Annotated in this window: 48 protein-coding genes, 4 tRNA genes and 3 pseudogenes; 23 read left to right on the top strand and 32 right to left on the bottom strand. The window is 47.3% G+C overall.

Annotated features, from left to right (window positions below; all coding sequences use genetic code 11):
* Nucleotides 1-15: 15 nt before the first annotated feature.
* A complete protein-coding gene (locus tag EAO33_RS09715; RefSeq protein ID WP_268877461.1) occupies nt 16-144 on the bottom strand; it encodes a hypothetical protein in 129 nt (42 codons plus the stop codon).
* Nucleotides 145-221: 77 nt separating this feature from the next.
* On the opposite strand from EAO33_RS09715, the gene dcd reads away from it, so the two are divergent.
* On the top strand, nt 222-776 hold the full coding sequence (dcd, locus tag EAO33_RS03960) for a dCTP deaminase (protein WP_120945209.1): 555 nt from the start codon (nt 222-224) through the stop codon (nt 774-776).
* A gap of 18 nt (nt 777-794) precedes the next feature.
* On the opposite strand, the gene EAO33_RS03965 is transcribed toward dcd, so the two are convergent.
* The 6 genes from EAO33_RS03965 to EAO33_RS03995 form a co-directional block, all read right to left on the bottom strand.
* On the bottom strand, nt 795-1,349 hold the full coding sequence (locus tag EAO33_RS03965) for a hypothetical protein (protein WP_120945211.1): 555 nt from the start codon (nt 1,347-1,349) through the stop codon (nt 795-797).
* The gene (locus tag EAO33_RS03970) at nt 1,349-2,488 is read right to left on the bottom strand and encodes an SEL1-like repeat protein (protein ID WP_162982203.1); all 1,140 of its coding nucleotides are present in this window, start codon (nt 2,486-2,488) and stop codon (nt 1,349-1,351) included. Before EAO33_RS03970 ends, EAO33_RS03965 begins: the two co-directional genes overlap by 1 nt.
* A gap of 274 nt (nt 2,489-2,762) precedes the next feature.
* Complete coding sequence (locus EAO33_RS03975) at nt 2,763-3,914, bottom strand: M20 aminoacylase family protein (protein ID WP_120945215.1); 1,152 nt, start codon at nt 3,912-3,914, stop codon at nt 2,763-2,765.
* A 128-nt stretch (nt 3,915-4,042) separates the two neighbouring features.
* Nucleotides 4,043-4,345, bottom strand: coding sequence for a DUF5666 domain-containing protein (locus EAO33_RS03985; protein WP_120945217.1), 303 nt, complete (start codon nt 4,343-4,345; stop codon nt 4,043-4,045).
* Between the two features lie 23 nt (nt 4,346-4,368).
* Nucleotides 4,369-4,548 (bottom strand): hypothetical protein, encoded by a 180-nt coding sequence (locus tag EAO33_RS03990; RefSeq protein ID WP_120945220.1) that lies wholly within the window; start codon nt 4,546-4,548, stop codon nt 4,369-4,371.
* Between the two features lies 1 nt (nt 4,549).
* Complete coding sequence (locus tag EAO33_RS03995) at nt 4,550-4,774, bottom strand: hypothetical protein (protein ID WP_162982204.1); 225 nt, start codon at nt 4,772-4,774, stop codon at nt 4,550-4,552.
* A 2,300-nt stretch (nt 4,775-7,074) separates the two neighbouring features.
* On the opposite strand from EAO33_RS03995, the gene EAO33_RS09900 reads away from it, so the two are divergent.
* Both EAO33_RS09900 and EAO33_RS04005 read left to right on the top strand, forming a co-directional pair.
* Nucleotides 7,075-7,515 (top strand): methyl-accepting chemotaxis protein, encoded by a 441-nt coding sequence (locus tag EAO33_RS09900; RefSeq protein WP_407920465.1) that lies wholly within the window; start codon nt 7,075-7,077, stop codon nt 7,513-7,515.
* Between the two features lie 179 nt (nt 7,516-7,694).
* Nucleotides 7,695-8,009, top strand: coding sequence for a hypothetical protein (locus tag EAO33_RS04005; RefSeq protein ID WP_162982205.1), 315 nt, complete (start codon nt 7,695-7,697; stop codon nt 8,007-8,009).
* Here EAO33_RS04005 and EAO33_RS04010 read toward each other — a convergent pair.
* Complete coding sequence (locus EAO33_RS04010; RefSeq protein WP_120945226.1) at nt 7,962-8,387, bottom strand: GntT/GntP/DsdX family permease; 426 nt, start codon at nt 8,385-8,387, stop codon at nt 7,962-7,964. The genes EAO33_RS04005 and EAO33_RS04010 overlap by 48 nt on opposite strands.
* A gap of 8 nt (nt 8,388-8,395) precedes the next feature.
* A complete protein-coding gene (locus EAO33_RS04015; RefSeq protein WP_120945228.1) occupies nt 8,396-9,133 on the bottom strand; it encodes a 3-hydroxybutyrate dehydrogenase in 738 nt (245 codons plus the stop codon).
* A gap of 173 nt (nt 9,134-9,306) precedes the next feature.
* Between EAO33_RS04015 and EAO33_RS04020 the strand changes: the two genes are divergently transcribed.
* From EAO33_RS04020 to EAO33_RS04055, 8 genes are all read left to right on the top strand, one after another.
* A tRNA-Gly gene (locus EAO33_RS04020) sits at nt 9,307-9,381 on the top strand.
* Between the two features lie 24 nt (nt 9,382-9,405).
* Entirely contained in the window at nt 9,406-9,717 is a 312-nt protein-coding gene (locus EAO33_RS04025) for a TRL-like family protein (RefSeq protein WP_120945230.1), read from the top strand.
* Nucleotides 9,718-9,752: 35 nt separating this feature from the next.
* A tRNA-Leu gene (locus EAO33_RS04030) sits at nt 9,753-9,839 on the top strand.
* Nucleotide 9,840: 1 nt separating this feature from the next.
* Nucleotides 9,841-9,914: transfer RNA gene (locus EAO33_RS04035), tRNA-Cys, on the top strand.
* An 18-nt stretch (nt 9,915-9,932) separates the two neighbouring features.
* Nucleotides 9,933-10,020: transfer RNA gene (locus EAO33_RS04040), tRNA-Ser, on the top strand.
* 27 nt (nt 10,021-10,047) lie between these two features.
* On the top strand, nt 10,048-11,523 hold the full coding sequence (locus EAO33_RS04045; RefSeq protein ID WP_120945232.1) for a Na+/H+ antiporter NhaC family protein: 1,476 nt from the start codon (nt 10,048-10,050) through the stop codon (nt 11,521-11,523).
* A gap of 112 nt (nt 11,524-11,635) precedes the next feature.
* Nucleotides 11,636-13,141, top strand: coding sequence for an aldehyde dehydrogenase family protein (locus EAO33_RS04050; protein WP_120945234.1), 1,506 nt, complete (start codon nt 11,636-11,638; stop codon nt 13,139-13,141).
* The gene (locus tag EAO33_RS04055) at nt 13,141-13,503 is read left to right on the top strand and encodes a DUF779 domain-containing protein (protein WP_120945236.1); all 363 of its coding nucleotides are present in this window, start codon (nt 13,141-13,143) and stop codon (nt 13,501-13,503) included. The genes EAO33_RS04050 and EAO33_RS04055 overlap by 1 nt, the downstream gene beginning before the upstream one ends.
* Here the strand turns inward: EAO33_RS04055 and EAO33_RS04060 are convergent.
* The 11 genes and pseudogenes from EAO33_RS04060 to EAO33_RS04110 all read right to left on the bottom strand — a co-directional run bounded on the left by EAO33_RS04060 (nt 13,500) and on the right by EAO33_RS04110 (nt 24,295).
* Nucleotides 13,500-14,956 (bottom strand): annotated as a pseudogene (locus EAO33_RS04060) (outer membrane family protein). The gene EAO33_RS04055 and the pseudogene EAO33_RS04060 overlap by 4 nt on opposite strands.
* Entirely contained in the window at nt 14,956-16,017 is a 1,062-nt protein-coding gene (locus EAO33_RS04065; RefSeq protein ID WP_120945238.1) for an NAD(P)-dependent alcohol dehydrogenase, read from the bottom strand. Before EAO33_RS04065 ends, EAO33_RS04060 begins: the two are co-directional and overlap by 1 nt.
* A gap of 12 nt (nt 16,018-16,029) precedes the next feature.
* Complete coding sequence (locus EAO33_RS04070; RefSeq protein WP_120945240.1) at nt 16,030-16,740, bottom strand: outer membrane protein; 711 nt, start codon at nt 16,738-16,740, stop codon at nt 16,030-16,032.
* Between the two features lie 57 nt (nt 16,741-16,797).
* A complete protein-coding gene (locus EAO33_RS04075) occupies nt 16,798-18,150 on the bottom strand; it encodes a (Fe-S)-binding protein (protein WP_120945242.1) in 1,353 nt (450 codons plus the stop codon).
* Nucleotides 18,119-19,486, bottom strand: coding sequence for an oxygen-independent coproporphyrinogen III oxidase (hemN, locus tag EAO33_RS04080; protein WP_120945244.1), 1,368 nt, complete (start codon nt 19,484-19,486; stop codon nt 18,119-18,121). The genes EAO33_RS04075 and hemN overlap by 32 nt, the downstream gene beginning before the upstream one ends.
* Nucleotides 19,483-19,989, bottom strand: a complete 507-nt coding sequence (locus EAO33_RS04085; protein ID WP_235853047.1) for a DUF2603 domain-containing protein — start codon at nt 19,987-19,989, stop codon at nt 19,483-19,485. The genes hemN and EAO33_RS04085 overlap by 4 nt, the downstream gene beginning before the upstream one ends.
* A gap of 37 nt (nt 19,990-20,026) precedes the next feature.
* Nucleotides 20,027-21,082, bottom strand: coding sequence for a chorismate synthase (gene aroC / locus EAO33_RS04090; protein ID WP_120945246.1), 1,056 nt, complete (start codon nt 21,080-21,082; stop codon nt 20,027-20,029).
* On the bottom strand, nt 21,079-21,756 hold the full coding sequence (rnc, locus tag EAO33_RS04095) for a ribonuclease III (RefSeq protein WP_120945248.1): 678 nt from the start codon (nt 21,754-21,756) through the stop codon (nt 21,079-21,081). The genes aroC and rnc overlap by 4 nt, the downstream gene beginning before the upstream one ends.
* A pseudogene (rnhA, locus tag EAO33_RS04100) lies at nt 21,750-22,191 on the bottom strand (ribonuclease HI). The gene rnc and the pseudogene rnhA overlap by 7 nt, the downstream one beginning before the upstream one ends.
* Nucleotides 22,192-22,199: 8 nt before the next feature.
* Nucleotides 22,200-23,252 carry a tetratricopeptide repeat protein gene (locus EAO33_RS04105; RefSeq protein WP_120945250.1) on the bottom strand — a complete coding sequence of 351 codons (1,053 nt, stop codon included), beginning with the start codon at nt 23,250-23,252 and terminating at the stop codon, nt 22,200-22,202.
* 5 nt (nt 23,253-23,257) lie between these two features.
* Nucleotides 23,258-24,295, bottom strand: coding sequence for a SurA N-terminal domain-containing protein (locus EAO33_RS04110; RefSeq protein ID WP_235853048.1), 1,038 nt, complete (start codon nt 24,293-24,295; stop codon nt 23,258-23,260).
* A 68-nt stretch (nt 24,296-24,363) separates the two neighbouring features.
* Between EAO33_RS04110 and EAO33_RS04115 the strand changes: the two genes are divergently transcribed.
* The gene (locus EAO33_RS04115; RefSeq protein ID WP_120945252.1) at nt 24,364-25,506 is read left to right on the top strand and encodes a DNA recombination protein RmuC; all 1,143 of its coding nucleotides are present in this window, start codon (nt 24,364-24,366) and stop codon (nt 25,504-25,506) included.
* A gap of 6 nt (nt 25,507-25,512) precedes the next feature.
* On the opposite strand, the gene EAO33_RS04120 is transcribed toward EAO33_RS04115, so the two are convergent.
* Genes EAO33_RS04120 through EAO33_RS04130 form a run of 3 tightly spaced genes read right to left on the bottom strand, consistent with a single transcriptional unit; the run spans nt 25,513 to nt 28,136 of the window.
* Nucleotides 25,513-26,202 carry an MqnA/MqnD/SBP family protein gene (locus tag EAO33_RS04120; RefSeq protein ID WP_120945254.1) on the bottom strand — a complete coding sequence of 230 codons (690 nt, stop codon included), beginning with the start codon at nt 26,200-26,202 and terminating at the stop codon, nt 25,513-25,515.
* A gap of 49 nt (nt 26,203-26,251) precedes the next feature.
* Nucleotides 26,252-27,391: a hypothetical protein gene (locus EAO33_RS04125; protein ID WP_120945256.1), complete on the bottom strand. Its 1,140-nt coding sequence runs from the start codon at nt 27,389-27,391 to the stop codon at nt 26,252-26,254.
* 10 nt (nt 27,392-27,401) lie between these two features.
* Nucleotides 27,402-28,136 (bottom strand): hypothetical protein, encoded by a 735-nt coding sequence (locus EAO33_RS04130; protein WP_120945258.1) that lies wholly within the window; start codon nt 28,134-28,136, stop codon nt 27,402-27,404.
* 79 nt (nt 28,137-28,215) lie between these two features.
* Here EAO33_RS04130 and acnB point away from each other — a divergent pair, with 79 nt between their 5' ends.
* The 7 genes from acnB to EAO33_RS04165 all read left to right on the top strand — a co-directional run bounded on the left by acnB (nt 28,216) and on the right by EAO33_RS04165 (nt 36,231).
* Entirely contained in the window at nt 28,216-30,774 is a 2,559-nt protein-coding gene (acnB, locus tag EAO33_RS04135) for a bifunctional aconitate hydratase 2/2-methylisocitrate dehydratase (protein ID WP_120945260.1), read from the top strand.
* 30 nt (nt 30,775-30,804) lie between these two features.
* Nucleotides 30,805-31,461 (top strand): amino acid ABC transporter permease, encoded by a 657-nt coding sequence (locus EAO33_RS04140; protein WP_120945262.1) that lies wholly within the window; start codon nt 30,805-30,807, stop codon nt 31,459-31,461.
* Nucleotides 31,455-32,135, top strand: coding sequence for an amino acid ABC transporter permease (locus tag EAO33_RS04145; RefSeq protein WP_120945264.1), 681 nt, complete (start codon nt 31,455-31,457; stop codon nt 32,133-32,135). Before EAO33_RS04140 ends, EAO33_RS04145 begins: the two co-directional genes overlap by 7 nt.
* Nucleotides 32,136-32,879 carry an amino acid ABC transporter ATP-binding protein gene (locus EAO33_RS04150; protein WP_120945266.1) on the top strand — a complete coding sequence of 248 codons (744 nt, stop codon included), beginning with the start codon at nt 32,136-32,138 and terminating at the stop codon, nt 32,877-32,879.
* A gap of 40 nt (nt 32,880-32,919) precedes the next feature.
* Nucleotides 32,920-33,753 carry a cysteine ABC transporter substrate-binding protein gene (locus EAO33_RS04155; protein ID WP_407920464.1) on the top strand — a complete coding sequence of 278 codons (834 nt, stop codon included), beginning with the start codon at nt 32,920-32,922 and terminating at the stop codon, nt 33,751-33,753.
* Nucleotides 33,754-33,941: 188 nt separating this feature from the next.
* Nucleotides 33,942-35,243 carry a methyl-accepting chemotaxis protein gene (locus EAO33_RS09825; RefSeq protein WP_120945270.1) on the top strand — a complete coding sequence of 434 codons (1,302 nt, stop codon included), beginning with the start codon at nt 33,942-33,944 and terminating at the stop codon, nt 35,241-35,243.
* Between the two features lie 43 nt (nt 35,244-35,286).
* Complete coding sequence (locus tag EAO33_RS04165) at nt 35,287-36,231, top strand: D-2-hydroxyacid dehydrogenase (RefSeq protein ID WP_120945272.1); 945 nt, start codon at nt 35,287-35,289, stop codon at nt 36,229-36,231.
* Here EAO33_RS04165 and EAO33_RS04170 read toward each other — a convergent pair.
* The 9 genes from EAO33_RS04170 to EAO33_RS04210 form a co-directional block, all read right to left on the bottom strand.
* Nucleotides 36,210-36,824, bottom strand: coding sequence for a ribonuclease HII (locus tag EAO33_RS04170; RefSeq protein ID WP_235853049.1), 615 nt, complete (start codon nt 36,822-36,824; stop codon nt 36,210-36,212). The genes EAO33_RS04165 and EAO33_RS04170 overlap by 22 nt on opposite strands.
* Complete coding sequence (locus tag EAO33_RS04175; protein ID WP_120945276.1) at nt 36,814-37,164, bottom strand: hypothetical protein; 351 nt, start codon at nt 37,162-37,164, stop codon at nt 36,814-36,816. The genes EAO33_RS04170 and EAO33_RS04175 overlap by 11 nt, the downstream gene beginning before the upstream one ends.
* A gap of 191 nt (nt 37,165-37,355) precedes the next feature.
* A complete protein-coding gene (locus EAO33_RS04180) occupies nt 37,356-38,219 on the bottom strand; it encodes a nucleoside 5-triphosphatase RdgB (dHAPTP, dITP,XTP-specific) (RefSeq protein ID WP_120945278.1) in 864 nt (287 codons plus the stop codon).
* Nucleotides 38,206-41,460, bottom strand: coding sequence for a hypothetical protein (locus tag EAO33_RS04185; protein WP_120945280.1), 3,255 nt, complete (start codon nt 41,458-41,460; stop codon nt 38,206-38,208). The genes EAO33_RS04180 and EAO33_RS04185 overlap by 14 nt, the downstream gene beginning before the upstream one ends.
* A 16-nt stretch (nt 41,461-41,476) precedes the next feature.
* Nucleotides 41,477-43,027 carry a protein hydE gene (locus EAO33_RS04190; RefSeq protein ID WP_235853050.1) on the bottom strand — a complete coding sequence of 517 codons (1,551 nt, stop codon included), beginning with the start codon at nt 43,025-43,027 and terminating at the stop codon, nt 41,477-41,479.
* On the bottom strand, nt 43,027-43,569 hold the full coding sequence (locus EAO33_RS04195) for a HyaD/HybD family hydrogenase maturation endopeptidase (RefSeq protein ID WP_120945284.1): 543 nt from the start codon (nt 43,567-43,569) through the stop codon (nt 43,027-43,029). The genes EAO33_RS04190 and EAO33_RS04195 overlap by 1 nt, the downstream gene beginning before the upstream one ends.
* Before the next feature lies 1 nt (nt 43,570).
* Entirely contained in the window at nt 43,571-44,254 is a 684-nt protein-coding gene (gene cybH, locus EAO33_RS04200) for a Ni/Fe-hydrogenase, b-type cytochrome subunit (RefSeq protein WP_120945286.1), read from the bottom strand.
* Nucleotides 44,238-46,013 (bottom strand): nickel-dependent hydrogenase large subunit, encoded by a 1,776-nt coding sequence (locus EAO33_RS04205; RefSeq protein WP_120945288.1) that lies wholly within the window; start codon nt 46,011-46,013, stop codon nt 44,238-44,240. Before EAO33_RS04205 ends, cybH begins: the two co-directional genes overlap by 17 nt.
* Nucleotides 46,006-47,184, bottom strand: coding sequence for a hydrogenase small subunit (locus EAO33_RS04210; protein ID WP_120945290.1), 1,179 nt, complete (start codon nt 47,182-47,184; stop codon nt 46,006-46,008). Before EAO33_RS04210 ends, EAO33_RS04205 begins: the two co-directional genes overlap by 8 nt.
* A gap of 549 nt (nt 47,185-47,733) precedes the next feature.
* Here EAO33_RS04210 and EAO33_RS04215 point away from each other — a divergent pair.
* The 4 genes and pseudogenes from EAO33_RS04215 to EAO33_RS04235 all read left to right on the top strand — a co-directional run.
* The gene (locus EAO33_RS04215; protein ID WP_120945292.1) at nt 47,734-48,795 is read left to right on the top strand and encodes a DNA cytosine methyltransferase; all 1,062 of its coding nucleotides are present in this window, start codon (nt 47,734-47,736) and stop codon (nt 48,793-48,795) included.
* Nucleotides 48,796-49,551, top strand: coding sequence for a restriction endonuclease (locus EAO33_RS04220; RefSeq protein ID WP_120945294.1), 756 nt, complete (start codon nt 48,796-48,798; stop codon nt 49,549-49,551). It abuts the gene before it with no gap.
* 633 nt (nt 49,552-50,184) lie between these two features.
* A pseudogene (locus EAO33_RS09905) lies at nt 50,185-50,367 on the top strand (hypothetical protein); the annotation flags it as partial.
* 296 nt (nt 50,368-50,663) lie between these two features.
* The coding region (locus tag EAO33_RS04235; protein WP_120945296.1) for an IS607 family transposase at nt 50,664-51,250 on the top strand (587 nt) is incomplete at its 3' end.

A 51,250-nucleotide genomic window follows, 5' to 3' on the forward strand; every position in this document is an offset into this window, starting at 1 on the left:
ATTTGCAAGGGGGTTCTAGGTGATGGGGGCTTTCTTACTCCCCTTGTCTAAAATGAGTTCGAGGTTTTCAATCTTAAGTTTCATGTAATGCATACCGCTTTGATCAAAACAGGACATGAGGGACTGGATATCGCTAATATTCATAGGCATCGTCTTTAGATTGGAATGGCTGAAACCAGCTGTAGTATAATAACATGATTTCGCACTAAGTAAGGACGCACATGGGTTTGAAAGAGGACACTTGGATCGCGCGCATGAGTTTGCAACACCAGATGATCACCCCCTTTTGTGAGCAACAGGTGTCTAGGGGCATCATCAGCTATGGGTTGAGCAGTTATGGTTATGACATCCGCGTAGCAGAGGAGTTTTGGCTATTCCAAACAGAAGGGGTAGTAGACCCTAAAAACTTCGATGCGCGCTTGGTACAAAAGGTGCGCACCAGTGAGTTTGTGCTCATCCCCCCTAATGCCTTTGCGCTAGCCCATAGCGTTGAACACATCAAAATGCCCAAAGATGCGCTGGCTATTTGTTTGGGTAAAAGCACTTACGCGCGCTGTGGGATCATCGTCAATGTTACCCCCTTTGAACCCGAATTTGAGGGGCATATCACCATTGAGATCTCCAACACCACTCCCCTACCCGCTAAAGTTTATGCCAATGAGGGCATTGCCCAGGTGATCTTCTTGCAGGCGGATAACATCTGCGCGCGCTCTTATAAAGACAAGCAGGGCAAATACCAGCACCAAAGCGGGATCACCCTGCCTAGAATGGGGTAGCACGCTTAGGGCATGCTTTTATTGAGGACTTGGGGGCGTAATAAGGGGACCTTTAATTAAAACTCCCTGCTTATCATAAAAAAGAAAGCGCACTTTGTAACTCTCTTTGATTTTGCGTTTTTTATCTCTTGGGGTGTGCGTGATGGCTAACTCAATGGGAGGAAGTGTTAGAGGGGTGTGGGGTTTGACTTGGAAAGCTAAAAATAGCGGGCGGTTATGTTGGTAATCCCACCCTCCACGCCATCTAGGTAGGGTGGTTTGGCTTTTTAGCAAGCGATCGCCCACCTGCACTTCAAAGGAGCTTAGGTAGTAGGTGCCCGGTTCTAGCATGCGCGTGGCGGGTCGGGCTTGTGAAAAAGTGTCGCGCCAGAGCAAAAAAAACCAATTATTGCTCCCCAACACCAGCATTTTAGAATTTTTATCCCCTAGTCTGCGCCAATAAGTCTTGACTGCGCTCCCCTGATAGGCAATATCAAAGCTAACAGGGCTGGCTAGTTTTGAGGGTGGATGCGCGCATGCCCCAAACAATATAGCCACCGCCCCAATTCTTGCACCTACAAGCAAAGCCCCCATCACTTGCCCCTAGCGCAGGCTTTTTTATAGCCCAGATCGCAGGCTTTTTTAAAGTGTTGTTGGGCTTTTTTGGAGTCTTTGCGCACTCCTAGGGCATTTTTATACATCATCGCCAAGTTGTAATGAGCGGGGGGGTTTCCCATGCTAGCTGCCTTGTGGTAGTATTCTAGGGCTTTTTTGTAGTCCTTAGGCACTCCGCGCCCTTTGCGGTATAAATCCCCCAAACCAACATAGGCATTAGCATTTCCCATGCTAGCTGCTTTTTGGTAATACTCAAAAGCCTTAGAATAATCTTTAGCTACCCCCCAACCCTCTTCATAAGCCACTCCCAAATCATTAAGACCGATCGCGCTCCCTGTGCTAGCTGCCTTTTTATAGTATTCAAAGGCTTTTTTATCATCTTTGGGCACTCCTAAACCCTTGTGATACACATCTCCCAAATACCCATAAGCCTCAACAACCCCCATGCTAGCTGCTTTTTGATAGTGTTCCCTGGCTTTTTGGTAATTTTGTGCTACCCCTTTGCCTTGCTCATAAGCCACCCCAAGATTTACATAAGCCGTAGCTACCCCTAAGCTAGCCGCCTTTTGGTAATACTCTAGGGCTTTAGCATGGTCCTTAGCCACTCCCCTACCCATATAATACATAGCCCCCAAATTGCTATAGGCTTGCACATACCCCATATCAGCCGCCTTTTTGTAGTATTCTAGGGCTTCTTTATAATTTTGTGCTACCCCCTTGCCTTGCTCATACATCACCCCTAAATTATTATAGGCATCAGAAAGCCCCAAACTAGCCGCCCTTTGGAAGTATTCTAGGGCTTTGTGGTAATCTTGGGGCACTCCTTGTGCATCAATGCCTCCATGGACACTAACTTCCCCATGAAAATACATCAGCCCTAAGTTGTAAAAGGCATTGGCATTCCCCATACTAGCCGCTTTTTTGTAGTATTCTATTGCCTTTTTATAATCCTTGTCAACGCCTTGCCCTTTGTAATACATAAAGCCCATATCAAAGTAAGCCTCAGAATCTTCTAAATTCGTGGCTTTAAAGTTCTTAGGCGTGATGGCTTGCATGTTTGCTAAGCTAAACATACTAACAAGTGCCACCTTAAACGCGTTTTTAGCTAGATTTGTCATGTTGTCCCCTTTTTTCATCCCATTGTAATTGATCTGCAAACTAAACTAGCTTAGGGATTATCTGTGGGGATGTCATTGGGGCGCGATTCACTAAAGGCTTGACTAGATTCAAGCTAGTCTTGCGATCTCAATGCATGGCATAGCCCAACTAGCACATTTGTCTTTTTTACAAGCGCAAAGTAGGGGTTTTGACAGCTCCACGCGCTTTTTTTAAACCCAAGATCACGCCCGCACCCCCCCCCCCCCCACAAAGGTCCTCAAAATGGTGAGTGCTTTAGCCCAAATACTCCAGCACCAAGCGGGCGTAATAGCTCGCTGCGCGGGCTAAAAGCGCGTCATTGAAAACATAGCCGGTGGTGTGTAGATAATGGGTGTTCTCATTTTCTAAGAAGGCATAAGCGCAGGGGCGCAACTGGGCAAAGTAGCCAAAATCCTCACTCCCCATTGCTGCCGGGTGTTCAAAACAACAAGCCTCTTTTCCAAAGATTTCTTGAGCCACTTCTTGAGCGAACGCGCTCGCCTTGGGGTCATTCATTGTAACAGGGGCAGCAGCTTGCTTGTTAATCTCAATCTCCACCCCTTGGGCTAGAGCGATCCCCTTAGCAATTTGCTCAATGCGTCTAGCCGTGATCTCTTGGCTTTGAGTATCCAAAGCGCGCACGCTCAGTTTTAAAATGGCGCGATCAGGGATGATATTAAAAGCACTCCCGGCATTAAACGCCCCCACACTCACCACCGCGCTGTGTTGGGGGTCAATATCCCTAGAAACAATGCCTTGCAAGGCTACCACCAACAAAGAAGCAGCTAAAATAGGGTCTTTACACTTTTCAGGCGCGCTCCCATGCCCCCCACGCCCCTTGATCTCTAGGGTGTAACAATCCGCACTCGCCATGATCGCCCCACTTTTAAGATAGATTGTTTTATCCCCACCAAAGGGCATGTTATGCCATCCAAAGATCATATCGCTATCAAAGCGTTCTAACAAACCCTCTGCTAGCATGGCTTGTGCGCCCCCCAAGCCCTCTTCAGCAGGCTGGAAGTACAGATGTAGCGTCCCATTAAACTCTTGGGTGGCTAAATACCTGGCGGCTAATAACAAAGACGCGCTATGCCCATCATGCCCGCAGGCGTGCATACGATTGGGGGTTTGACTCTTGTAGGGGAGATCATTTTCTTCGGGCATGGGCAAAGCGTCCATGTCCGCTCTCAAGCCAATTTTCTTAGTAGAATCGCCTTTTTTGAGCACCCCCACCACACCGGTTTTACCCACATGCCCATGCACTTGGTAGCCAAATTCTTTTAACTTGTCTGCTATTAGCTTAGAAGTTTGCACCTCTTCAAAGCCTAATTCAGGGTGTTGGTGGATTTGCTGGCGAATCGCCTTAAACTCCTCTTGCATCGCGACAACTTCTGGGATCAAGGGCATGACTTTCCTTTTAAAACTTCTTGCTATTGGCTTCATCTAGGATATTTTGCGCGATCTTTTGCACATTTTGGCTAATGGTAGAGGAGGTGGTGGCAATTTTGACTCCCTTCACACCTCTCCAATTTCTGCTAGTAAGCGCGGTGTTCCATACACTTGATTTCAATCTCTTCAGCCATAGGCATTTTATTGCCTTGCATCAAATCTACCTTAACAAAATCTCCCTTTTTGAGATCGACAAATTTCTTAGCACTGTCCCAACCCATACCACAAGCATCTTGTTCGATTTTAGTGTAAGGCATCACACCAATCACCATGCCATTGATCGTAATGGTCTTTTTAGCGTCATTGATATTTTCAATAATGCCTTTGAAATCAGAGGCGCACATGACCCCCAAACCAGCCACACAAAGCCCTACCAATAATTTTTTCATCACTTGCCTTTTTCAAATCAATATTAGAATTGGAAGTGTAAGTCTTCCAATTTAGATTTTTTAGTTTTAGTCAAGCGTCTTATCGTCTTATTAGAGAGATTGTAGCGCGTCCTTATAAGCTCTCTTTGCACTTTAGTAGTCTTAGTAAGAGTGCGATTGAGCGCGTTATTGCAAAAGCGCGCCATATCGTTATAAAAATCCATGCTAATCCTTCTCGTCCTTGTAAGAATATTGCCCAATGCCTGCCTGCTTGATCGCGCTCACAATGCTATGAGGATCGCCCTGTGTGTAGATGTTGATGGTTTGGGTGTTGTTGGAGTTGATAGATCGGCTATCTGTGGTGTTTTGTGTGCTCTTTTGGGGATTGAGCGCGCTATAATCAAAGCTCCCCAATACGGGCAGGGCTGTTTGTTTGTCTTTATCTTGCACACCCAATGTGGGCAGGGCAAAAAGCCCTCTTTGGGCAACTCCTCAATGTGCAGGGTGTTGGCGTGCTAAATTCTTGCGCTAGAGCGCACCCCAAATATCCCCCAAACACACCCCATGCCGCTCTAAAGATTGTAATTGCTCCCAAGTGCGCAACATTGTGTTCCTTTAATTGAAGGGGATATCAAAGGTGCCCAACCCTATACTATCTCTTGTGGAGTTTCAGACTGATTTTAAGCCAAAACACAGAGAATTTAGGACGCAACGCCCGGTGTAAACGCTCCGTATTTTTTGGATCACAACCATGCCATCCCATGACCGCTCTTTCCCACCCGGGGTTAGCATGGTGTTCCTAGACACTTCTATAATTTGTGGCAATCTTTTTGTAAAAACAACACTACAAAACTTTAGAGAATTTAGAGTTTTCATCCCCCATAGTGGCTAAATTTTCTAGCTAACGCTAGAGAGGAGCAAGCATAGGAGATAATCTCTACAACCACGCACACAAGCTTTTACATTAGCTAGTTTCTTTATGTTAAAATTTTGCGTCTAGAATCCCCTTGTCTAAAAAGCATGACAAAATGGAGTCTAGGGGTAGCAACCACACAATTTGGAAAAGGCAGGTCGTGAATTTATCCAATATCAGGATTGGGACGAAGCTTGTTTCCCTAATCATCGGGGTTTTGCTTGTCATTTTCAGCATCCTCTCTTGGGTGATCGCTTATAAGTCTTCTGAGACTCTGCAAGCAGAGGCTTACAAAACCCTCTACAATGTCGCCAAGAGGCACGCTAACCGGGTTATCCCCGCGTTTAAGCAAGGCTTTGCCCTACTGGAAACTTTGAGAGAAACGATTCAAACCTCCATTAACAACAACTCTTTACGCGAAGACGAATTGATCAATTTCGTCCGCACCGCCTTTGATGAAGCCGATTGGTCGGATTATTGTTTCCTCTACCTCCCGCGTGCCGTCTTTAAAGACTCCCACATCAAAACCATCCCCAAAGCTGAAGATGTGGAGCATCTTGTCCCTGAGGGTTTTTACCTTGCCCTCAAAGACACCAATGTGTTCCAAGAGGGTGGGATTGTATCTCTCTCCACCCAGCAAAGCGTTAATTTCTTCAATAATCCCAATGTCAAGGAGGCTATGTTAGCCAACAAAGACACTCTAAGCGAGCCTATGCATATCACCATCGCTGGAAATGATATTACCTCTGTCATTGCCACCATCCCCATTAGAAACAAGTATAAACAGGCTATAGGCTTTATTAGCCTTTCTATCAACCTTGCCAAGATGCGCCAAGAGATCATCTTGGATAAAACCAGCTCAGTCTACCAAGGCGATATTATCGCGGTGCTCTCTTCTACTGGCAGAATCGCCGCATTTCCAAACCCCAAAATGGTTGGCAAACCTTTGGCGGAAGTCAACCCGGGACCCTTGACAGAGAGCATTTTAAAAGCTGCCAAAGAACACAAAGGGGGGGTGTTTCCTTACATGAATATTAGACACCAAGAATCCTTTATCGGGCTGGTGAATTTCAAAGTCTGGCGCAACATCAATTCGTTTTGGTCGGTTTTCATTGTTGCCCCCAAACAAGCGATTTTCAAGCCCAGAGATGAACTCGCCAAGCTTGTCATCATGACCGCGTTTTTTTCCCTCATCATCGCGGGGGTGTGCGTGGCGTTGTTGGCTAATAAAATCATCTCCGCGCGCCTCTCTGTCGTGTTAGAGGGGCTGGTTACTTTTTTTAGATTTTTAAACCACGAAAAGGTTTCTCTCAAACTTTTAAAGGTGCAGAGCAATGACGAGCTGGGGCAAATGGTGAGCGCCATTAACGCCAATATCCAAAAGATTCAAAAATCTTTGGATGAGGACGAACAGGCGGTGTCCCAATCTGTTAGCACGGCTAAGATCATCGAATCAGGCGATTTGAGCGCGCGCATCACACAAATCCCTGCTAACCCTCAACTTAAAGAACTCAAAAATGTGCTCAACACCATGCTAGACACCCTAGAGCGCAAGGTGGGGCGCAATATGGACACCATCAACGCCGTTTTTGAAGCCTATAAAAAATTTGACTTCACCGCTAAAATCCCAGAGGCTAAGGGCGCAGTGGAGATCACCACCAACATGCTAGGTCAAGACATCCGCGAAATGCTCAGTGCCTCTTTTGCCTTCGCCAAGGAATTATCCTCCCAAAGCGCGATTTTAAAGGAGTCCATGCAAACCCTCTCTCAAAGCAGTGTGGAGCAGTCTAACTCCCTAGAAGGGACTGCCCAGCAAATCGCCCAAATTGCTACCTCCATGCAAAACACCAGCACACGCACCACAGAGATCACCAAGCAAGCCCAAGAGATAAAAAATATCATTGTCATCATCCAAGACATCGCCAACCAAACCAATCTCTTGGCTTTAAACGCCGCCATTGAAGCTGCCCGGGCGGGTGAACACGGCAGGGGCTTTGCGGTGGTGGCTGATGAAGTCAGAAAATTAGCCGAGAGAACGGGGAAATCTCTAGGTGAGATAGAGGCTAATGCTAACTTGTTAGTCCAAAGCATTGATGAAATTGTCGCCAATGTCCAAGAACAGGCTAGTGGGATCGAGCGGGTGAATGAAACGGTCGAACAGCTAGAAGTCGTGGTGCAAAAAAACGCCCAAATCGCCCAAGACACCGACCAGATCACCCAAAAGGTCAATGACATCGCTAAGGAAATTTTTGATGATGTCAATAAAAAGAAGTTTTAAGCTCAGGGGTCTTTTGCAACCATGCTAGTGGTGGGTGTCCTCTCCCTTGTTGTGTATCTTTAACCCATACAAAGCACATTTTCAGCGACGACACCGATAAGGAAGTTTTCAGCAAACTAGATACGATCGAGCAGAGAAAATTTAGAGTCGGGCAGGAAGTGGGTGCTTTAGCCTGTGGCTTGTTTCCAAATGGTAAGGAGATCGCCTACAGCGAAAACAATAAGCCACAGATGCTGGTCGATACAAAAGAACTCATAGGTGGGGGTGTGGATGTGATCTATGAAGCGACATTTGAGTATCAAGGGGTCTTGGCGAGAGTAGATATTCTAGAGATTGAGCGCGGAGTTAGGGGTGAAGTTAAGCATGTGCTTAACGAAGTGAAGAGCTCCACAAGCGCCTTTGAGGATAAAGTAAAGGGAAAACTCAAAGACGCGTGTTTGTGGGATTTAGCGATCCAGCGCTATGTGCTTGCGGATTTGGGCTTTTTGGAATAAAGAGAGGGCTAAAGGATAGACAGAAAAGACCACCACAAACAAGCTAACCCCCCCATAAGTGAGTAGCGCACACGCCAAAATCACCCCCAAAATGGCGCGCTTTTGCCCTAGAGTTTGGGCGATGAGTTTAGCGATCGCGCTAGCCATACCGCTCATCTCCATCAGTTTTCCAAAGATCGCCCCGAGCATAAAAATAGGAAACCACACCTTAGCAAAGGCGCAAAACCCACCCATGTAGATGTTAGTGTAGGTCTCTAGCCAGTCTAGCCCGCCACAAAGAGCCACCACCCCAGCAGCAATGGGCGCGACCCACACAATCGACCAGCCCCAATATGCCAAGAGCATCAACACCCCTAAGCCTAAGAGAATACCCAACATGCAAACCCTTACTGTGCGGTATAACCGCCATCGATGACTAAGGATTGCCCCGTGATACTCTTAGCCGCATCGCTAGCCAAGAATAGAGCGAGTTTAGCGATGTCTGCAATGGGGATGAGGCGTTTTTGAGGGATGAGGGGGTAGAGGATTTTTTCTAGGGCTTCTTGGGCACTCATTTGGCGGGTTTTAGCCAAATCAGCGAGCTGATTGCGCACTAAGGGGGTATCCACATAGCCCGGGCAAATGGCATTGGCTGTGATGTTAAAAAGCGCGCCCTCAAGCGCGCAAACTTTAGTCAGTCCAATGAGTCCGTGTTTGGCACTGTTGTAAGCGGCTTTGCCAGCAAAGCCCATGTTAAGAATGCGTCCAAATTTTTGCGCCTTCATTAGGGGGAAGGCGCATTTAGTGAGCATAAAAGGTCCTACCAACTCCACTTGCAACATTTTATTAAACACGGCTGTAGGAAAATCCTCAAGCAAGGCGATATGCTGGAATCCGGCGTTATTGATGAGCACATCTACAGAGCCAAAAGTCTTTTGGGTTTGCATGATGAGATTTTGACAAGAGTCTTCTTGTGCCACATCACAAGGGATAAAGATCGCATTTTTAGAGGGCGTGCTAGTAGCCACTTGATTCAAAGCCTCTTGGTTTAAATCTGAAAAAACCACCTTATGCCCCTCTTGTAAAAAAGCTTGCGCGATGCCAAGCCCAATCCCGCTAGCACTCCCGGTGATGAGCACGACCATAGTAACTCCCTAGTTTTTAATAGAATGCTAGCACCTTTTGCTAAGGCTTTAGCAATGGGGCGTAGTTTTGGGTCTTTAGGGCGTGCGCTGTTGCTTTTTCGCACAAGGGGGTTAAAGGGCACTTTTTTGGGCTATTGACTTGTTAAAAAATTCGTGCTAGAATGAGCGTTTTTGCGGGAATAGCTCAGTGGTAGAGCACGACCTTGCCAAGGTCGGGGCCGCGGGTTCGATCCCCGTTTCCCGCTCCATTTTTGATTCTCGAGGGGTTTTTGATGTTGCGTGTTGCTAGGCTTGCTGGCGTGTTTGTGTGCGCGGGGTTGTTGTTGGTGGGTTGTGGCACATCCATTCCCGTAGGTGCTCTTTACACAGATGTCAAGGTTCCGGTTTCGGGTAATGGGGGACACCACTCCAAGAGAGGGGAGGCGAGTTGCACCAGCATTCTTAGTCTCATCGCTATGGGGGATTGCTCTGTGGAGACGGCTGCTAAGGCGGGGGGCATTAGCAATATTAAGTCTGTGGATCGCAAAGTTACCAATATTTTAGGTATCTATGGCAGATACACGACTATTGTCAAGGGCGATTAATAGCCCTTTAAACGCCCTTGCAAGGGCGTTTATGTGCCCAGGTGGTGGAATAGGTAGACACAAGGGACTTAAAATCCCTCGGTAGCAATACCGTGCCGGTTCAAGTCCGGCTTTGGGCACCATGGCGACATAGCCAAGTGGTAAGGCATGGGTCTGCAAAACCTTGATCCCCGGTTCGAGTCCGGGTGTCGCCTCCAATACGACTTACTTTTTAACGGGAGATGGCTGAGTGGTTGAAAGCGGCGGTCTTGAAAACCGTTGAGGGTCATACCTCCGGGGGTTCGAATCCCTCTCTCCCGGCCAGCATCTTCTATCATTCTTAAGGTTTTGATGGGGCATTCGATTTTAAGTTTATTAGTGCCTATAGGCGTGATCGCCATGGTAGTGTTGACTAAACGCGTGGCTCTCTCGCTTTTTAGCGGGATTGTCTTGGGGGCGTGGCTGGTAAGTGATAGCCTGTGGGACACCTTAAGCGTCATTTATGCCAAATTGAGCGCGGTGTTTTACAGCAACACCCCCACTTTTAGCCTCAATACCAATAGTCTTTATATCTTTGCCTTTTTAGTGCTCTTGGGGGTGTTAACCCAAGTGATTAGCGCCTCTGGAGCTAGCGCGTCTTTTGTGCTCAAGGCGCGTCAATTTGTCAAAAGCGCGCGCCAGTGCGAATTTGTCGCCCTCTTTGCGGGGTTGGTGATTTTTTTAGACGACTATTTTAACGCCCTCATTGTAGGGCAGGTGAGTAAATCTCTCAATGACGCGCACCAAAGTAGCCGTGAAAGGCTAGCTTACATCATCGATTCCACTTGCGCGCCCGTGTGCATGCTCATGCCCATCTCTAGCTGGGGGGCTTATATTGTGGGGGTGATGCAAAACGAGGGGATTGAAAATAGTTTTGCGCTTTTGCTTGCTAGTATCACTAGCAATTATTACGCGTGGTTTGCGCTTATCGCGGTGTTTTTGACGATTTTATGGCAGATCAATTTGCCCGCTATGGTGCGCTACAGAAATGTAGGGGTGCAAGATTTAAGCCCTATTGCAAATCTCCAAAGCCCCAAAGCCCCCGTTTGGCTCTTGTTGAGCAGTGTGGGAATCTTGATTCTTAGCACCTGCGCGTTGATCTTTTACACGGGCTATACCAACGCCCCAAGCGGCGATCTCTTAGACTTGCTTAAAAACACCCAAACCAGCTTTTCTCTCTTCATAGGGGGGTTGATTTCTTTGGGCACCACCTTGATTCTAGCAAGGAAGTATGTGGGCGCACTAATCCCCCTTGTGGTGCAAGGTTTTAAGAGCATGCAAGGCGCGATCTTGGTGCTGATTTTAGCATGGGCAATTGGGTCCCTGATTCGCGATGACTTGCAAACGGGGGTGTATCTAGCTAGTCTTGTGGGGCATTTTCAAGGGGTGGGAGAGTGGCTGGGGGTGGTGTTGTTTGTGATCTCGGGTTTTATCGCCTTTAGCACAGGCACTAGCTGGGGCGCGTTTGCGATCATGTTGCCCATTGGGGTTAGCATGAGCGCGGGGCTGGGGGGGGATTTGGTGTTGGTGATCGCGGCTATTCTCTCAGGGGCTGTTTATGGGGATCATGCCTCGCCCATTTCAGACACCACAATTCTCTCTGCCACCGGGGCGGGTTGTTCTGTGCAAAGCCATTTTTTAACCCAATTACCCTACGCGAGCTTGAGCGCGCTATGCGCCCTAGTGGCTTTTTTGGTAGCTAGTTTGAGTCTGTCTAAAATATTGGGCTTTTTAGTGGGGTTGGGTTTGTTATTAGGTTTATTTTTCTTACTCAAACAAAGGCACTAGGCACTATCACTATTAGTAACACCGCCTTTCTTTTGGAGGTGATTAAAAATTTAGGATCAAAAGCATTAATGTTTAGAGATTAGAATCGGGGCACATTTTTTAAGGAGAAAACATGAGTGTTTATAAAGATAGCCGCCAGATTTTTAAGCCCCGCTATGAAAACTACATCGGGGGGGAATGGGTCAAGCCTGTGGAGGGGAAGTATAAAGCCAATAAGAGTTCTATCAATGGGGAGGTGCTGTGTGAAGTGCCCCTATCTAGCCCCCAAGACATTGATAAAGCCCTAGATAGCGCGCACAAAGCGAAGGACGCTTGGGGCAAAACCCCCATTGAGGCGCGATCCCGCCTCTTGTTCCAAATTGCCGATCGCTTAGAGGCTAATTTAGAAAAGCTCGCCTATGCAGAAACTTGGGACAATGGCAAACCCATTCGCGAAACTCTAGCCGCAGATATTCCCCTAGCTATCGATCATTTCCGCTACTTTGCTAGCTGTATCCGTGCCCAAGAGGGGGGTATTAGCGACATTGAAGAGAATTTAGTCGCCTACCATTTCCATGAACCCCTGGGTGTGGTGGGGCAGATCATCCCCTGGAATTTTCCCATTTTGATGTGTGCATGGAAGCTCGCCCCGGCTTTGGCTGCAGGCAATGCGGTGGTGCTCAAGCCCGCATCCCCCACCCCGGCTAGCGCGCTAGTGTTGCTAGAGATCATCGGGGATCTCTTGCCCGCTGGGGTGGTGAATGTGGTCAATGGTAGCGGGGGACAGATTGGCAAACACCTAGCCACCAGCCCCAAGATCGCCAAAGTGGCTTTCACCGGATCCACCGCAGTGGGGCGACAAATCATGCAATTTGCTACAGAAAACATCATTCCTTGCACCTTAGAACTAGGGGGTAAGAGTCCTAATATTTTCTTCCCGGATATTTATGAGCATGAGGACGCGTTTTTAGATAAGGCTGTTGAGGGGCTAGTGCTTTTTGCACTCAACCAAGGCGAGGTGTGCACCTGCCCCTCGCGCGCTTTGGTTCATGAGAGTATTTATGAGGACTTTATAGGCAAGGTGTTAGAGAGGATCAAGGCAATCAAAACAGGTAACCCGCTGGATTTAGAAACCATGATAGGCGCGCAGGTGGATGAAAACCAAGTCAACACCATTTTAAACTACATCCAATTAGCCCATCAAGAGGGGGCGCAGTGCCTTATTGGGGGGGCTAGAAACCACATCGCCGGTTTAGAAAAAGGGTGCTATATCCAGCCCACTATTTTTAAGGGACATAATAAGATGCGTATCTTCCAAGAAGAAATCTTTGGTCCCGTGTTAGCCCTTACCACCTTTAAAGACGAGAAAGAGGCTCTAGAGATCGCCAATGACACCATGTTTGGGCTAGGAGCGGGGGTGTGGACGCGCGACATCAACCGGGCTTACCATTTCGGGCGCGCGATCAAGGCTGGGAGAGTGTGGACGAATTGCTACCACATGTATCCTGCCCATGCCGCCTTTGGGGGGTATAAGCAAAGTGGGATTGGGCGTGAAGGGCATAAGATGATGTTAGAGCATTACCAACAAACTAAAAATATCTTGGTGAGCTATAGCCCGCACAAACTAGGATTCTTTTAATGTCTGAGCGCGTGGTAGCGACTAAGGCAGCGCTCTCTCTCATTGCAGAGCTCAAAATTGCCCACCCAGAGGGGTTTATTTTCTACCACTCTTGTGGGTGTTGTGATGGTAGTGTGGTCTATGCCTACGCTAAGGGGGATTTTAAGCTAGGGCAAAATGATGTGTGTCTAGGGGAGATAGAGGGGGTCGCCTTTTACATGCACCAAGAACAATACAACTACCAACGGCACACCCAACTCATCTTAGACATCCAACCCATAGAGGGGAGTGAATTCTCCCTAGCCTATGGGACGGGCAAGAGTTTTAGCCTCACAAGCCGTGTGTTTAGCCCCCAAGAGTTAGCGCAACTACAAGAGAGCTAAAAAGAGGCAATGAGTTGGGTATAAAGCGCGCTACGATCTTGATAGCCACCCCCACAGTAGGTGGTGCTAGGGTTGCAATAGGCATTCAAGCCCGCTTGGTAGCCCTTGTTGGTATGGATTCCATAGTAGACTAAATCTAGTAAGCCCTTGAGATAGGGAGTGAATTGGTAGCTTAGCGAGAGGATCACGCGCCCCTCATAAGACACTGGCGCGCTAGACCACTGCCAAGTCATCCGCCATGCAAAAGCCTTTTTAAAATGCGTGCCCCCGTAAATGAGTACCCCGGTTATCGCGTTGGCTTTAAGGGCGGTGCCTGCGTAACCAGCCCAAAGGCTATTACCATAGAGTTCTACACCAGCGGGGTTACCTGTGTTGCCCACCCACGCGTGGCGTTGCCAAAATTCTTATAAAAAGTCCCCATGAGAAAGAACTGACCGATGTCAAAGCGTTGGCGGATAATGAGACTCTGCCCATTGGGCGTGGCCGGGTTGTCGTAGCGATAAATCGCCTTCCCTGCAGTGTTAAGCACCATCCAAGGGTAATAAAGGGGGAAAAACGCGCTAATCTGGGTGTTAGAACGCCACCCCTTGCCCTCAAAGTTAGGGTTGCTATCCCAACCTATCCTAAGACCCGGTGCGTTGAACATTTTGGGTGAAAAGTAAAAAAAGCCTTCGGCTAAAAAGTGGTGCTTCTGGTAGGTAAGCTGGATAGCATGCGTGCCGTAAGCGACTTTGTGCCCGCTGGGAGTGTAGCCCCCTTGGGCGTTTTTGTGGTAACCCCCACTATAAACCACCCTAGGGGCATACCAATCTCTTAACTGCACCCCGGTCGCATAAGCGCGTCCCCAAGAGCTAAACCACCACAAGCGCATGTGCTTAATCTGGGCGTAGACTTCAAACCCTTGTGTCTGTCCGCTTTTATAAGCAGCTTGGGAGAGATAACGCCCTGCTTTGATCCCAAAGTAATGTTTGTAATCGTATTCTAAGTAGGCATCGCTGAAGACATAGAAATGGCTGTATTGGCTAAGTTTGCGGTTTTTAGCCCACACATCATCGCTTTGCACGACATCGGCTGCTCCGCCCAAATACCCATCGTAATAGGCGAAGTTTTGGTAAACCACCGATCCTCCGTAAAATTTTTTTGTGCCATCGTAAAGCACTCCCCCCACCATGCCCCCGATGCGCCCATTTAGGCTATGCCCAGCTAGAGTTTTGGGCAGAAGGTTAAAAGCAAGGGAGAGATAGCCCGCGATTGTGGCGTATTGCTGCATGGGGTAAATCCCCTCGCTCTTTTCTACAGGGTGTTGGTTAAACCCGATCACAGAAGCTTGGTTGGCAAACCCTCCTAATTTATAATCAAAGGCGTGTAGAGAGGTTAATGCTAGGGGAGCGCAAAATAGCTTGAGTGTGTAAAGATAGCCAAAGAGGCTATCTCTCTTAGGCGCAAGCCCCATCAACCCCCCAAGGATTTTTTAATGTCAATGACATACCTAAAGGGCGCGTTGGAGTGAGTGAGATTGTAATAGGCTTGATCGATGTCCTTGCCCTCAATGAGCTGGACTTGGGGATAAATATTGTGTAGCACAGAAAAATCTAGCATTTCTTGGGTTTCCTTAATCCCCCCAATGAGCGAGCCATAGACTTTTCTATTACCCTGGTTGATCAATTCAATGGCACTAATGCTAGGCATCACTTCTTTAGGGGGTGCGCCCACAATGGCAAGCTCCCCATTGTAAGCGAGCAATTTAACATAGTCTAGAATCTTGTAGCTTGTGGGGATAGTGGAAATGATGAGGTCTAAACTCCAAGGCTTGGCATCCTTGGGACTGGTGTAGTAATATTTTGCACCCATGCTTAAGGCTTGTTCCCTCTTAGCCTCACTGCGCGCAAAGACGCTCACCTGCGCCCCCATCGCTAGGGCATATTTGAGAGCCATGTGCCCCAACCCTCCAAAACCCGCGATTCCCACCCTTGAGCCCTCTTTGACCTTAGAGAATTTTAAAGGAGAGTAGGTGGTGATCCCCGCACAAAAGAGCGGGGCGATCTTCTCTAAAGGCGCGTCATGGGGGATCTTAATGGCATAGTCTTCATCTAGCACGATTTTATCTGAATACCCGCCCATATGGGGTTGATTGTCATGGAAGTAGTCTAGGCAGTTGTAGGTGAAGACAACCTTGCCATTGGCACAGAGCTGCTCTTGATGGCTAGTGCACGCCTCGCACACCTTACAAGAATTCACAAAACACCCCACACCCACTTTGTCCCCCACCTTGAATTTAGAAACCTTAAAGCCCACTTCCTTCACCACGCCTGCAATCTCATGACCGGGGATCATAGGGTAGATCGCCTCTCCCCATTCGCCATAGGCAGAGTGGATGTCGCTATGGCAAATTCCACAAAAGGCGATCTCCACTAGAATATCCTTTGCGCCTAAAGGGTGGCGCGTGAAGTCAAGTCTCTCAAACTTGCCCTCTTTGGAGTGGATTGCAAAACCCCTAGCTGGAATGTGCGCCATGACAACCCTTCATCAAAAATTAAAGCGGTAGCCCACATATAGGCTATATTGTCTGCGGTAGGTGAAAGTCAAGGGACCATTGTGGAAATAATAGTCGTTGATGGTGGGAATCTTGACCCCAAAATCAAATTCTTGGTGCTTGGCGATGGTGGTGCGAAAACCCGCATTGAACAAGAATTGGAAGATGGCCGGATCAACATGCCCCTTGGTTTTCAAAAACGCCCTTGTGGTGTTCCCCCAAGAGTTACCCGCAATCGCCACCCCAAAGAAAAGCCCGAAAGTGGCACTATCTTTATTGATGATGTCATAAAGGGTATCAATACCGCCCCCATAGGTGAACATGTCGGTAAGATTAGCCACCGTGCTGTAAGAAGGATTGCTTGAAGTCCCAAGATTAGTCAACGCATTAGCCCCAAAGACCGCATGCCCATAGTCAAAGAAACCATAGTAGCGAAAGCCAAACCATTTTTTCTTGCCTAGAAAGTGCTTGTAACCCACACTGATCCCAAGCCCTTGCATAACAGCCGCATAAGTGTAATGACCACTGGGAAACTTCGCGTAATTGAGTGGATCGCCGGGGGGAGGGTTTTTGATCATCTGCGCCACCTGCCCCACTTGGTAACTCGCGCCCACATACCACGCATTCCTCTCCGCACACAGGGGGACAGAAAGCGCGCCCAAAACAGCCACACCCTTGATGAAGTTAGAAAATGTCTTATTCATGCGTCCTCTTTACTGATATTGATGATGTCGTTTTATTCTAGCATATTTTTTTTAAATCTAGTTATGCGGGGCTTGTAAAACCTGCGCGATGAGCTCTAGGGGGTGTAGAAACTGCGTGGGCGCGTCTATCTGGTGCAAGGCGTTATTGAGTTGCACCCGGCAAGCCGAGCACTCCGCGCTCACCACTTGGGCTTTGGTGCTAGCAATGTCTTTAGCTTTAGGCAAGCCCGCTTGCACACTCAAAGCGTAGTGATCGCTTTGCATGCTCACCCCTCCAAAGCCACAGCAACGATCGCTCTCAGCCATTTCACTTAAACTAAAGTTTGCTCCCAAAAGCGCACGGGGTTCTTTATAAACTCCTAAGACTTTTTTGGCATGGCAGGGGTCGTGGTAGGTGAGAGTGAGGGGGTTTTTAGGGTAGGTTTTAAGCACTTCTAGGAGTGCGCTATTATGGGTTAAAAAGCTAGAGGCAAATTGCAATTTATCTGCCACCTTGCGCCATTTTTCTAGCCACTCTTGGCGCGCTTGAGGATCGGGAATGCTCTCAAAGACATGCTCATAATCTTTTTTGAGCATGCTAATACAAGTCGCCTCAGGGACTAAAATCGCCTCTGTGTGCGTGGCGACCTCTGTGAGCAAATCTACATTTTTTTGAGCTAAAAAAAGGGCGGTGTCTATATCCCCGGTGAAAAAGGCGCTCGCGCCACAGCAAAATTGCTTAGGAATGTGCGCGCTGATATTGAGCTTGTCTAAGATGCTTAATAAGCTCTTGCCCACGCTAGGGTAGTTGTAATTGCCCAAACAGCCAATAAAAATCCCCACACTCTTAGCAGGCATGTTTTCTAGGGGGGCTTTGGGGGGGATGATGCCCTGATGGGCGCGCAAAAAGCTAGTGCGCGCAAAGGGGAAAAGCGCGCGTTTAGCTAAGATTTTAGGTGCAACACGCTGGAAACGCCAATGGATTTTATCCCCCACTTGCTTAAAGGCACAGGGCGCACTCACGCTACAGAGTGAAAAGACAAAATCCATGAGTTTGGGGTGTTTGAGCAAAAAGAAGTAGAGCTTTTTATGCCAAGCGATCCCGTGTTTGCGCGCGCTTAAAACACGCACTTTTTCAATCATGTTATCAATGGGTAAATGGAAGGGGCAGACCTGCACGCAGGTGGTGCAGAGAAAACAACTCTCAAAAATGTGTTTTAGAGGGGTGTTGAGCTCTAAACTCTCTTGCTTGACAAGCGCGATGAGGTCTAAAAACCCGCGTGGAGAAGTGGTTTCATCTTTGTGGATACGATAAATGGTGCAACTAGGCACGCATTTACCACACTTCACACAAGCTTGCGTGGTGCGCTCTATGTCGCTATCTAACCACGCCTCTAATTTAGAGGGTTTTACTGAATTTTTGATCCCCATGGTGTTTGTCCAAATACGCATCAAAGACCATCGCGATATTGCGCACTAACATCGCCCCCGTAGGGCTGGTTTTCAAGCCATGCGCGTCTACACTCACCAAACCCTCTTGCTCATAGGGTTTTAGTGCCTCTAGGGCTTGCTTGAAATGGGTTTTAAAATCAATATTAAAGGCGCGCTCAATGACACCAAAATTTAGCTCTAAATTATTCATCAAATGCATGATCACCTCTTTACGCAGGCGATCTTCACCGCTCAAGAGGATGCCCCGCTCAACAGGCAAATGCCCCGCATCAAGCGCATTTTCATACGCCTTTAAATCCTTAAAATTCTGGGTGTAGTAATCTAGCCCCTCTCCAATGCTAGTAACCCCTACCCCAATGGTTTGGGAGAATTTTTTAGTGGTGTAGCCCTGAAAATTGCGCCTGAGCTGTTTGTTTTGCAGGGCTAGATAGAGTTCATTATCTTTTTTAGCAAAGTGATCCATGCCAATCATTTCATAACCATGTTGGGTTAAAAAGGCAATCAAGAATTGCAAAATCTCTAGCTTTTGGCTGGGGGTGGGCAGGGTGGTGGGGTCTATTTTCATGGTGTGTTTGATCCAGGGCACATGGGCGTAATTAAACACAGCTAGGCGATCGGGCTCTAGGCGCAGGGCTTGCTCTAGGGTGCTTTGAAAACTTTTGACACTCTGAAAAGGCAAGCCATAGATGAGATCAAAATTGATCGAGTTGATCCCAAACTCACGGGCTAACTCCACCTTTTCACGCACTAGATCAAAGCTTTGCAAGCGGTTGATCGCTTGTTGCACCTCTAGCTCAAAATCCTGCACGCCAAAACTCAGGCGGTTAAAGCCATGTTCTTTGAGCACACGCATTTGCTCGCGATTAAAGTGGCGCGGATCGACCTCACAAGCCAACTCGGCATCGGGCGCAAAGTTAGTAAAAGTGGTTTCAATGCTCCCAATAATGCGCTCTAGTTGCGCTGCGCTAAAAAAAGTGGGCGTGCCCCCCCCAAAATGCAATTGCACCACCTCGCGCCCCGTGTCTAAATACTCTCTTAAAAGCTCTAATTCTTTTTGCAAGTAGAGAATGTAGCGTTCTTTCTTGCGCTCAGAATTGCTATAAATCACATTGCAGGCGCAAAAATAGCAAGGACTTTTGCAAAAGGGGAGGTGAAAATACAAAGAGAGGGGGGTTTGCTTAGGGGTGCGCGCTAAGGCTTGGATCAAATCGCGCTCTTGAAAGCCCGCATGGAATTCTATTGCCGTGGGATAGCTGGTGTATCTAGGACCGGGTTTAGAGTGGTGGGCAAATTGCTGGAAGTCTAGAGCACTCAAAAGGGGATATTCTCCACATCTTCTAAATCTACAAAGCCATCTTTCTTAGACTCTAGAAACTCGGCTAGGTTGAAAAACAAATTGGGGTGTTGTCTTTTGAGTTGCTTGACAAAGTCCAATGAAGAGATTTTAGGCAAACTCCCATCACTCCCGCGCATGCCCTCTAATTTTCTAAAAGCGACCGCCATCGCGTCCTTGAAATCCACAGGGGTGAGGGTTGCCATGTCGCGCTCCAACTCCACCATGATCTTTTCTTCATACGCCCTTTGGATCACCTGCACAATGTATTGCAATAAAATCTCGGGCACCACGACAAAGCGTTGATCCTGCTCATCTTGCACAAACCAAGCCTCTTTGGCATCAAGAGTGCCCTCCTTAGATTCTAAAAGCACTTGGTTGGGGGCTAGTCTTTTGGCTTGCACCTTATTTTTACCCGATTCTAAGCTTTGATAAATTGCTTGCATGTCGCTAGGGCTCAACCTAGCTTGAGAAGTGTTATCCATATTTACCGCCTTTCGCTCCCATGTTAGCACAAAATCCCTAATAGCCATAGTGGCTTTTAATGTGATCCAAGCGCGCATGGGTGTTGCTTAGCACAAAATCCCCCAAGATCAAAGCCAATAGAGCCGCGCACACCACACTCCCCCGAATAGCAATGCATGGGTCATGCCTGCCCTTAAGGGTGATTTGCGTGCTTTCTCTCTGTATAGTGATACTCTCTTGGGGCAGGGCAATGCTAGAAGTGGGCTTGAAATGCACCCACACGATTAAATCCGACCCATTGCCAAAACCCCCCAACACCCCCCCGCAATGATTGCTTTTAAACCCATGCAAGCCCAGTGCGTCATTGTAAGCACTCCCTTGCATGCTCGCAGCCTGTGGTGTGCCAATAAACACCCCCTTGACCCCATTGAGCCCCATCAAGTCATAGGCGATACGCGCGTCCAAGCGATCGCCAAATTCGCCCAAACCCAGCAAGGCGCGCCCCTGAGCGCGCACCAACACCACCCCTCCTAAACTATCTCCTGCTTTTTTTGCCTGCAAGATCGCCTCTTGTTGGGCTACTTGGGCATGTTTATCTAGGCTAAAAATGGGGCTATTTAGCGCGTGCTCAAAGTCTAACTCTTGAGCTTGCACTCCCCCTATACTATAAACTCCACTCATCACCTCTATGCCCACTTCTCTTAAAAGCAATTTAGCAATCGCCCCACCACCCACCTTGATCACACTCTCTCTAGCTGAGCTACGCCCCCCACCCCTATGATCCCTAATGCCGTATTTGGCAAAGGTGGTAAAATCGGCATGCCCGGGGCGAAAGCTCTCTTTGATTGAGTCGTAATCCTTAGAGCGCACATTGTTATTAGAAACTATGAGCCCAATGGGCGCGCCTGTGCTTACCCCCTCAAACACTCCACTCACTATCTCTATCTTATCCTCTTCTTGGCGTGGGGTGGTGAAGGCATTCACGCTTTTACGCCTATTAACCTGCTCTTGGATAAATTCTAAGTCTAGTTTGAGTCCGGCAGGCACGCCCTCCAACACGCCCCCCACCAAAGCCCCATGCGACTCCCCAAAGGTGCGTAGTATCAAGCTCACGCGCTCCCCTCCACACAGAGTTGCTCATAGGCGATTTGGGCACACAGTTGCTGGGCTTCTTTTTTGCTCTTAGCCGTGCAAGTGCCATAGAGTTTATCTAAGATAAAGATTTGCATTTCAAATTGTTTGGCGTGATCAGGACCGCTCTCGCTTTTGAGCGTATAAGTGGGCACGACTTTAAAGCGCGCTTGGGTGAGCTCCTGCAACGCGCTTTTATAGTCCATAAAGGTGCTTTGCAAAGAGAGATCGGGGTAAATCTTGTCTAAAAAATGACTCATCAAGGTTTTAACCGGCTCTAACCCGCTTTCTAAATAGATTGCCCCCATTAAAGCCTCAAAGGCATTAGCCAAGATCGAGGGTTTGGTATGCCCGTGGTTATTAGCCTCCGCTGGAGAGATCAAAATATGATCTTGCAAGCGCAACAAAGAGGCAAGTTTGAAAAACGCCTTTTCATTGACTAAGGCGGCGCGCATCTTAGAGAGATCGCCCTCTTGGAGCCCCTCAAAACGCGCAAATAAGATTTCTGCCACCACCAAATCCAACACCGCATCGCCCAAAAACTCTAGTCTCTCATTATTGACGCGTGCCTTTGTGCTCTTATGCGTGAGGGCTTGCTCTAAGAGTTGCGCGCTCTTAAAACGATAGCCCAGCAGTTCTTGTAGCCGATCTAACATGAAACTCCTTTATTTTGTGCTTGGTAAGCTAGGGCTTCTTGTTTGGCTAAAGCATCACAGCGTTCATTGTGCGCATGCCCGGCATGCCCTCTGATCCAATGGGGGGTGATGTGATGGGGGGTGGATAGCTCTAAAAATTCTTGCCAAAGATCGACATTTTTGACCTTAGCAAAGGCGCGCGCCTGCCAAGCTTTAAGCCATTTAGAAATCCCATCGCACACATAAGTCGAATCGCTATAAAGCGCGATCTTACAGGGTTCTTTCAGGGCTTTGAGCCCGGCATTGAGCGCGCTAAGTTCCATGCGGTTGTTAGTGGTGTGGGCGCGCCCCCGGTGATGATTTTTCTTGATTTTGGTAGCGCAAAATCGCGCAGTAACCCCCCGCCCCCGGGTTACCCAAAGACGATCCATCGCAAAACATTTCAATGTGTTTCATCATGCCTCCTAGTTGAGATTGAGTTGTTGGCTGTAATGAGGAGCTTGGGTGTTGAGATTCAACACGACTTGTTTCACCCCCAGCGCGCCACAGACCACGCAACGATGACTCTCAAAGGGGGAGAGATTCTTGCAGGCTCCGCATTGGTAGCTAAAGCTCAGATCAAGGGGGTATTTGTCCTTGAAGGTGTGAAACGCCTCTAATTGCCAATGCATGCACTCTCCCTCTATAAAGCCCTTAGCCACAAAGATTTCGCGCACGGGGGGGTGCAGTTGGGATAGCAGGGGCTGGATTTCTTCTAGGGGTAAATCCCAAAGCAAATCCACATAGTCTATGCCTTGTTGCAAACCGGGCAATTCTTGCAAAAATAACGCCCTGTGGTAAGCCTTGCAATGTCTAAGGGCGCATTTGTAAAGGCTGGGGTGTTTGTGCCCTAGGGCTAAAATGCGCGCGCTGCGATCTTGCAAGCTCAAGTCTTCTTGGATCAACACCTGCATTTGCAAGTAATGGTAGGTTTCTAATAATCCCTGGGCTTCTAGCGCGTCCAAACATTCTAACACCTCTAGGGCTTTTTGGGGGGCGCACAGCATTTCATACACGCGCACCATCTCTTTGAGCGCGTCAATATTTCTAGGCTCGATACGCAACACCTCCACCAAAATATCATGCGCCTTTTGCATATAACCCATAGCGATGTAAGTTTGGGCTAAATGCTTTAAAAGCGTGATGCGATCTTTGGGGTACTTGGAGAGCAGGCGCAAATAGATCGTGATGGCTTGTTCTGCGCTCCCATGGCTACTATAGTGCTTGGCTAAGAACAACCAAGTTTTAAGACCTAGCACTTCTGAAGCGCTCTCTTGTTCTTTATCTAGGAGTTGTTGCACCTCAAAGACTAAATCAATGGGAGCATAGGAGAGAGATAGGGCGTTGAGAGCCTTGAGATTCTTCTTGTGCTTGAGAAGGGAGCGGAAATGATCGATCAAAACCACCGCCCCGATCACCGCAATCAGCAACGCGATACTAAAGAGCGAATCCTTATAAACATAGGCTAACTGCTCCACGCAACCTACTGGCGCAAATACCTAATTTTTGCCTTGACCCGCAATTTTTCGTAATACTCGGCTAAGATTTTGTCCTGTTGCTCCTCAATGAGCTTGTTAGCGATGAAATTGCGCGCTTGGTTGAAAGACACTTCTTCTTTGCCTAATTTTTCCTTGATGTAAAAGGAAACAAAATTCCCCCCACCCGCGTTCAAGATCGGGGTGAAAGTGTGTTCTTTTGTGCTTAAAAACATTTGGGCGATCTGGGGGTTGAGAGTTTTGACATTGATCTTTTCTTCCACTTTGCTCACCCCCTCAATGGCTAAGTCCTTGTTTTCTAAAGCCTTTGTGAGTGTTTGGGTGTCTTTGGCGGTGTAGCGCACGGTTACAATCTCACTAGGCACGCTAAATTCGCTTTTGTGGGCGTTGTAATATTCGCGCATTTTGGTTTCATTGCGGGTATTGACATTGAAGAGCAAGATATTTCTAAGCAACTCTCTAGTTTCCAGCTGTTTTTTCAGCTGTTCTTTGTAGGTAACAGGGTTGATCCCCTCACTCACCAAGGTGCGCATGAAGTCGTTGACATTCATGCCATTGTGCTTGGCAATGTTTTCAATCTCGGCATCGATTTTATCGTCCTCAATGTCGATTTTAAGCCGCTTGATTTCTTGGGCTTGGATGCGTTGCAAGATCAGCGCGTTAATGGCTTGCTGGCGGCTAATGTGGTGTTCCTTTTCCTCTCTTTCAATTTGGTAAAGGGTGATGGGGGCGTTGTTGACCGTGATGGCGATCCCTCCCACAATGCCATCTTTGCGATCCTCCACAAAATCATCTGCTTGGGATTTGTTAGGAGGGGTTTTTTCTTTAGAGGAGAGCTCCTTGGGGGGCTTGGGGGTTTGGCTAATGGATTGGCGAATCTGTTCGTCTAGGTTTTTGGAGCTGTTTTTAGAACCAGATCCCTGCTCGCCACTCACCGATTCCACTTTAGAACCTGCTGCCTGCGCGCCCACGCATACAAGCGCGACTACCATCAGCACTAGGGGGGAAAAATGTATTTTCAACAAGCGTTTTCTCTATATGGACTTTCTAGCAGTGTAGTATAATAGCCCTAAGAATAAGATTAAGGAGTGGCATGGAGTGGTGGGTATGGGGGGTGGTGCTAGAGGGTGTGGGGTTGGGGGGGCTTGTTTGGTGGGGGGTGCGCCTCAAAATGGCTTTGGCGCGCCAAGAGATTGAGAGTGCGCAAACAAAGACCTATTTGGAGCAAAAACTCCAAGATGAAGCCAAGAAATTACAAGCCTTCCAAGAACAAAGCAGGGAAATCCAAGAGATCAAGCACAATTTAGTGCTTGAGATCAAGCAAGCCAGCGCGCAATTATTCAGCGATCAGAGCCACCAATTCCAACAAGCCCAACAAGCGACTCTAGCCCCCTTGCAAGCTGAACTTAAAACCTGCCAAAACCTCATCACAACTCTTAAAGAAACCCAAATCCACCAACAAGGCTATTTTAAAAGCCAATTGGATCAACTCCAGCAATGCAACACCCACCTAGCCCAGCAAGCCCAAGACCTAGCCAAAGCCCTCAAGGGGGATCCTAAAAAACGCGGGGATTTTGGGGAAATGTTGCTAGAGAGTCTGTTAGAAAAGCATGGTTTCATCAAGGGGAAGCATTTTTTCGCCCAACAGAGTTTTAAGACACACACCACGCTACGCCCAGATATTGTCCTGCACCTGCCAGAAAACAGGAGTCTCATTATTGATTCTAAACTCAATCTCAACGCCTACATGGATTTGCAAAGCGCGCCCAATCCCAAAACTCTCAAGGCGCTCACAGAAGGGGTCTACAAACATATCCAAGAACTAGAAACAAAGCGCTACCACAATGAGATCGCCAATAGTGTGGATTTTACCATTATGTTCATCCCCCTAGAGGGGGTGTATTTACAAATGTTGGAATCAGAGGGGGTAAACCTCTTTGAAAAAGCCCGTTTAGCCCAAGTGATTTTAGCCAGTCCGGGAACCTTGATGGCGATCTTAATGCTGGTGCACCAACTGTGGAAACACTCCCAAATGGATCGAGATTACACGCGCTTGCAAAAACAACTTAGCACACTGGGGGCTAGACTAGAAGATTTGTGGGGGCAAGTGGGCGAATTAGGCAAGAGCATTAAAACTACCCAAGATCGTTACAACAAAGTCAGCCAAACCCTCAAAACCGGCAAGGACAGTGTGATAGAACGCGCACAACAATTAGGGGTCAACCATGTGTTTTAGTGCGCCTCAAAAGCGCTGAGGAGTTTTAAGCCCCTTGAAGCGTAGGGCGCGATCGAAACGGCGCAGGGACAAGCGTTCTTTAGAGCGAATCCCAAAAGAGATACAGCCCAAATACTCTAGGATTTGTCCTCTTGTTAGCCCACTCTGCTTTACGCGTTGCTGCAAAATATAGTGGGGAATTTTAGGCTTGGCGCGTTTGAAGGCGCGCGCTAGGGGGGCATAGATACCCACATAACGCCACCCACAACACAGCCGCCCAAAGACAAAGGGCAGACGCGTCTTGGCGTGCCAAAGTGTGGCTAAATCCACAAAGTCCGCCTTAGGTTTTTCTTGGTAGTAAAAACACAAAGCCTTATCCCCGATTACAACCTGCCCCTTGAGCCCTAAAACTTGGCAGAGGGCATTAGAGGTCGCCGACTCGTGATCATTTTGGGGGGGCTGTTTGAGAGCTAGCACACTGCGCACCTGCTTAGAGGCGATGATCCCACAGTCTAGGGCGTGCGGGGCGCGCAGGCTGGCAATAGAAGAGATAAACCCCGCATCGATGCGCCTGAAGAGAAAATCTGTATTGAGCCTAGCCGGGTAGGTTTTTTTGAGGTGCAAAAAGGTTTTAAACCCGGACAAGCGCAGGGGGTAGGCTTTGATAAACACATCAAAGGGCAATAAATTTAAATAATCGATCTTGCCAAAACGCATGCTAAACCTTTTTATCCCATTTTACCCCAAAAGCCCGCGCTTAAACTCCTCAATCCTCTTTGTATTCATAGACTATAGGCAAAGGATACCAATCTTTCACACCATCCCCGCAAGCCCCCTGCCCAAAAAAGATCTCTAGCCATTCTTGCTGTTCTCCATAATCTTTTAAAGCGGGGCAACTAGGCGCAACGACACAAACCTTATCTCCAAGATAAAAACCCTCATCCCCACAACCACCATACCCACCGCTACGCTCCAAGGCGTTATAAACGCTTTGAATCCACGCGATTTTGGCGCGGTTGTCCTTAAGACAGTTGGCTTTTTGGATCAGAGGTTGTATGTGGTAATTATCGTAAGTTGATTTGCCCAGTGTGGGCACGAGGTGGAGGGTTGCGTTTTTGAGCATTTGGGGCAAGTTCTTAACGATCTCTAGGCTACGCTTGTAGGCGCGCGTATCGCTGGATTTGTCGCCATCTGCGGTCGCTAAAATGATGTAGAGTTGCTTGGCATGAGGATTTTCAGAGCGTAAAGTGATGATGCTAGATTTAGGGATGCGATCAAAAAGGGTGTTGAAATCGTGGGTAAGATACCTCTTGTTGGCAACTTTTGCCTCTTTGACACTCTGTTTTATGGCATCTTGCATGCCCTTAGAGCCAAAGGCGTGTTCAAGGCGGATAGCAAAGCTCAAGTCTTGATCCACAAGCCACGCGCTGTAAGTGAGGGTCGGTTGCCCATAAAAATTTTCAAGATGCGCTTGATCGTAATCTTTTACAAAAGCGATCTGAAAAGGGGTCCCAGGTAGGGGTTTTAAAGACAAAAGAGCCACATTGCCTTCGTACTTAAAGAGATGCGCGATTTTAGGGGGTGTAACTTCTAGGGCGCGCGCCTCTTGCTCGCGCGCATGGATGAAAGCTTTTTGCTTAGGCGTGGCGCGTTTTAAAAAATCCTTAGCCAAGGACACTTGGGTGTTGTCTTGGTTGAGCACCAATGCATGGGTTTTGACTCCCCTAGCGCTCATTTCTTGCAAGATGAGCACCCTAAGGTCCCCATTTAAGCTCGTGTTTTCTAAAAGCTTTAAGCGATTGACATTAAAACCTAAGCCCGCTAAGTGTTTCTTAAATGTGGTATTTTCAAGATCCACCCCCTTTATAAGACTCAAAGCAAAAATCAAAAGACACACTAAGCGCATAGAACTCCCTTTAGTGGATTTCATAAAATAAAGGCAAATAGGGACCAATGCCCTCTAACAAGCCAAGTTCGGACGCTGCGTTTGCATTTTCTTGGATGCGATCCAAAAAGGGCTCTTTTAGCGGGTCTGTAGCGACATTTTGCAAGCCCGATCTTAAGAGTGTAAGTTTCTTTAGCGTGCTAGAAGTGCCATGTAAGCCCTTGAGATAGGCGGCTGCATCAAAGGAGTCGCTTTTATCCTCCTCGTCTGGAAACGCGCCCAAAAGCACCAAATACACCCGCGCGTTTTTAAGTTTATCTTCTAGCTTAGACACCAACTTTTCATCTAACCCCTCTTTCACAAGCAAGATAAACTCCTTAGAGGCGTGTTGGGATAGAGGCTCTAAAGTAATGACATTGTCATAGGGCAATGTCTTGATCAAGGTCTTAAAATCCTTGCTATGTTTGGTAAAAAAATTATGTTTGACAACTAAACGGCGCATTTCTCCAAGCAACGCGTCATCCTCTTTATTGGGCAAAATAAAATCCTCGCCCACTTGCACCTTTAGGGGACTCTTAAGATCAGCCAACAACACTTGCTGGATTTTTGTGTTACGATCTTGCACTAAGAGGGCTTGAAAGGGGAGTGGGGCGTGCAAGCGCGCTTGCTTTAAAATCTCAAATTGGGCGTTAAAATCTAGGGGTTCAGCCAAGAGGATTTGGCAGGCTAGGCAAGCTAGAGGGAGCATTTTAACTAGGTTAGGCATTATCTCATCCTTAGAGCCACTCTACAAGTGTTTCAAATTATTATATACTACAACAAACACCATTTCATTAAGGAGTTGTATGCAAACTTTTATCCAAGAATACCAAGCCGCCCTACAAGAAAGGGCACAAGAAAACATCCCCCCCCTGCCCTTAAACGCAAAACAAGTTGAGAGCGTGGTAGAAATTTTAATGCACTCTAAAAGTGGCGATGAATGCGCCTTTGCTAAGGATTTACTCATTCACAGAGTGAGCCCGGGCGTGGATGAGGGCGCGCAAGTCAAAGCCCAGTTTCTAGGCAAACTTGCGCTTAAAAAGTGTGAATGTGCGCACTTTAGCCCCTTAGAGGCTGTAAAGTATTTGGGCACTATGCTAGGAGGGTATAATGTCGCTCCCTTGATCGAGGCACTGCAAAGTGGCGATCAAGAAATTGCCAAAGCCGCCTGTAAAGCTTTAAAATCCACGCTCCTAGTCTATAACTCTTTTGAGAGTATCGCTAGTTTGAGCAAAACCAACGCCCTAGCTAAAGAGGTTTTGCAGTCGTGGGCAAATGCGGAGTGGTTTATTAACAAGCCCGCCCTGCCTGAAAAGTTAGAGCTATGCGTACTTAAAATTGATGGAGAAACCAATACGGACGACTTGAGCCCGGCTAGTGATGCCTTTACCCGTAGCGACATCCCCCTACACGCTAATGCCATGCTCAAAAACCGCATAGAAAATTACCAAGAACGCCTAAAAAACATCAAATCTAAGCGCGTGCCCGTGGTGTATGTGGGCGATGTGGTGGGCACGGGGAGTTCTCGCAAAAGTGCGACTAACTCCATTATGTGGCACTTTGGGCAAGACATCCCCTATGTGCCCAATAAACGCAGTGGGGGCGTGGTGATCGGGGGGGTGATTGCCCCGATCTTCTTTGCCACCTGTGAGGATAGCGGGGCGTTGCCTCTAGTGGCAGATGTCAAAGACTTACACGAGGGCGATATTATTGAGGTTTATCCTTACAAGGGTGAGATTTGCAAGCAAGGGCAGGTGGTGAGCACCTTTAGCTTAGAGCCCACTACTTTAGCGGATGAATACCGCGCTGGGGGGCGTATCGCCTTGATTATCGGGCGCGGTTTGACTAATAAGGCGCGTAAATTCTTAGGGCTAGGTCCCTCAGAAGTCTTTGCCAAACCTAAGCAACCTGCTGAGAGCAATAAAGGCTACACTTTAGCGCAAAAAATGGTGGGGCGCGCTTGCGGGCTAGAGGGCGTGCGCCCGGGCACTTACTGCGAGCCTATGACCACCACTGTGGGTAGCCAAGACACCACGGGGGCGATGACAAGAGATGAGATCAAAGAGCTCGCTAGCTTGAGTTTTGAAGCCGATTTTGTCTTGCAATCCTTTTGCCACACCGCCGCCTATCCTAAACCCTCTGATGTGAGTTTGCAAGCCACTCTGCCTCAGTTTTTTACCAGTCGGGGCGGGGTGGCACTCAAGCCTAAAGATGGGATTATCCACTCATGGCTAAATCGCATGGGACTTCCCGACACGCTAGGCACAGGCGGGGATAGCCACACGCGTTTTCCCATTGGCATTAGCTTTCCAGCTGGGAGTGGTTTAGTGGCTTTTGCAGCAGTTACGGGGACTATGCCCTTGAACATGCCCGAATCCGTGCTGGTGCGTTTTAAGGGGCAAATGCAGCCGGGGATCACTCTTAGGGATTTAGTCAATGCCATCCCCTATTATGCCATTAAACAGGGTTTGCTCACGGTGGAGAAAAAGGGCAAGAAAAATATTTTTAATGGGCGGATTTTAGAGATCGAGGGCTTGGGCGACATTAAGATCGAACAAGCCTTTGAGTTTAGCGATGCGAGCGCAGAGAGGAGTGCGGCTGCTTGCACGGTGCGCCTGAATAAAGAACCCATCATTGAGTATTTGAGCTCAAATATCCAGCTCATCGAACAGATGATTGCTAGTGGGTATGAACACAAAGACACCTTAAAAAGGCGCGCGCAAAAAATGCAAGCGTGGATTGATAACCCTGTTTTGCTTGAGCCAGACGCGGATGCAGAATATGCCGCGGTCATTGAGATCGATCTAGCTGAGATCAAAGAGCCCATTTTGGCATGCCCTAATGATCCGGATGATGTGGCGACTTTGAGCGAGGTGTTAAACAATCCCAAACGCCCCCAAAAGATTGATGAGGTCTTTATTGGCAGTTGCATGACCAATATTGGGCATTTTAGAGCCTTTGGGGAGATTGTCAAGGGAGCAGGGGCATCCCCTATTCGCCTTTGGATTGTGCCCCCCACTAAAATGGACGAACAACAGCTCATTAAAGAGGGGTATTTTGCTTTATTTGGGGCTGCTGGGGCGCGCACAGAGGTGCCCGGGTGCAGTTTGTGCATGGGCAATCAAGCACGCGTGCGCGATAATGCTGTGGTTTTCTCCACCTCTACGCGCAATTTTGATAACCGCATGGGCAAGGGCGCGCAGGTGTATTTGGGCAGTGCAGAATTGGGCGCGGTGTGTGCGCTTTTGGGTAAAATCCCCACCCCACAGGAGTATCTAGGTCTAGTGGCAGACAAACTAGAGGCGCGCAAAGCAGAAATCTATCGTTACATGAATTTTCACTTGATGGAGCATTTCGCGCTGTAGCTTGGTTTTGGAGGGGTAAAGGGTGTGATCGTGGATTTAGATTGGCAGTTTATGCGCCATGCTTTGGGGGCTTTTGGCTGGGGGCTTTGGCTCACCTTGTATATTTCGTTTGCCGGTATTGTGTGCGCGTTGGGGGTGGGCTTTGGGGTGGCTTTGGGGCTGTATTTTAAGGGATTTTATAGCCCCTTTCTAGCTTGCTATGTGCAAATCGCGCGCAACACGCCCCTGCTTATCCAGCTCTTTTTTCTTTATTATGGGCTTAACCAAATTGGGTTGTCCTTGAGCGCAAAGGCGTGCGCGATTTTGGGTTTGGGTTTTTTGGGCGGGGCGTATATGGCGCAGAGTTTTTTACTCGGGCTTAAGGCTCTGCCTAAGGTGCAATTAGAATCCGCTCTTAGTTTGGGCTTAAGCCGTCTGCAGGCATTGAGATATGTCTTATTCCCCCAAAGTTTGGCGATCTGCTTGCCCTCTTTGGGGGCTAATGTGATCTTTTTGCTCAAAGAGAGTTCGGTGGTGAGCGCGATCGCTTTGGTGGATGTGATGTTTGTGGCTAAGGATTTGATAGGGATTTATTATAAAACGAATGAGGCATTGGTGTTATTAGTGCTCTCTTATTTGGTGGTCTTGCTCCCTTTAAGTGGGCTCTTTGTAGCCTTAGAGAAGTATTATAAGAGGCGTGTATGCTAGAAGGCTTGAGGGTTTTTGAGCCGGATAATTTGGCGCGCTTGGCTGAGGGTTTGTTTACAACCCTGCAGGTGGCTTTGATCTCCATTGTGATCGCTCTAATAGGCGGGGTGGGCTTGGGGGTGGTGATGGCTTTTGGGGGTAGAATCGCGCGCTTTGTGTGCCGGGTGTATTTGGAGAGTGTGCGTATCATTCCGCTTCTTGTGTGGCTCTTTTTAGTCTTTTTTGGATCGGCGACTGTATTTGGCTGGCACTTGCATGCGATCTTGGCGAGCATTATCGTCTTTGGGGTGTGGGGGGCAGCTGAGATGATGGATTTAACCCGGGGCGCGCTCACCTCCACTAACACGCACCAAATACAAAGCGCGCGCGCTTTGGGACTGAGTGAAAACCAAACCATTTGGCTAATTATCTTCCCCCAAGCCTTTTTAGCCCTCATGCCTGCTAGTATCAATTTGTTCAGCCGGATCATTAAAACCACCGCTTTAATGAGTCTCATCGGTGCGGTAGAATTGCTCAAAGTGGGGCAACAACTCATTGAGATCAATATTTTAAAAATCCCTAATGCGAGTTTCTATGTCTATGGCTTGATCTTTGCTCTTTACTTTATGCTTTGCTACCCCCTCTCTTATTTGAGCCAATACCTAGAGAAAAAATACCAACACAATCGAGCTTAAATGGCAATTTTGCAAACCATCCAATTACAAAAACGCTATGGCGATCATGTGGTGCTAAATGGGATTGATTTTGCCTTAGAAAAGGGGGAGGCGGTGGTGATTTTAGGACCTAGTGGGTGTGGTAAAAGCACTTTTTTACGCTGTTTAAATGGACTAGAGGCAATTCAAGGCGGGCAAATTCTCTTTAATGACCAAGAGATCAGCGCGCCCAAAACTAATTGGAACGCTGTGCGCCAAAAGATCGGCATGGTGTTTCAAAATTACGAGTTATTCCCGCATTTAAGCGTGTTACAAAATATCTTACTAGCCCCTTTGAAGGTGCAAAAACGCGCCAAAGAGGAGGTGCAAGAACAGGCGATCGCGCTGTTAAAACGCGTGGGGCTAGAACACAAAAAGGGGACATACCCGCGAGAATTGAGCGGAGGGCAAAAGCAAAGGGTTGCCATTGTGCGCGCGCTGTGCATGCAACCTGAAGTGATGCTTTTTGATGAGGTAACTGCTAGTCTTGATCCAGAGATGGTTAAAGAGGTTTTAGAGGTGATTTTAGAGTTGGCTAAAGAGGGCATGAGCATGGTCATTGTAACCCATGAGATGAAGTTTGCTAGAAAAGTGGCGCACCGCATTGTGTTTTTTGATCAAGGTCAAGTGGTGGAAGAAAATAGCCCGCAGGGCTTTTTTGAGAACCCTAAGTCTGAGCGTGCCCAGAAGTTTTTAGAAATTTTTAATTTTTTAGGGGATTGTTGAGTTTATTATGCTAGATAGGCTTCTTATTACATTTTAAGGAGTGCGCATGCGGGCATGGGCAAAGAGTTTAGGGGTGTTGTTAGCCCTCATGGGTTTGGTGTTGGTTGGGTGTTCTGATCACAAGGCACAAGCCAAAGAGGATAGCATCGCCCTGATTAAAAAACGCGGGGTGTTGAAAGTGGGGGTGTTTAGCGACAAACCCCCCTTTGGCTTTGTGGATAGCAAGGGGCAATTTCAAGGTTTTGATATTTACATCGCCAAACGCATGGCGAAGGATTTGCTAGGCGATGCCAAAAAAATAGAATTTGTCCCTGTGGAGGCAGCCGCACGGGTGGAGTTTTTGAAGTCCAATAAAGTGGATGTGATCATGGCAAATTTTACCAAGACTAAAGAGAGAGAGGCGGTGGTGGACTTTGCCAAACCCTACATGAAAGTGGCTTTGGGGGTGGTGTCTAAAGACGGGGCGATCAAAAGTGTAGACGATCTCAAGGGCAAAAACCTAATCGTTAACAAGGGCACTACGGCGGATTTTTACTTTTCCAAAAATTACCCTAGTATCTCCTTGCTCAAATACGACCAAAACACCGAAACTTTTTTGGCATTGAAAAACAACCGCGGGGCAGCCCTAGCCCATGACAACACGCTTTTATTTGCATGGGTGAAAAAGAATCCGGAGTTTAAAGTGGGTATTCCTAGTTTGGGGGATCAAGATGTGATCGCCCCAGCGGTCAAAAAGGGCAATAAGGCACTTTTAGAGTGGCTCAATAAAGAGATCGACACGCTCACACAAAGCGGGTTTATCAAAGAGGCTTATGACGCGACTCTCAAACCCGTTTATGGAGATGATCTAGACCCCAAAAGCGTGATTTTTTAATGATGTTGGCGCGCTTTACTCCCCCCCCCCCCCCCAGCGGGGGCGTTGCTTCCACGCTTTGCTGGTATTATTTTCTTTGTAATTGTAGCAAGGTTAATAGAGTTGTAATACAATGGGCGCAATTAAGGTGTATAGACCTTGAGCAATCCTATAATAATGGGAATTATATTTAAAGAAAGGAGTCTCGCATGTTTTTTGATAAGAAAAAGAAAGAGAAAGAGGAAATCTGTGTTGCCCTTGAAGAACACAGCGAGTTAAAAGCGATTCACAACGCGATTGATAAATCTGTTGCCATGGTGGAATTTGATTTGGATCGCAAGGTGATCACGGCTAATGAGAATTTCTTAAAATTAATGGACTATTCCTTAGAGGAAATCAAGGGCAAATCCCACGAGATATTTTGCGACCCCGCCTATGTCAATAGCCCTGAATACCGCAAGGATTGGGACACCCTGTTTTCAGGGCAACACAAATGCGGGATGTGCAAGCGTGTGGCTAAGGGGGGACGGGTTGTTTTCTTAGAGGCTAATTACACCCCCGTTAGAGATGCCCAAGGCAAATTGTGCAAGTTTTTCAAATTCGCTTCTGACATCACAGCAAGAATCTTAGAATACAACGATCTCAAGGCAGTTTATAACGCGGTGAATCGCTCCATGTTGATGGCCGAATTTGACCCCCAAATCAATGTGATCAATGCTAATGAGAATTTTTTGAGATTGATGGGCTACACCCTCAATGAGATCAAGGGCAAGTACCATGCCATGTTTTGCGATCCTGAATACACCAAAACCTCCACTTATAAGGAAAATCAAGACAAATTGCGCGCCGGGGAGTTTTTAGCCTCCACCTTCAAGCGCATCACCAAGAGCGGAAAAGTCGTGTATTTGGAGGGGACTTATAACCCCGTCTTTGACAATCAGGGCAAGGTGTATAAGATCATCAAAATCGCGCGCGATGTAACCAAAAAGGAGGACAACACGAAGGACAAGCTCGCCATGACCTTGGATCTCATCAAGGAAAACCAACGCCTCACCGATGAGGGGAGCACGATGGTAGAAAAGACAACTGCCAATATCCAAAGCGTGGCTGAAACCATGAAAAATAGCACCGATCTAGTCAACACTCTAAGCGCGCAATCTGAATCCATCTCCTCTATCACCCAGACCATTAAAGACATCGCCGATCAAACTAATTTGTTAGCCTTGAACGCTGCCATTGAAGCCGCCCGGGCGGGCGAGCATGGCAGAGGTTTTGCGGTAGTGGCTGATGAAGTGCGTAAACTTGCCGAGCGCACGGGCAAATCGGTAGCCGAAATTGGGGCGATTATTGGCTCCATTCGTGAGATCACCTCCCAAGTGGTGGGGCATATCACGGCAGGGATGGAAGCTTCAGATAAAACCGTGGAATTGTCCCAACAGAGCAAAACCTTGATGGATAAAATCAAAGAAGCCAGCGACAAAGTAGCCCAACGCATGGAGAATGTCAAGTGAGGGTGTTGGCTATCTTAGAAATTCAGGATCAAAGGAGTTTAGCATGAAAATTAAGGCGGTGGTGTTGGAGGGGGATTCTTTGGGGCGCACCAATAAACTCGCCCCCCTAGAGGAATTTGTGGATTTAATCTATTATCCTAACACGCCTAAGGAGTTGGTGCTAGAGCGTTGTCAGGATGCAGAGGTTATTATCATTAATAAAATTGTGATGGACGCGCCCACACTCCAAAGCCTGCCCAAACTCAAACTTATCTGTATAACCGCCACAGGGACTAATGTCATCGATCACGCTTGCGCGCAAAAACTGGGTATCCAAATTAAGAATGTAGAGGGGTATGCTACCCATAGCGTAACCATGCACACCTTCGCGCTGGTTTTTACCTTTTTGTCTAACATGCCCTATTACGATCGCTATTGCAAGAGTGGGGAGTATTGCACAAGCCAAGTTTTTACCCACTTTAACAAGGATTTATACGCCCTTGAAAACAAGCAATGGGGGATTGTGGGGCTGGGCAATATTGGTAAAAGCGTGGCGCGCTGTGCTAGTGCTTTTGGCGCGCATGTGAGCTACACCTCCACAAGTGGGCGCAATTCTGATCCCACCTATGCGCAAAAGTCTTTAGATGCCCTGCTCAAAACCAGCGATGTGATCACCATCCACGCCCCGCTCAACGATCGCACCTACAATCTCATCAACGCCTCTAATTTACCCCTCTTAAAAGAAAAGGCGATCTTAATCAATGTAGGGCGCGGGGGGATTGTCAATGAAAAAGAAGCCGCTAAGGCATTAGAAACACAGGATTTTTATTATGGCACCGATGTGTTTGAACAAGAACCCATGCACGCTAACCACCCCTTTTTAAACCCCAGTATCCAGCATAAACTCTTGCTCACCCCCCATATTGCTTGGGGCTATGGGGATAGCATTAAAAAGCTCATCGTCGCCACGATTGAAAATGTGAAAGCCTACCTCAAAACACGCGCTTGAGAATCCACACCAGCCATCTTAAAACTTCTGCGGTGTTGCTTGATAAGCCCGTACTTAGCTATAGCTAGGGCATGCGCGCGCGTGCCATAACCACAATGCCTAGCAAAACCATACTCAGGGTGCAGTTCATCTAGAGCTAACATCTCCTGATCCTTATGCGCCTTAGCCAAGATAGAAGCCATGGCAATTTGGGGGATTTTGTCATCGCCCTTGATAATGGCTTGAAAGCTCTTTAAATGCGCAAACTCCAGTTTAAAGCGTGTGTTCCCATCTAGGCGCACATGCTCAATAGCGGGCAATGCTAAAATAATCTCTGTGATCGCCTCTTGCATGCACCCACTCAAGCCTTTGTGATCGATCTCTAGCGCGTTTTTAGCCACCACCACGCTAGCGATACGCCTATCTTGGCTAATCTGTGTAGCAAATGCGAAGCGTTCAGCCCGGCTAAGTTGTTTGCTCTCTTTAAGCCCTAAGCGCACAAATGCATCGGCGACATCTTGATCGCAACCCACCCCGGCCACAAACAAAGATCCACACCAACACCCCCGCCCGGCTTCATCAATGCCCAAGATCCTATGAGTTTCAACCCCCACCCTGTCTCCAATGCACATAACTATCAAGTAAAAGAGTTCCTTCCAACACAGCGTATAGCATACACATGGCTAGCAACAAGAGATCATTCATCTTAAGACGCATGCCTAGTTTATAAAGCCTATTGAGGATATAGACAAAGAGACAAAAACTGGCAATATGCACAAAAGCCAATCCCTGCCAATAATAGGGAGGCAGTGCTACATCTGTGATGGCGTATCTAGGGAAGAAGTGATCGCCCACCAGCAACACAGTAGCATAACTGAAAAGAAACAAAAACAACAAGAGAAGATATAACCCAAATTTCAGAAGATACAAGCCGAATGTTTTAAACCAGCGCATGGCAGTCCCTTTAAAGTTTGCTTGGCATGCCCATCCCTAGCACATCCTATTACACAAATATCCCATACAAATAGTATTCCAATGCACCCAGCAAGCCAAAGCCACCAAGCGCACGCACCGCTTGTTTTTATCTTTAGCCGAGGATTTTATACCCTCCTAGAAGACTCTTAGCACCAAAGCCTAGAGGACAATCAGGTTAGCCTCCGCACTTTGGGGGCAATTTGTGTTGCAAGGTTTATTAAGCTCTCTTGCAACGCGCTATAAAGCTCTTTGTAATGCGCATCTGTAGCTTTGCTTGGGGGGTTGAGTTTGCCCTTAGCATTGCGCCCAGCAAAAAACTCTTTGATGTCATAAAAACTCGCATTAGGCTTAGAGCCCTCTTGTGCGTGGTAATAGGCATAGAGCTTTTTGCCCGCTTGCAACACCACTTGAGCACTGGGGCTAAAAGTGGAGCAGGGCAAGCCTTGAGGGGCATTATCTTTAAAAAGCCCTCTTGTGGGAGCAAAAGCTACGCTTTTGCCTGCCAAAAACTCTAGCAAGGTGTGGTGCGTGTAGCGCGCTTTAGGATTGACTTCACCCTCTTTAAAGGGGATGAAGTGGTTAGCTCCTAGCGCGCAAGAAATGCGGTTTTGGGAGTGAAACAACATAAAGACCAAGCAATCGCCTAAAAAGTCGCTATCACTCTGCCACGAGTCATCATAGGGGGCGTAAAATTGATCGCGATCGTTGATCCATGTGGGTTTAATACAATGGCGCACGGAGAAATACACGCTTAAGGGGAGGAGGTTTTGAGGGGTAATAATAATAATATGCCCTTTACCGGTCTCATTGCCAATCCACACTTTATTGTAATTTTGAAAATCTGGCGCATCCGTGTTTAAATACCCTAAAATAGGCTCTTTGCTCTCTCTGTAAGCGCGCACCCACTCATTAATACTGGCTACCCCCTCTAGGGCTTTAAACGCCTTGACCCCCAAAAAGTTAGCCTTAGAGTCGTAGATGTCTAGGATGATGGATATAACTCTTCTCGTGCCTCTTACACTAACGCCCCTCATTTTCCTTAAACCAATTACGCTGGCTAGTGGGCTTACTCAAACTACGACACAGACTATCTAGGGAGCTCAAGGGGCGCACTTGCCAAAGACTTAAAACCACGCATGGCGTCCCCCTAATGCTTATCATCCTATACCTGTCTAAATAGGTTTTCAAAGTAGCCACATCGTAATTTTGCTTGGCAAACATAGCCACGCATTGTGCTTGGGTGCTGGAGCGCAGGTATTCAGGGTGCAAGCATGCGCTAGGGTGTTTAGGTAAGTAAAATACGCTGTCCTCAGCGTTTTGATCCATTAAAACCACCTCCAAACCCTCTAAGAATTGGGCGATACGCTGGAGGGCAAAAAACTTTAGATCACTAAACCTTAGATCGCCCGATGGGCTTGGTTGCTTCAAGAATCTAGCAAGACTTGCGCTAGAGAGGTCTAAGGGATCAGTTTCTCTTACTTGACACCCTAAAGAGTTGGACTCTTTAAAAGCTGTGGCTAAATCCCAACTTAGTAGTTTCGTGGGGATTTTGCGCACCATCTGGTAGGTTAGCAAAGCGATTTTATAATCTTGATAAAGTGCGTAGGCGCGTTTGCCATTGTAGCTGTTTTCTTCAAATTTATGCGGATCGATAAGGGGGGCTAAAATATGCGCCCATTGCGCTTGGGGTCTATCTGTGGCACGATGGGCAAGGAAGCTCACATATTCAGAGGCATCATAGACAGATAACAGAGGTTGGTAACGCAGGGGTTTGTAGAGAAAGTCAAGCACACGCACCAAGTTTTGGGCAATCTCTTGGGTAGAGAGGGGGTTTTGCTGGCACGGGCTAGAGTTGCCCTCCAAAAGAGCAAAGAGAAAGACGATCGCTTGGGTTTGCATGTGTTTTTTTAAGACGATAGCTTCGCCTTCCCTAACCTGTTTTAAGTTGGTGCCATCGCTGTATTTGTCGTATTTCTCTAGTTTAGTTTTAAAGTGCGCAAATAGGGGCAGGGATTCTAGGGCATTTTGGGCTTGTTGTTCTAAGCTGGAGAGGAGGGGTTTTAAAAATGAGGTATGATCTTGCCTGCAGGGGGCATTTTGCAGGGCATGTCGAATTTGGGTGTGCATAGAATCTAGGTTTTGTAAGAACACAGCGGGCAAAGTGAGCTCTTTGGGCGGGGTGTAGAGTGCCCAATCTTGCAGGGCAAGGCATGCGGGCTCTTTGGAGTCAAAACCGCTTAATTGTTCTTGAGCGTTCAAATACAAGCAAGGGCTATTGCCTATGCTCAAGAGTCTAACACTTCTTATGTAATCCTTAAAATAGAGGGGGTTAAAACTCTGGGCTTTAAAGATATGCTGGCAATTTTGCACGCTCTGTGCGCTTAGGTATTGGGGAGCAAAGCAGGGGGTGGGATTAGCGCGCAAACGCTCTCCTGAGATAAGTTCAGGTCTTCGGATACTATCTATATAAAACTCTTGGTTATACAAAAACGCTTCTACGCGTCTTTGGGCGTGCAAATCCCATAATTGAAAGACTTCTTGGGTGTGTGTATCCATACTCTTAAGCCATTGGCTAGCTAAATCCCATTGGAGATCGTCCCACTCTATACAATAGTCGGCAGAGTTACGATTGCAAGGCTTGGGGACTATTCTTTGGTGTAAAGCCAATTTTTGGGCTAAACCCATGCCCCTTAAATCTTGAGGATAGCCCCTAGAGGCGATGTCAGGGATGGGATTGCAAGGATTTTTGCAGGGTCTAGCTTGCAGGGGCTTAGAAACTTGCAAGGCCTTTAAATACAAGCTAAGATCAAGTCCTTGCTTTTTAGCTTGGAGCAAAGAGGGGTAGATCAAATCTAGCATGTGTAAATAATCTTGCGCAATAAAGGTGGCGGGGCGTATGATGCGGTGCAGATCATTACTCGTTTCATTGGCTTTGCGCATATAAGCTTGCAAGAGAGTTAAAAGCTGGGATTGCGTGTAATCTAGCAGGTGATCCCACTCTTTGCCTTTGAGGGGGGCTAGTAGGGGGGTGGCTTGGATAATGGCTTGTAGGTGTTGGCTTAGGGCGGGCTTGATCTGTGCAAAGGTGATTTTCTTTTCACCATAATTATTATGAGCATTAAAAGCCTGTATGAGAAAATCTTGGGCGTTTTGAAAGGCTTGCACCAAACCTTTAGGCAAAGGCGCGCTGACATTAGGAGGGTTGTCCTTGAGGATTTGGCAAAGGGGTTCTTTGGAGGGGAAGGTTTGGATCGTGTTTTGTGGGGTGAGATAGAGACAGGGTTGCTTGAAGGCAATAAAGCGGAAATTATGGAAAAAATCTTGCACCATTTTGGGCAAGCTATATTCGAGCATGGGACTCATCTCCCAATTCACTTCAGTGATCCCCTCTAGGCGTGCATGGATAGCAAAGAGATAGGCATGGCTTAAAGATCGCATCGTGGATAAAGACAGACCTAAAGGCTGATTGATTTCAGAATAATAACTATCTCTCTCGTATTCGCCTAAGCTCCAGTAGGTATCTGTAGATCCATACCACCACCAATTTTCTGCAATAAAAAGATACGCCCGAGTGCTGAATTGCAAAGCTTGCAAATGCGCGATAAAAGTGCCCTTTTGGGGCGCATCTACTTTATTTTTCTCTAAATACGCGTCCAAATCGTTTAAAAAAGCGGGCATATCAGACTTTTCGCCTAAAAAGCGCAAATATTCCTTTAAATCTAAGCTCTGTTTGAACGCCTGTATCAGCAGGGGATAGACCACCTCCAAACTGGTAGAAAAATTTTCTAAAAAGGTTTCTGTGTGGAGGGGTTGGATTTGAGGATCTCCAATCATCGTGTAAAAACTAGGATCTTCATAGCAATTCATGTTGGGCAACTTGTAGCGCATGAGCGCAATCACATGCAAAACCTCAAAACTTCTAATCTCTTGGGCGAGGGGTGGGGGCAACTCCGCTTGGATGGCTTTGATAGTGGGGAGCGCATCTACCATTTTGCTAGCTAGATTAATCCAAGTGGGGGCATGCTTTTTAACCATATCCACGGAGTAGATGTCTGGATCAAAGCCCTTAGGGCATAACATCCCCTTAGTGGTTTCTTGAAACGCCCCTAACATGGAATGATAAAGCTCTTGTGAGGCGTTTAAAAACACGCCTTTATCTAAACTCCATTTAGGGGACTGGGGAGGGCTAGCAGGGGTGCGCGTGATGAGCCATATACCTAGCACAAAGGCTAGTAATAACAATGCCAAAAGCGCGCGTGTCAGGGTTTTATGCATGAGGAGAGATGAAATCTTAGGATTGTGCTGCTTGCTCGCATGTGCTTTTTGTGTGGTAATCCATATACTTTAAAGGGAAGACTTGGGCGCATTCTTTGGGGAAGTGTTGCAAACACAGATCTAAAAAAACTTTTTCTAAAAAGACATCGCCACACAGATAGACTTTATCTAGGTTAAATTTAATATGCGCTTCATAAATCACATTGCCTAAAAACTCCGCTAAAGAATCCAAAATCCCAAAGCCCATAGTGGGCGCGTCCGTGCCTCCTAGCGTGTAACTGAGCGCGCTTCTGAGTGTGGGGGTGGGGTTGAGATTGGGGGGGTCTTTGGTGAGCTTGAAGTCAATATGAGGACCCTTAGGGCGCAAGAAAGCCTTAGCGTGGGTAAAAAGCGCGCGCGTGTCATGCGTGCTACTTAGCCCTAAGAGCTGGGCTAATCCGGCTAAAAAGTCTAGCAAATTCGCACTAGAGGTAGAGATGGGGGGTTCTTGCTCCAAGCGCGCGCATAACTCCGGGTAGGCTTTTTGGTAGTTAGCATAGAGTTTGCGCCCCTTAGCATTGCTTTGGACCTGCTTGATGAGCGCGCTAGGGCAAGTTGGCAAACTAAGGCGCATAAGCTCCTTATAATTCTCATCATACACCCAAAAACAGCTAGGACGCTCAAAACTCAAATACAAAAGCAAATGGGGTTCTTTGGGGGCTTCTTGGCTGACAAATTCTAAAGTGGGGCTCATTTGGGTGCGTGTGTGGGGCAATAAAAGCCCATTTTTAGCCACGCTAAAAGTGCGCTCAGAGACACTAGCCAGCGCGCAGGTGTAGCTTAAATCGCTTTGATCGCTCTGGCTATCTTGGCAGAAGAGATAAGAAATGTCTTTTTTGAGCAAGTGGCGTGCCAAGAGGGCTAGCCCAAAATCATAGGGCAGACACGCACAAATTTCTAAACTCTTAAACTCTGAGACAAACACCTCTTTAAGCGTGGCGATGATGCTGGGCTTTTCAAAGGTGCATAGGGCTTGCGCGCCTTTGGTGTCCATGCGCGTTAGAGAAAGCACACTGGCTAAGTCTAAAAATAAAACCTTAGCCCCCTCTATGTATTTGCAAGAGAGGGTTTTAAGCCCCCTAGAAGTCTGCACGCTAAGAGCCCCCCCCTCTTGCAAGATACGCCCCATGTCCTCTAAGGCGGTTTGCACTTGAGCAGGGGTAGCGCATTCTTGATTGTGGTAGATAAAGGCACTAAGATAGGGCTCTATGCTCCCCTGCTCTAAAGCCTTGCTCTCTTCTAGCACACCAATGGGCGCGCAAGCCCTGTCTTGATTTTGCCACTCTACACCCTCTTGGCTAATGCGCACGCCCCCAAAGCGCAAGCTCAAAGAGAGGGGGAGGCGATCGCTTAAAATTTGGGCAAAATCCTTAGCTTGCTCTGGAGTTGCCTCTATATAGAAATGTTCTAAAGAAGTAGCATAGGACAAGTTAAGCGCATGGGCATGGTGGGCTAGAAAATCCATAAACAACGCGCTCACGCGCGCGCCAAACTCCCCTACCAACTCAAAATCAAACACAAAAACCATCACAAAGCCTTCTTATAAGAGTGGTGCGCGATCTCTTGTAAATCCTGCGCTTGGGCTTTGAGGGTGGCGCGCACGCCCCACTCAGATAAGAGTTTAAGCGCGTGTTCTTTGGCGTGCTGTGCGCCCTCCAACATGCCAACACTGAGCTCAAAGGTTGTTTGCTCTTGCACAATGGAGGGCACAAGCCCAATAATGCTAGTAGGGGGCAAATCGCCCATTAAGGCGGTGAGTCTTAGGGTTTGTAACATCTCCACCTCATGCGCGCTCCCTGCCCAAGTGATTTGCGGGGGGATATTTTCAAATTCAAAGCAAAACACTTCGCCCACGCGCGCGCCTACTACACTCACACAATCCAAAATCAAGAGGCGATCGTATTGCACAATCCAAGGGATCAAGGCTTGGGCGAGCGTGCCCCCGTCCATAAACTCCAATTTATGCGGATAGCTAAAGTCGTAATTATGGGCTAATTGGTGGCATAAATGCACCCCCACGCCCTCATCGCCTAGCAAGATATTGCCCACCCCCAGCACCAAAATATCCACGCTAGCCTTTCAAATAACGCCGTCCGCTGATCATCACATCCGCGCCCCCATCGGGGAATTTGAGCGAATGGAAGACCACCATGTAAATGTGCACCGGGATAAATAAGCAGATCCCCCAAGTGGCTAGGTGGTGGATGTAGCGCACATTAGAAAGCCCCCCGCAAAGCACTTCAAACCACTTAAAATAGGGTTCTAAAAATCCCCCCAATCCGCGGTGGTAGACATTGTAGTAAAGCACGATCCCGCTCAAGGCAATGATAATGAGCAACATGCACAAAGAAAAGTAAGCCACAAACTGCAAGGGGTTATAAACCCCCTTGATCTCAGGGCGATTGCCCACAAGAAAATAAACCTTGAGTTGCCTAATCCACGCATGGGTGCTAAAAACCCCCTTAACAGACACGCGCTCCGCACGGCTTTTTTTGTCAAAGAAAAAGAGATAAGCCCGAAACAAAGATATGGCAATCAAAATAAAGCCTAGCATGGCATGCGCGCTGCGGATATAGGCTTGCAAAAAATACATGCTATGGTAGACGCTTGAGCGGGGCTCTAAAAAGGGGTAGGCGATGTAAAAGCCCGTGAGCATCAAAGCAAAGATTGCCAACGCGCGCACCCAGTGGAACAAGCGCACCCAACCTGAATATTCTTTATGGGGGTGGTAGTAGGCACTATTGGGGGTAAGCATCGCACACCTCCTCTTTTTTAGCCCTATCAAAGCGCGCAAAACTAGGATCCACTCTAAACTCCCCAAAATCGCGCCCCTTGATGTCCATCACATGCACCGAGCAGGCAATACAGGGATCAAAAGAGTGAATGGTGCGGATGATCTCTAAGGGCTGGGTCAAGTCAGCTAGCTTTGTGCCAATCAAACTCATCTCATAAGGTCCTCCCTGCCCCTTTTCATCGCGCGCCCCGGCATTCCAAGTAGAGGGCACAACCGCTTGGTAATTCTCCACCACCCCGTTTTTAATGCGCACCCAGTGGCTTAACATCCCTCTTGGCACTTGCCCGATGTAGCGTCCCTTATACTCCTTATTTTTGTCAATCTCATAGGGCGCGCAGGTGCTTTGATCGGATTTGAGGTTTTCAATTAAAGATTGCAGGGTGGTCAAACCATTTTCTACTAAGATTTTAGCCTCCAAACAGCGCGCGGCTGTGCGCCCTAAGGTGCTAAAGATCGCCTCTATGGGTAGCCCCGTGTCTTTTAAAAACTGGGTGGCAACTTTAGTGGTGTGGGGGTTTTTAGCCGCCAAACCCACAGCTAAAGAGGCTAAAGGTCCTACCTCCATGGGCATGCCATTGTAGCGCGGGGCTTTGATCCAAGAGTATTTGCCCTGCGTGTCTAGCACCTTGCTAGGCTCTAACTTGCCACTTAAGCCTACACTCTGCCCATCTTTAAAGCCGGTGTAATGGGGCGTGGTTTGCCCATCATAGGGATGTAACTGCGCCTCTTTTGTGCTGTATTGGTACCAAGAGTGTGTAACATCTTCTTTGATCCAATCCTCATTAATGGGGTGCAAAGTGGAGAGATCGCCATTGAGCACCACGCCTGAGCTCAATAAATATTTGCCCCGGCTGAGCAAAATCTCTTCATGGGCGATGAAGTTTTTCACCCCACAACCATGCAAAACGCTCTGTTCATCTTTAAACATTTTAGCTGCCATCACTAGATCCGGATAATACGCGCGCTCCACAAAGTTTTTCACGGTCTCAAACTTGCTTTTCCACTCGGCTAAACGGGTCGGATCGAGCACATCTCTTACAGAGGTGATCCCTCCCACAGTCAAACTTTGGGGGTGGGGTTGTTTGGCTCCAAAGATGGCTGTCATCTTTGCTGCCTCCCTTTGGATGGCTAAGAGATTGAGGTAGTGCGAGAGCACGATCAAATTTTGCTCCGGGCTCAAGTGGTAGGTTTTATGCCCATAATAGCCATTGGCAAAGGGACCTAGCGCGCCCTGTTTGGCAAAGTCGCCCACGCGTTTTTGCACCGCCTTGAGCGCGTCCTCACCCGTGTCCAAAGGGTAATCGCAATATTTAAAGGCAATTTGGCTTGCTTTTTTAGGATCGGCTTTGAGCGCGCTTAACAGATCGCACCAATCTAGCCCATGCAAAGTGTAGAAATGCACCACATGGTCATGCAAAATCAGCGCGATATTCATCAAAGATCGCACCAATTGGGCGTTTAAGGGGGGGGTGATCCCTAGCGCGTCCTCCACCGCGCTAATGCCTGCCTTGTAATGCGAATAAGTGCATACCCCACAGATTCTCTGCGCGATAAAGCCCGCATCGCGCGGATCGCGATGCTTAATAATGGTCTCTAGCCCCCTAAAGAGGGTAGAGGAAGAGTGCGCGTCCGTGATGACATTATTTTCATCCACCACCACCTCAATGCGCAAATGCCCCTCAATGCGGGTGATGGGATCCACAATGATTTTTTTAGGCATGGGCATCTCCTTGATCATCTTTTTTCAGCCCGGCTAAAAGCGCGTGCATGGCAATGCCAATCCCAGCCGCACTTAGGGCGATCACCCCTACGCTATCTGCTACTCTGTCCGCTCCTGCCCCCCCAAAAGCACTTGTGATAGGCACAATGAGGCGGTTAGAAATAGGCTCTTCAAAGGGGCTCATGGTGTCCCAAAAATTAGGCTCAGAGCACCCAATGCAACCATGCCCGGCTTGGATGGGCCAGCTGGTGTGGGAGTTAAAGCGCAGGGTGGAGCAATTATTAAAGGTATAAGGTCCTTTACAGCCCACTTTGTAAAGACAAAAGCCCTCTTTGGCGTTTTCATCCCCAAAATGTTGCACAAATTCGCCCGCATCAAAATGCCCGCGTCTCTCGCATAGATCATGGATTCTGCGCCCATATGCCCAAGTGGGGCGGTTGTAAGCATCTAAGCGGGGCAGTGCATCAAACATCAAAAAGTAGATGATATTGCCCACGATGTTTTTTTCACTAGGGGGGCAGCCGGGCACATTGATAATGGGCTGGGAGATGATTTTACTTAGAGCCTGCGCGTTAGAGGGGTTGGGGTAAGCTGCCTGCACGCCTCCAAAGCTTGAGCATGTCCCAATGGCAAAGATGGCTTTGGCATGTTTGGCGGCATGGATACACTCTTGTGCGCCCGTGCGCCCTTGTGCGCCCATGGTTAAAAAGTATTCTGTGCCCTGAGGGATCCCCCCCTCTACCATTAAAATGTAATTGCCCTTGTGCTTTTCAATCGCCTGTTCTAAACTCAAATCCGCTTGGTGTCCGCTAGCCACCATGATGGTTTCATGGTATTCTAAATTGATGTAATCAAAGATGATACTATCAATGCTAGGGTCTTCACTTCTAAGCAAGCTCTCACTACAGCCCGTGCATTCAGCCATGTGCAACCAAATCACAGGCAAGCGGTTAGCCATCTCCACAGCTTGGGCGACAAGGGGGGTAAAGCTAGCGGGCAGGGCTAAAGTCGCGCTCATCGTCCCCACCCATTTCATAAAGTCGCGCCGATCCACGCCTTTTTTTTCTAGCTCTGTGTGGATATTTTTGTCCGCATTGTGCGCGCGCAAACCCTTTAGGGCTTCAAGCCGTTTTGAGATTTGATCAAAAAGGACATTGTTGTCATCTGCCATGCTAATCCTTGCTCGATAGAGTTTCTTATTTTAGCCTAATTGTGATTTACCAACGATTTAAATAGCCTATTGCGCTATTTGGTTAAAATACGCGGTGATTTTAAAGCAAGGTTGCTTATGGACTATCCCTCATTCTAGCTATCCACTTTATTTAGATTGCGCGTAAAACTCCGTCCTTTAGGGCGGAGATGTAAGCGCACACTAAGGAAAGAAAGGCTACCCTCGCAATAGGTAAGTGAGATTAGTAAAAACCCGATATGGCAGAGTTGGATACGCTCATTCTAGCCATTAAAACGAGCATAATGACGGGTTACTCGCTAATCTCCGCCCATGCTAATGGGTCTGTAAGTCTTTTGGGAACTGAAACTAGCCTTGCGGACTATAAACAGCAAAGCCTTTCGAGCTTAAGAAACGCTAGTTTCTGTTAGTTAGGAAGCTCCTCCCTTTAAGGAGGGGCGATTCACCTTCAGGCATCTAGAGCAAGTTAGGCTATATCCATCAAGGGATCATTGTATTATTGCGCTGATTTGAATAATTTAGGGGTTGGTTGTGCCATTTAGAGTTGCTGATGTGTTTTGTGGGGCTGGGGGTTTAAGTTATGGTTTTAAGCAGAATCCTTTATTTAATTTAGTGTTAGCCCTTGATTGCGATATAGATGCCATCGCTAGCTATAAAAGCAATCATCCAACGACCCATGCGATTTGTAAAACAATCGATGCTTTAAATCAAGAAGAGTGTTTGCATTACGCTCCCATTGATATTTTATTGGGCGGACCGCCATGCCAAAGTTATTCAACACTAGGTAAAAGACAAATGGATGCGCGCGCCCATTTATTTCAAGAATATTTTCGGGTTTTAGACATGATGCGCCCTAAAATTTTTCTTTTTGAAAATGTTATGGGCTTACTCTCTATGCAAAAAGGACAACTCTTTCGTGCGATCTGTGATGCTTTTAGACAGATGGGCTATCAAATCTACTCTAGCATCCTCAATGCTCTTCATTTTGGAGTCCCCCAAATTAGGCAAAGGGTTATTATTGTAGGCGTGCGCCACGATTATAAAAAAACCTTTATCTTCCCAAAGCCCACACACCCTAAAGATTTCATCAGCCTTAAATTAGCTCTAGATGATTTGCCATGTATTAAGAGCGGAGAGAATGGCGATCATTTGGGCTATAGATATCCTGCCAACAATCCTTTTTTAGAGTTTGTGCGTGATAGTGGTGTTTTGTGTGAGCATTCTAGTCCTAAAAATAACCCCAAGCTTATCCAAATCATGGAGAGTTTACAAGACGGACAAGACAAGAGAGATTTACCCCCGGTACTCCGTCCTAAATCGGGTTACGCCAACACCTACGCGAAGATGTACTGGGAGCAACCCGCCCCCACTATTACAAGAAATTTTGCAACCCCGAGCAGCTCAAGGTGTATTCACCCTAGAGATTCACGGGCTCTAAGCATTAGAGAGGGAGCAAGGCTACAAAGTTTCCCTGATAGTTATATTTTCTGTGGCAGTGCCGGCTCTAAGAGATTACAAATTGGCAATGCTGTCCCTCCGCTTTTGAGTGTATCTTTAGCACATGCCATTGGAGATTATTTAAGGGAGTTGTAAATGTTTAATAGCACAGATTTTAAAAAATACCGCGCATGCTTAGGCTTTCAATCACAACAACACTTTAAAGCCTTTTTGAGTGCTAAGGATATCAAGCCACAAGTGGATTTTGCTTACATTGAGCTTCTCAACATGAGACTTTGTGAAATTTTTAGCAAGCTCAACACAATTTATTATAAACCCCACAACATGGAGCTTTTTTTACAAGATTCGCTGTTTAAGGTTTATGAAACAATCAAAGAACAAGGCATTTTAGAAAAACTCAACAATCAAGGCAGACGCAAAGAAGAGGTGTATTTTAGCTGGATGCGGGGGTTTTTAATTTGTGCGTTTTTCAAAGAGGCGTTGGTAGCTATTTTTGATGTCCCTTTAGACAAAATCCAAAATATCGGCGGAGACGATTTTTCTAATATTGATGTGTTTAAGCGGACACCTAGAGCGGATTTGCAAATCGGCACAACAAGGCTAGAAATCCAAAGTGGTTTTCAAGGGATCAATGACATTAAGGCGCACAAGGTGTGGGAGGCTAAACGGGTTTTCAAACAAGAAGGGCAAGAAACGCTTGTCATGCACATTGACATGTTTAATGGACAAGTAGCACTTGTGGATATTTCTCAGATTCAAGATAACCATATTAATTGGATTGTCCGGCCACAAATGGAGGGGCAAATGGTCTTTAATATCGGGCAAAACTCCTTTAAGTGGTTACTCAATACCCCGCCTCCCAATCTCTCTACCATGCTAGCCCAAGACTAGCAAGCATTAAAACCTACTTTTTCGCCATGTTGCGGATATATTGATCCGCTAAATACAAGCCATGCCCGCTTTCATCCATGACTTGATTTTTATCAAGTGCCTGTAAAATTGTGCGCGCTAGTCCCATCCATAGTACCCTTAAATGAAGTTACAAGCGCAATAGGCGAACTGCTCAATGAGATTTATAGCAAAACATCACCCAGTGGTGCAAGAGTATCCGCAAAGACTTTTTTGAAGCCCTGCAAAGCAAAGTAGGCGATGCCAATTTAGACCCTGATGCGATCTCTAGCAGTGTGCAGAGCGTGATTAATGGGATTGTCTTACCGGATTTTTTTATGATAGCTGCTTGCCAAAAGAGTTCAAGCGAGGCGGGCAGTTGATAGAAGCATTTCCCTAGAAGCAAAGACCCAAGTTAAGGAGACCCCCCTTGCGGGGAAGCATTCGGCACGAATGCCAAAACCGGCACGAATGCCAACACAACAAGAATTACAAAACGCTAGGGGGTTAAGCCCCCAACAAGAAAACTTAATCTACAATGGCACGCCTTGTTTCTTAGACATGGGTGGCTCCTTGTCGGGAATGTCTCCCCTTTCGGGCGAGGAAACGCTACGCGTTTCTTCCCTTAAAATCGCAGGTCCTATTTTAGCCAGTTTCTCTAAGCTCAAATACCTAAACTCCTCTAATTTTAAAACCTTTAGAGCGCATTTTAAGGCGCGCTTTTTGGGGGGCTTTATGTGCCCGGGCAACACCTTTGACAATGTTAAGGGGAGCTTTCCTATCGGCTTTTTGGTGTGGGACTTGGGCGCGCAAGGCTAGCTTTAGTTGCAAGCAAGAAAAAGCCATTATAATGCGCCTTAAGGACATGGTAACTCTTTTTAGACCACATCTGGAGAATTAGACTTTTGGGCTAAGGGAGCAAAGCGTTGCTTTGCCTGGGGTTAGTGGGCGAGCCCCCGGAGAGGAGGCTACCATGCAGAAACTGGTAATAGTGCTAGTGATCATGCTCGTGCTGGTTTCACGGGCAACCAACAGCAACTTAAACCCTATAAAATTCTATAATTCTCTATAAAAAATTTATATATTCTTAAGTTTGTTCATGCTAGCATGTTGTCATGAACAACTTGTTATCCATAGGACAAGCCAGCAAGGTTTTAGGTGTCAGTATCCAAACTTTGAGAAATTGGGAGAAAAAAGGCTTACTAAAACCCGACAACTACACAAAAGGCGGGGAGCGCAGGTATAAACTTGAGAGCCTTAAAGGCATTAATAAAAACCTTGTTTTTCACAATGATAACCGCAAGACCATCGCTTATGCCCGTGTTTCTAGTGCTGACCAAAGGGAGGATTTAATTAGACAAGTGCAAGTATTAGAGTTGTATTGTTCTAAACTAGGCTTTAACTACGAGGTGATACAAGACTTAGGCTCGGGTATGAATTACTACAAGAAAGGTTTAACAAAACTTCTTAACCTTATCCTAGAAAGCCAAGTAAAAAGACTTGTGATTACCCACAAAGACCGCTTGTTACGCTTTGGTGCAGAGCTTGTATTTGCCATCTGTGAGGCTAAAGAAGTAGAAGTGATTATCATTAATCAAGGCGGTGAAAATGTCCGCTTTGAAGAGGAGTTAGCCAAAGATGTCTTAGAAATCATCGCTGTTTTTTCGGCAAGACTTTATGGCGCACGCTCTAAGAAAAACAA

Origin of the sequence: Helicobacter labacensis (genome assembly GCF_003660285.1) — a bacterium.
Lineage (GTDB): Bacteria > Campylobacterota > Campylobacteria > Campylobacterales > Helicobacteraceae > Helicobacter > Helicobacter labacensis.

Bases quoted from the DNA above. Each gene is read 5' to 3' on its own strand.
- EAO33_RS09715 (WP_268877461.1), bottom strand. From the start codon at position 144: ATGAATATTAGCGATATCCAGTCCCTCATGTCCTGTTTTGATCAAAGC.
- dcd (WP_120945209.1), top strand. From the start codon at position 222: ATGGGTTTGAAAGAGGACACTTGGATCGCGCGCATGAGTTTGCAACAC.
- EAO33_RS03965 (WP_120945211.1), bottom strand. From the start codon at position 1,349: ATGGGGGCTTTGCTTGTAGGTGCAAGAATTGGGGCGGTGGCTATATTG.
- EAO33_RS03970 (WP_162982203.1), bottom strand. From the start codon at position 2,488: ATGACAAATCTAGCTAAAAACGCGTTTAAGGTGGCACTTGTTAGTATG.
- EAO33_RS03975 (WP_120945215.1), bottom strand. From the start codon at position 3,914: ATGCCCTTGATCCCAGAAGTTGTCGCGATGCAAGAGGAGTTTAAGGCG.
- EAO33_RS03985 (WP_120945217.1), bottom strand. From the start codon at position 4,345: ATGAAAAAATTATTGGTAGGGCTTTGTGTGGCTGGTTTGGGGGTCATG.
- EAO33_RS03990 (WP_120945220.1), bottom strand. From the start codon at position 4,548: ATGGATTTTTATAACGATATGGCGCGCTTTTGCAATAACGCGCTCAAT.
- EAO33_RS09900 (WP_407920465.1), top strand. From the start codon at position 7,075: ATGCAAAACACCAGCACACGCACCACAGAGATCACCAAGCAAGCCCAA.
- EAO33_RS04010 (WP_120945226.1), bottom strand. From the start codon at position 8,387: ATGTTGGGTATTCTCTTAGGCTTAGGGGTGTTGATGCTCTTGGCATAT.
- EAO33_RS04015 (WP_120945228.1), bottom strand. From the start codon at position 9,133: ATGGTCGTGCTCATCACCGGGAGTGCTAGCGGGATTGGGCTTGGCATC.
- EAO33_RS04025 (WP_120945230.1), top strand. From the start codon at position 9,406: ATGTTGCGTGTTGCTAGGCTTGCTGGCGTGTTTGTGTGCGCGGGGTTG.
- EAO33_RS04045 (WP_120945232.1), top strand. From the start codon at position 10,048: ATGGGGCATTCGATTTTAAGTTTATTAGTGCCTATAGGCGTGATCGCC.
- EAO33_RS04050 (WP_120945234.1), top strand. From the start codon at position 11,636: ATGAGTGTTTATAAAGATAGCCGCCAGATTTTTAAGCCCCGCTATGAA.
- EAO33_RS04055 (WP_120945236.1), top strand. From the start codon at position 13,141: ATGTCTGAGCGCGTGGTAGCGACTAAGGCAGCGCTCTCTCTCATTGCA.
- EAO33_RS04065 (WP_120945238.1), bottom strand. From the start codon at position 16,017: ATGGCGCACATTCCAGCTAGGGGTTTTGCAATCCACTCCAAAGAGGGC.
- EAO33_RS04070 (WP_120945240.1), bottom strand. From the start codon at position 16,740: ATGAATAAGACATTTTCTAACTTCATCAAGGGTGTGGCTGTTTTGGGC.
- EAO33_RS04075 (WP_120945242.1), bottom strand. From the start codon at position 18,150: ATGGGGATCAAAAATTCAGTAAAACCCTCTAAATTAGAGGCGTGGTTA.
- EAO33_RS04085 (WP_235853047.1), bottom strand. From the start codon at position 19,989: ATGGATAACACTTCTCAAGCTAGGTTGAGCCCTAGCGACATGCAAGCA.
- rnc (WP_120945248.1), bottom strand. From the start codon at position 21,756: ATGTTAGATCGGCTACAAGAACTGCTGGGCTATCGTTTTAAGAGCGCG.
- EAO33_RS04115 (WP_120945252.1), top strand. From the start codon at position 24,364: ATGGAGTGGTGGGTATGGGGGGTGGTGCTAGAGGGTGTGGGGTTGGGG.
- EAO33_RS04120 (WP_120945254.1), bottom strand. From the start codon at position 26,202: ATGCGTTTTGGCAAGATCGATTATTTAAATTTATTGCCCTTTGATGTG.
- EAO33_RS04125 (WP_120945256.1), bottom strand. From the start codon at position 27,391: ATGCGCTTAGTGTGTCTTTTGATTTTTGCTTTGAGTCTTATAAAGGGG.
- EAO33_RS04130 (WP_120945258.1), bottom strand. From the start codon at position 28,136: ATGCCTAACCTAGTTAAAATGCTCCCTCTAGCTTGCCTAGCCTGCCAA.
- acnB (WP_120945260.1), top strand. From the start codon at position 28,216: ATGCAAACTTTTATCCAAGAATACCAAGCCGCCCTACAAGAAAGGGCA.
- EAO33_RS04145 (WP_120945264.1), top strand. From the start codon at position 31,455: ATGCTAGAAGGCTTGAGGGTTTTTGAGCCGGATAATTTGGCGCGCTTG.
- EAO33_RS04150 (WP_120945266.1), top strand. From the start codon at position 32,136: ATGGCAATTTTGCAAACCATCCAATTACAAAAACGCTATGGCGATCAT.
- EAO33_RS09825 (WP_120945270.1), top strand. From the start codon at position 33,942: ATGTTTTTTGATAAGAAAAAGAAAGAGAAAGAGGAAATCTGTGTTGCC.
- EAO33_RS04165 (WP_120945272.1), top strand. From the start codon at position 35,287: ATGAAAATTAAGGCGGTGGTGTTGGAGGGGGATTCTTTGGGGCGCACC.
- EAO33_RS04175 (WP_120945276.1), bottom strand. From the start codon at position 37,164: ATGCGCTGGTTTAAAACATTCGGCTTGTATCTTCTGAAATTTGGGTTA.
- EAO33_RS04180 (WP_120945278.1), bottom strand. From the start codon at position 38,219: ATGAGGGGCGTTAGTGTAAGAGGCACGAGAAGAGTTATATCCATCATC.
- EAO33_RS04185 (WP_120945280.1), bottom strand. From the start codon at position 41,460: ATGCATAAAACCCTGACACGCGCGCTTTTGGCATTGTTATTACTAGCC.
- EAO33_RS04190 (WP_235853050.1), bottom strand. From the start codon at position 43,027: ATGGTTTTTGTGTTTGATTTTGAGTTGGTAGGGGAGTTTGGCGCGCGC.
- cybH (WP_120945286.1), bottom strand. From the start codon at position 44,254: ATGCTTACCCCCAATAGTGCCTACTACCACCCCCATAAAGAATATTCA.
- EAO33_RS04205 (WP_120945288.1), bottom strand. From the start codon at position 46,013: ATGCCTAAAAAAATCATTGTGGATCCCATCACCCGCATTGAGGGGCAT.
- EAO33_RS04210 (WP_120945290.1), bottom strand. From the start codon at position 47,184: ATGGCAGATGACAACAATGTCCTTTTTGATCAAATCTCAAAACGGCTT.
- EAO33_RS04220 (WP_120945294.1), top strand. From the start codon at position 48,796: ATGTTTAATAGCACAGATTTTAAAAAATACCGCGCATGCTTAGGCTTT.